We start from the raw sequence: 57,671 nt of genomic DNA, 5'->3' as shown, positions 1-57,671 counted from the left end.
CTGGCGCAGGCGGTACTGCAGCGCGCCAGAAATCGTCAGCAGCGTTTTTTCTGCCACGGACAGTTTAACCCGTGGATCTGGCTGGCGTTACTCAGCGGTAAGCTGCGTCGTTCACAGCTGTTCTGGCACGTCTGGGGCGCCGATCTTTATGAAGATTCGCGCAGCCTGAAGTTCCGTCTGTTCTATCTGGTCCGCCGGATAGCGCAGGGGCGGGTTGCACAGGTTTTTGCGACCCGGGGCGACCTGCATCACTATCAGCAGCGCCATCGGCGCGTACCCGGTTCACTGCTCTATTTTCCCACCAGAATGCCCGCCGCAGCCGTTGAATCTGTCCCGTCGGAGCCTTTTACGCTGTTGCTGGGCAACTCGGGCGATCCGAGTAACCGGCATATCGAAGGCTTAAAAGCGATTCACGCGCAGTTTGGCGAGCAGGTGCGTATCGAGGTCCCTTTGGGCTATCCGCCAGGTAATGAGGCTTATATCAGCCAGATTCAGGCCGCTGCCGATGCGCTGTTCCCGAACGGGCAGGTGAATCTGATGCGTGAAAACCTGGCGTTTGATGATTACTTAGCCCTGCTGGCGCGCTGCCATGTCGGCTATTTTATGTTTGAACGTCAGCAAGGGGTGGGAACACTCTGCCTGCTGATCCAGGCCAACGTGCCGTTTGTCCTGACCCGCAAAAATCCATTCTGGCGTGATGTGGCAGAGCAGCAGCTTCCGGTATTGTTCAGCGAAGATACGCTGTCGCCTGCGGTGATCGCCGAGGCACGTCGTCAGCTGATAAGCTGTGATAAACAGGCTATCGCCTTTTTTGCGCCGGGTTATCTGGCGGGCTGGCGAGCCGCGTTACAGCTCAGCGAAGGGGAGTTGTCATGAGTCTTATGCAGTTTGGCGGCCTGCTGGTGGTCTATCTGCTGTCGCTGGTTTTTATTCTGACCCTGACCTGGCGGGAGTTTAAGCGCGTCCGTTTTAACTTTCATCTGTTCTTCACGCTGCTGTTCTTACTGACCTTTTACTTCGGCTTCCCGCTGACCTCCGTGCTGGTGTTTCGCTTTAATGTTGAAGTGGTGCCGGTTGAGAACCTGCTGGAGGCGCTGCTGTCGGCCACGGCTTTTTACGCCATTTATTACGTCAGCTATAAAGTGCGACTGAAACCCGCCAGCGCGTCTCCGGTGAAGCCCTGGCTGCAGATGAATCGCGTCGAAACCCATCTGACCTGCGTGATCCTGGCGCTGGTGGCGCTGGGTACGGTGACGGTGTTCTTCATTCATAACGGTTTTCTGCTGTTCCGCCTGACCGCCTATAACCAGATTTTCTCCAGTGAAGTGTCGGGTGTAGCGCTTAAGCGCTTCTTCTATTTCTTTATTCCGGCGATGCTGATCCCCTACTTTTTGAGCCCGACACCCCGCAACTGGCTGCTGTTCCTGGTGGTGACCGTTGCCTTTGGTTTACTGACCTACGCGCTGGTGGGTGGTACCCGCGCCAATATCATTATTGCGTTTGCCCTGTTCCTGTTTATCGGGATTACCCGTGGCTGGATCACTTTGTGGATGCTGGCGACGGCGGGCGTGCTGGCGATTGCAGGAATGTTCTGGCTGGCACTGCGCCGCTATAACCTCGACGTTATGGGCGATGAAGCGTTCTATACCTTTCTGTATCTGACGCGTGATACCTTCTCGCCGTGGGAGAATCTCGCCTTGCTGCTGGATAACTACGCCAGAATTGAGTTTCAGGGGCTGGCACCGCTGTGGCGTGATTTCTACGTTTTCATTCCGACCTGGCTCTGGCCGGATCGGCCGCTGGCAGTGTTAAACAGTGCTAACTACTTCACCTGGGAAGTGCTGAACAACCATTCTGGCCTGGCGATTTCACCCACGCTGATAGGGTCGCTGGTGGTGATGGGCGGCGTCTGGGCGATTCCGATCGGTGCGGTCGCGGTAGGGATGATTATAAAAGCCTTTGATGCGATCTATCAGCGTGGCTGCCTTGAGACCAACCGTTACACCGGCGCCATCCTGCAAAGCTTCTGTTTTGGCGCGGTCTTTAACATGATCGTGCTGGCACGCGAAGGCCTTGATGCGTTCGGTTCACGCGTGGTGTTTTTCTGCATCATTTTTGCTGCCTGTCTGGGCATGGCTAAATTACTTTTCTGGTTACTGGATCGCGCAGGTTTGATTCGCGACCGCAGCAGGCGGGTGTTGCACAGCCTGCTCTGAGTAGCCTCTGGGATTGACGGAAGATATGACAAAGTTAACTGAGACGCCGCAGTACCGGATTCGCGGCGTTGAGTTGTATGGCTTCGAAAACATGCCGTCGGCGGTGAATTTTCTGATGCCGCCGCACAGCGTACGCAGCGGTATTTTAGTGGCGATTAATGCGGAGAAGATCCTGACCGCTGAGCGGGATGAGGGATTACGTACGCTGTTAGCGCAGGCGGAATATGCATACGCCGATGGCATCAGCATTGTGCGCTCGATTCGTAAAAAGTATCCACACGCGTCGGTGCAGCGCATTGCGGGTGCTGATTTATGGGAAGCGCTGATGGAACGCGCCGGGCGGGAAGGGACGCCTGTTTTTCTTATCGGCGGTCGTCAGCAGGTGCTGGATGAAACCTGCGATAAGCTACGTCGTCAGTGGAATGTGAATATTGTCGGGGCGCAGGATGGCTATTTTGCGCCAGCCGATCAGGATGCGCTGTTTGCCCGGATTGCGGCCAGCGGCGCGAAGCTGGTGACTGTAGCGCTGGGGTCGCCCCGTCAGGAGCTGTTGATGCTGGCGTGCCGTGCGCACTGGCCTGATGCGCTCTATATGGGCGTGGGTGGAACGTACGATGTTTTCACCGGCCATGTGAAGCGAGCGCCTGAGATTTGGCAGCGGCTGGGGCTGGAGTGGCTCTATCGTCTGATTCGGCAGCCTGGCCGCCTGCGCCGGCAATTAAAACTGCTTAAATATTTGCGCTATCACTGGCGTGGCGATCTCTGATATTGCTGATAAATGCCGCATTTTTACGCGTTGTGAGAGAGGAAATGCACTATTTGTCGACAAAATGCACAAAGCGTAATCAAACGCGTCTTTTTATTTAAAAAGCACTAGACACGATGGGCGCTTATCTCTAGTATGCACATCCGCAACGGCGCTACGCGCCCGTAGCTCAGCTGGATAGAGCGCTGCCCTCCGGAGGCAGAGGTCTCAGGTTCGAATCCTGTCGGGCGCGCCATATCGTTTGTGCGCATGAGCTTCGGTGGTTGATTTACCGCGGTTGGCAGTAGAGATTTAAATGCTGCAGGTTTTTAACTTGTGACATTAAGTATTGTGGTGGCTATAGCTCAGTTGGTAGAGCCCTGGATTGTGATTCCAGTTGTCGTGGGTTCGAGTCCCATTAGCCACCCCAGATTTTGCTGGGAAACGCGAAGGTGGCGGAATTGGTAGACGCGCTAGCTTCAGGTGTTAGTGTCTTAACGGACGTGAGGGTTCAAGTCCCTCTCTTCGCACCAGGCAAAACAGTTAAAAAAATCGGCGAGTAGCGCAGCTTGGTAGCGCAACTGGTTTGGGACCAGTGGGTCGGAGGTTCGAATCCTCTCTCGCCGACCATTTTAGAAACCTGTCTGAAAAGACAGGTTTTTTTTCGTCTGCAGAAAAGAGGATGAGGACCTCCGAAGGAGGTTTAGGTGGGTACAGCTAAATAAGTTTGCTGTAAATCCGAGCCTGCGAAGGGAACATGGTCAGATCGGAAAGTCGCTTAAGCCATCCATGGCCGCTCGGCCCACACGATTACGCACCTCATCCCTGAGGTGCGCCCGTAAACGGGCCAACGCTTTGCGTTGTTCAAAAACGCTCCCGGCGTTTTTGTCCCTGGCGTGGGACGCTTTCCTCTTCTGACCATGCTCCCTGCGCGTTGAGCTTATGCGCTGTGGTCAGATGCATCCGGGTTTAGATCTGTCATTTGTCTGAAGCGTCCTTGTAAGTATCAGATTCGTCTGCCATACGTGAAGCGAAGGGAGCATACGCCTGTAGCAAAGCATCGCGCCGCCCGGATAAAAACGCCGGGAGCGTTTTTGAACAACGCAAAGCGTTGGCCCGGCTACGGGCGCACCTCAGGGATGAGGTGCGTAATCGCCCGCGCTGAGCCCGCCAGGGATGGCGTCTTTTGCGTCTTTGCGAAAGGCGTATGCTCCCTGAAGCCCGCACAGCAGTGAGAGCGGGCTGCTTGTTAGCTAATCCTTTGATGCCAGCTCACCCTTGATTTCGCCAGTTGTCAGATAAAGTTGCTTAAACAGTAGCAACAGCGTCGTGAATTGCCGACAAATAAGTCATTGTTATTGTTGAGTTCACAGAGAGATTGACCTTGCTGTCTCCATTCAGAGACAGAGAAAATGCCAGCTGTCGCTGGATACCGACATTTCCCGACAGGCCTGTTGAATGAAGCTTTGAGCTAATTCTTTAACATGCTGATTTATTGTGATTTTAAAAATAATCATAAACCTGGCATGGCTTGTGCAATACTTCTGCTGTAGATGCTCATTCCACCTCTTATGTCTGCTGATGCTACATAAACCTGGGAATGATGCAGAGCCAATTTTAGGTACCTGTTGTCTGCCTGCCTGTATCGCGAAAGCCTTACAGGGTTAACAGACACCACGTTGAGTCAGGTACCTCCCGGTTGTCTTACCGACCTGATCTTACACCTGCCACTGGCAGGTGTTTTTTTTTGCCTGCGAAAGCGTGCTGGCAGATTGCGGGCACAAAAAAGCCGGGCAAGCCCGGCTTTATCAGGTATGAAAAGAGGATCAGGCGTTGGGATTGTTCTTCAAGGTGAGCAACAACCCTTCACGACGCATCTTCGCCGCTTCTTCCGGGCGACGCAGACGATCATAAACATCCGCCAGCCATGCATAATCAAACGCGTCAGGACGCTGTGCCAGCGCCTGCTGCAGTGCCTCAGCAGCCTGCTGCCATTCACCATGACGCATCAGCAACTGCCCCAGCGTACTGTGCAGCAGCGGTGTTGCGCCGTGTTGTTTGATTTGCTGGCGCAATACTTTCTCCAGCGCTTCCGGATTACCGCTTTTGATGCGAGGCATCAACAGTACCAGACGATCGTCATAATGACGCTTGAGGCCCTCCAGCACGATCGATTGCGCGGTGTCGTGATCGTTGCATTCAATCAAATGATCCGCCATGGCCACCTGCAGCGTCGTTTCCTGACGGGTTTTGCGGCTCAGATCGTTCCACCAGCGCTTCAGCCCATCGCTGCCCTGGTCGGCCATCGCCTGATTCATCAGACCCAGCCAGGCCTGCTGCTGTAATGCATCACGATGCAGCTCATCGCCGACCTGCGCCTTCTGCATGGCGGGCAGAATATCCAGCAATGCACTCCAGGCACCAGTACGGACATACGCCTGTTCGGCCAGGCGCAGCACTTCAGGATGACGCGGTGCCACTTCCAGCAGACGGTCAATGCTATGACGCGCAGCATGATCTTCGTTACGTGCCAGCTGAATACGTGCGCGGGCAATTTCTACCGGAATGGTGTTGCTCTCCGACAGCTCTGCAGCACGTTCAAGATGCTGATTGGCACGGATTTCATCACCACGCTGTTGCGCAGCTTCTGCTGCCAGCAGGTAGTTCGCCACTGGCACATCAGCGTGATCGGCATCTTTAGAAAGCAGTTTTTCCACCTGACGGTGATCGCCTTCTGCCAGCTTCATCAGTGCCGACTGAGTATGACGCTGGGCGCGACGGCGTTTACGTCCGGTAAACCAGCCACGGGTACGCGCGCCGGTGTGCAGCACGCGGCGCAGCAGCCATTCCACGGCCAGAATCACCAGCAGGCTGAGGATGAGGATAATGACCAGGCCGGTGACGCTGGTTTCGATGTTCCAGTTATCGGTCTGAATCAGCACGTAACCCTGATGACCGGCAATCATCGGTCCCAGCACCACGCCAGCAATCAGCAGGATAAAGAGGATAAATACCTTAAGCATGCTTAGCCTCCCTGCTGATTAGCAGCGGCAGAAGGTTGCGCTAACAGGTTCCGGACGCGGGTCTGCATCAGCTGTTCCAGCAACGGCTGACTTTCCAGGTTATCCGGCAGGTCCATATTGATGTTCTGCTGGCTCAGCTCATCCAGCTGGGCAAGGAAGGCTTTAGTAGCGGCATCATTGGTGTCGTACCAGGCGCGAACCCACGCGGACACGGTGTCGATAGATTGTTTATAAATCTCATCCTGATGACGCGGTACCGCCTGAGCAGCAATCAGCAGACGCGAGCGGATATTCTCACGCAGGTAAACATCCTGATTAGGTGCCAGCAGCGGCTGGGCGGTGTTATCGCGGCGGCGGATGGTAATAAAATCATCCATAAAGTTATGCCAGCTTTTCACCAGATTCTGACGCCATTCGCGCACGGAACCTGACAGTTCACCGCCATCGCTGTCCATCGGCGCATCATCGCTGTCATTATCGGCCAGACGCAGATTATCAACGTTGTTCGACAGCTGGTTCAGTTTGAGGATCACGCCGTCATAATCGACCTGCGTAACCGAAGAGAGGTTACTGATATCCTGGGTCAGCGCACGACGCACATTCATGACGCTGGGATCGTTCATGTCGGCCAGGCTGGCATCGGCGCTTTTCAGCAGAGCAGCGGCGGTGGTGACATCCTGGTCGCTCCAGAGTTTGCGGCCAGCCAGTTTCACCAGATAGTCCGCCTGTGCCAGCAACCAGCTGCGCACGTCGTTGCCAGAAATCACGGCCACTTTTTCACGCAGGGTTTCCAGCTCTTTTGCTGACGCGTTCTGCTGTGTCTGGGCTGTCTGCAACGCGGTTTCAGCGCCGCTCAGTTGCTGAGTCAGCTGCTGTTTGTCGCTGCTGGCCTGCTGTTGCAACGCGCTTAATTGTTCGCTCAGCTTCTGATTGGTTTGTGCCTGTAAATCAGCCTGATGTTTCCCGTTAAGGTATAAACCCGCACCAATCGCCAGCGCAATGACAATCGCAACTGCACCCAGCACCATGCCACCATTTTTCGCATTACGCGGTGGTGTGCTGTTGCTGGAAGGAGAGCGGTCGACCGCTGGGGTGGTTTCTTCAACCATGGCGGAGGAGTCTTTTTGTTCCGTCATATGTGGCACATCCCATTGTTAAAGTTCAGCGTAACGCGCGCAGCAGCGCATCGTTATCGGCACCATCGGCTACCTGAATATCCTGCCAACCCAATCCTGCGGCCAGGGTAGCCAAACGTTCACTGACGACAACCAGTCGGCAGTTGAGCAGCCATTCCTCGCGATCAACTGCGGGGAACAGCGAAAAAAGCTGTTGTAACATTTCACCGCTGGTCACCACCAGCACGGAGACACCGCGATCGCGCCAGCGGCGTCCTTCAACGGGTCCATCATAATACTTCTGGCAGCGCTGATAACAGGCTGCAAACGACACCTCAGCACCTCGCCGGGTTAACGTCTGAGCCAGCAACTCGCGTCCGGGATCGCCACGCAGGATCAGCGCACGTTTACCGGCAACCTGCTGAAGGGTATTCAGCCGGATCAATTCTTCACTGGTTTCATGCGCATGAGGCCAGGTTACCTGCTGTCCGCTGGCGGTATGAAACGCCAGGGCGGTGCTGCGACCAATTGCATAATAGTCCAGCTCAGCGGGCCATGCTGTGACGGTGTGTTGTGCGTAATGTATAACCTGCTGAGAAAGGATAAAAACCAGGTCGCCAGGGCGAAGTGCGGCGAGCTTTTGTGGCAGAGATGTGAGATCAGCGCCCGGCGCAAATTCTATCAGCGGCAGGCTCCACGCCTGTTTGCCAAGGGCATGCAGGCGTGACACCAGCTCTGCCGCTGCGGGTTCCGGGCGCGTCACCAGAATGGTCATGCCGGCGGCTGCCCCTGGTAAACTTCTTTCAGGATTTCACGCGCGCCGCCATTCAGCAGTTCATCGGCCAGTGAAATACCCATCTGTTCAGCCTGAGCGCGGGGACCACGGCGTTCGCCGCTGACCATGACCCGGCCATCCGGTGCGCCGACCATGCCGCGCAGCCAGAGGTCATCGCCTTCCAGCACCGCGAAACTGCCGATTGGCACCTGGCAGCCACCCTCTAAACGGGTATTCATGGCGCGCTCCGCTCGGACACAGACTTCGGTGTCATCGTGATTCAGCGCCTGCAACAGGCCAATTAAGGTGGTGTCGTCCAGACGGCATTCAATGCCGACCGCACCCTGACCCACGGCGGGCAGGGAAACTTCGGCAGGCATCGCCTGACGAATGCGATCTTCCAGCCCCAGGCGTTTCAGCCCGGCGACAGCAAGAATAATCGCGTCATACTCTCCGGCATCAAGCTTGCCGAGGCGGGTGCCGACATTGCCTCGCAGCGAGCGGATAACCAGGTCCGGACGGCGCGCACTAATCTGGCACTGACGGCGCAGGCTGGACGTGCCGACAATGGCACCCTGTGGCAGCGCGTCGATGGAGTCATAATGATGAGAAACGAACGCATCGCGTGGATCGTCGCGCTCGCAGATGGTTACCAGGCCCAGACCTTCCGGGAAATTGACCGGCACATCCTTCATCGAGTGCACCGCCATATCGGCACGGCCATCCTGCATCGCCAGCTCAAGCTCTTTGACAAACAGCCCTTTGCCACCCACTTTTGCCAGCGGCGTATCAAGGATAATGTCACCTTTCGTGACCATAGGCACCAGCTCAACGCGCAGTCCCGGATGGGCACTCATGAGTCGTTGCTGTACATAATGTGCCTGCCATAATGCGAGCGGGCTTTGTCTTGTAGCAATTCTGAAAATTTTGTCTAACATGCTGTTAACCATTTTTATCGTTCACTGAATATCCTATCATCTCTGGGTGAAGACTGTCAGTTTCAACGGATTGAAAACGGCCTGCGTGCGGTTTCAGGCCGGTTTATTAAGCCATAACGTGGGAACCAGAGCTGAAAAGGCGGGAAGCTGGTAAGAACGTGCTAAACTGTCAGGTAGCGCAACTTTCTTTACGGTCAATCTGCAGGGTGTTAGATTGATCACGTTTCCAGCAATTATCTGCCCACTTTTTTACTTTATAAGCGGCAGAGTGTGGAAACAGGGTGCTTAAACACTGGGACAATCAGGCGAAACGTCTTGTACCTCTACATTGAGACACTGAAACAGAGACTGGATGCAATCAACCAGCTGCGCGTTGATCGTGCGCTGGCTGCTATGGGACCCGCTTTTCAGCGCGTCTACAGTCTGCTGCCAACCTTATTACATTATCAACATCCGCAGATGCCGGGTTACCTTGAAGGTAGCGTTCCACATGGCATCAGCTTCTTCACGCCTGATGAAAATCAGCGTCAGCTGCTGGCCGATCTCACCGGCGACAGCGATCTGCGTCATGCCGATGCGCCGAAAGGCGAAATGCCGATTACGGCGATCTATTCTATGGGCAGCACCTCATCTGTCGGCCAGAACAGCGTCTCGGATCTCGATATCTGGGTCTGCCATCAATCCTGGCTTGATAATGAAGAGCGTCTGAATCTGCAGCGCAAATGTACGCTGCTGCAGAAGTGGTGCGTTTCAATGGGCGTAGAGGTGAGTTTCTTTCTGATTGATGAAAACCGCTTCCGCCACAACGAAAGCGGCAGTCTGGGCGGTGAAGATTGCGGTTCAACACAACACATTTTACTGCTGGATGAGTTCTACCGTACGGCAGTTCGTATGGCGGGTAAACGGATCCTGTGGAATATGGTGCCGGGCGAAGAAGAGCACAATTACGACGACTACGTAATGTCGCTCTACGCCAAAGGCGTGCTGACCCCTAATGAGTGGCTCGATCTTGGCGGCCTCGGCACGCTGTCGGCGGAAGAGTATTTCGGCGCCAGCCTGTGGCAGCTCTATAAAAGCATCGACTCCCCGTATAAAGCCGTACTGAAAACGCTGCTGCTGGAAGCCTACAGCTGGGAATACCCCAATACGCAGCTACTGGCGATGGATATCAAACAGCGCCTGCATGACGGTGAAATCATCTGCTTCGGGCTTGATCCTTACTGCATGATGCTGGAGCGCGTTACGCACTATCTGACCAGCGTTGACGATCAGCCGCGTCTTGACCTGGTGCGTCGCTGTTTCTACCTCAAAGTGTGTGAAAAGCTCAGCACCGAAGATCATCAGCACCGCACCGGCTGGCGTCGCGAAATTTTATCGCAGCTGGTCAAAGAGTGGGGCTGGAACGAAGAGAAGATTGCCATTCTGGACAACCGTGCTGAGTGGAAAATCGAGCGGGTGCGCGAAGCCCACAATGAATTGCTGGATGCGATGATGCAGAGTTATCGCAACCTGATCCGCTTTGCCCGCCGCAATAACTTAAGCGTCAGCGCCAGCCCGCAGGATATCGGTGTGTTGACCCGTAAACTGTATGCCGCGTTTGAAGCACTGCCGGGCAAAGTGACGCTGGTGAATCCGCAGATTTCGCCCGATCTCTCCGAACCCAATCTGACCTTTATTCATGTGCCGCTTGGCCGCGCCAACCGTTCCGGCTGGTATCTCTATAACCAGGCGCCGGACATGGATTCGATTATCAGCCATCAGCCGCTGGAATATAACCGCTACCTGAACAAGCTGGTGGCGTGGGCGTGGTTCAACGGACTGCTGACCCGTAAAACCCGGCTGCATATTAAAGGCAATGAGGTTTGCGATCTGGCGCGTCTGCAGGAGCTGGTTAACGATGTTTCCAGCCACTTCCCGCTGCGTCTGCCCTCGCCAACGCCAAAAGCGCTCTACAGTCCGTGCGAAATCCGGCACCTTGCGATTATTGTTAACCTTGAACACGATCCGACGGCGGCCTTCCGCAATCAGGTGGTGCACTTCGACTTCCGTAAGCTGGATGTCTTTAGTTTTGGTCAGCAGCAGCAGTGCCTGATTGGCAGCATCGATCTGCTTTATCGCAACTCCTGGAATGAGGTGCGTACGCTGCACTTCAGCGGCGAACAGGCGATGATCGAAGGGCTGAAAACCATTCTCGGCAAGATGCATCAGGATGCTGCACCGCCCGATACGGTGGAGGTGTTCTGCTACAGCCAGCATCTGCGCGGTCTGATTCGGACGCGGGTACAGCAGCTGGTCTCAGAATGCATTGAGCTGCGCCTCTCCAGCACACGTCAGGAGCCGGGTCGCTTTAAAGCGCTGCGTATGGCGGGCGAGACCTGGGGCCTGTTCTTTGAACGCATGAGCGTTTCGGTGCAGAAGCTGGAAAACGCGGTTGAGTTTTATGGCGCGATCTCCAACAACAAGCTGCACGGACTGTCGATCAAAGTCGAAACGAATCAGACGCCGCTGCCACCGGTGGTCAATGGGTATGCCAGCGAAGGCATTATTCAGTTCTTCTTTGAAAACACCACTGATGAGCGCGGCTTCAATATCTACATCCTCGATGAGACCAATCGGGTTGAGGTCTATCATCACTGTGAAGGCAGCAAAGAGGAGCTGGTGCGCGACGTCAGCCGGTTCTACTCCTCATCGCACGATCGCTTTACCTATGGTTCAAGCTTTATCAACTTCAACCTGCCGCAGTTCTACCAGATTGTGAACACCGGTGAGCGATTCCAGGTGATTCCGTTCCGTAGCCAGACGCTGACGCAGCTGTGTACCTCGCAGCCTGACAACGACAACAGCGACTATCAGCCACGCTATCAGGTGCACTGATGCTGACGGGCTGCCTGCGCTCTGCAGGTGGCCGCTATCTTCCCGGCTTGTCACCCGCTTCACGCTATTTGCGGGCATTTCCTGTTGCTTTTCCACCTTCAACTGCGATGATAAGCATCCAGGTAAAGGACATGAAGAGCATAAAGAATGAAGAAAGTAATAAGCCTGTTGGCCATGACACTGGCAGTAATCAGCCTTGCAGGTTGTGGTCTGAAAGGACCGCTCTACTTCCCGCCGAAGGATCAGCCGAAGAAACAACAAGCCCCAACCGACCGCCAGAAAGCGGATGCCTCTAAAGCCGATGTCGGCGGGCTGGTTACCGGCAATTCAGGCGTAAAAGCGAACTAATCTGATGGCTTATCCGGCGGAGCAAAAAATGCAGTTCTCCAAAATGCACGGTCTCGGCAACGATTTTATGGTTGTGGATGCGGTGACACAAAACGTCTTCTTTTCGCCGGAATTGATCCGCCGGCTGGCCGATCGTCATCTGGGGATCGGTTTTGATCAACTGCTGATTGTTGAACCGCCTTACGATCCCGATCTCGATTTCCACTATCGCATTTTCAACGCCGATGGCAGTGAAGTTGCACAGTGCGGCAACGGTGCGCGCTGCTTTGCCCGCTTTGTTCAGCTGAAAGGGCTGACCAACAAAAGTGACATCCGGGTCAGTACGCAGAATGGCCGCATGGTGTTGACCGTCACGCCTGACGACCAGGTGCGCGTGAACATGGGCGAGCCAAACTTTGAGCCTCAGCAGGTGCCGTTCCGCGCCAACAAAGCTGAAAATCTCTATCTGCTGCGCGTGGCCGAACAGACGGTGATGCTGGGTGCGGTGTCGATGGGCAACCCGCACTGCGTTATCCAGGTTGAAAGTGTCAAAACCGCGCAGGTTGAACTGCTGGGCCCGATTCTGGAGAGTCATGAACGCTTCCCGGATCGCGTCAATGTCGGTTTTATGGAGATCATCAATCCCGAACATATCCGCCTGCGCGTCTACGAACGCGGAGCGGGTGAAACGCAGGCGTGCGGCAGCGGCGCCTGTGCTGCCGTTGCATGTGGCATTCAGCAGGGCATTCTGGCACCCAAAGTGCGTGTCGACCTGCCTGGCGGAACGCTGCACATCACCTGGAAAGGCGCCGGTCAGCCGCTCTATATGACCGGGCCTGCGACACACGTCTACGATGGGTTTATTCATCTATGAAAAATATCGAAGAGCAGGCTGACAGTTCGGTTCTGCTGGACGATCAGGCCGTCAGTGATTATCTGCGGCAGAATCCCGATTTCTTTATCCGCAATGCCCGTGCAGTTGAACAGATGGCCGTGCCGCATCCGGTGCGTGGCAGCGTCTCTCTGGTCGAATGGCATATGGCGCGGCAACGCAACCATATTCAGCGGCTGGAAGAAGAGATCACGCTGCTGATGGAGCAGGCCAGCGCTAACCACGAACTGTTTGACCGTCTGCTGTCGCTGGAGAGCCATCTGGCCGCGGCTGACTCGCTGCAGGATATGCTCAACCGTCTGCATCGCTGGGCGCGTGAGCTGGGCCTGGCGGGTGCCAATGTGCGGCTGTTCAGTGATAAATGGCTGCTGGGCGCGCCCTCCGATTTCTTTCAGCTGAGCCTCTCGCGTCAGGCGTTTGAACCGCTGCGTATTCAGCGCTTCGGTAACCAGCATCACTATCTTGGCAATATTAACGGGCCGGAACTGCTGCTGCTGTTGCCGCAGGCCAAAGCGATCGGGTCGGTTGCCATGTCGCTAATGGGTGAGGAGGGCGATCTCGGCGTGCTGGTGTTCAGCAGTCGTGACAGCCAGCACTATCAATCGGGCATGGGGACACTGCTGTTGCAGCATCTGTCGCAGATGATGCCTGATCTGCTCTCCCGCTGGGTTGAACGCGCATGAGCAGCGCGCTGCAGGAGGCCGTCGACGGATTTCTGCGCTACCTGAAAGTGGAGCGCCAGCTCAGTCCGTTAACCCAGAGCAGCTATGCGCGACAGCTTGCCGCGCTGGTGGCGATTGCTGATGAGATGAAGCTGAGCAGCTGGGCGCAACTGGAACCGGCGCAGGTGCGCAGCATGGCGGCGCGCAGCCGTCGCGCCGGACTGGCCGCCAGCAGCCTCGCGTTGCGGCTCTCCGCCCTGCGTAGTTTTCTCGACTGGCAGGTGAGCCAGGGTTTGCTTTCTGCCAACCCGGCCAAAGGGGTGATGACGCCGCGTAAAGCGCGCCATCTGCCTAAAAACATTGATGTTGATGAAGTAAACCAGCTGCTGGAGATCGACCTTAACGATCCGCTGGCGGTGCGCGACCGGGCGATGCTTGAAGTGATGTATGGCGGCGGTTTGCGTCTCTCTGAACTGGTGAATATGGATTGTCGCCACGTCGATCTCGATTCAGGCGAAGTGTGGGTAGTCGGTAAGGGCAGCAAAGAGCGCCGGATACCGATTGGTCGCACGGCGGTCGCCTGGATCCAGCACTGGCTGCCGCTGCGTGAAACCTTTGGCGGCCAGGATGATGCGCTGTTTCTTTCCACGCGCGGCAACCGCATCTCGCCACGCAACGTGCAGAAACGCTTTGCCGAATGGGGCATCAGACAGGGCGTGGCCAGCCATATCCATCCGCATAAGCTACGACACTCTTTTGCCACGCATCTGCTGGAATCCAGCGGTGACCTGCGTGCCGTGCAGGAGTTGCTGGGTCACGCAAACCTGTCGACGACCCAGATCTACACCCATCTCGACTTCCAGCATCTGGCTTCGGTGTATGACGCTGCGCATCCCCGCGCCAAACGAGGAAAGAACGAATGAAGTTTTATCGTCCGCTGTCGGCCATAAAAGCCATGACCTTCGACCTTGATGACACACTCTACGATAACTACCCGGTCATCCGTCGTACCACGCTGGAGTCCCATGCCGCGTTACAGGCTTTTCATCCGGCGCTGCGTGACTTCACGCCGCAGGATTATCAGCAGTTGCGCGATGAGCTGCTGCAGCGCGAACCTGATATCTATCATGATGTTTCGGAGTGGCGACGCCGTTCGGTTGAGCTGGCGATGCTGAATATCGGCCTCTCTGCCGCTGAAGCCTCCGCGGGTGCGGCAGAAGTGATGGCGGTCTTCCATCAGTGGCGGAGTCAGGTCGAGATGCCGGATGAGACGCACCAGACGCTGAAAGCCCTGGCGGAGAAAATCCCGCTGGTGGCGGTCACCAACGGCAACGCCTGCCCGGAAAAAATGGGCATTGCAGAATACTTCCGCTTCACGCTGCGGGCCGGGCCAGACGGTCGCGCCAAGCCGTGGCAGGATATGTATCAGCTTGCCGCGCAACGCCTTGATATCGCGCCACACCATATTCTGCACGTGGGTGATGACCTGACCACCGACGTGGCGGGCTCACTGCGCTGCGGGCTGCAGGCCTGCTGGATTAACCTGCGGCAGGGTAACCTGATGCATATCCCTGATGCGCGCCTGTTGCCGCATGTCGAAATTTCGCGGTTGGCATCACTCACCTCACTGCTATAATGGCTGTAAATTTATCCAGTCGTCTCCTCTTTTCTGTTTTGCCGCCGTCCCTTATCCGGCGTCTGTGGCGCCGCCTGACTGGCAGCGATAATGCCTTACGGCAGGCGGAATAATCAGTGTGACGACGGCGTTTTTTTCTTTGGTAATCGGTGCTTATGGACGTTTCTGAACTGCTCGATGGTTTGAATGACAATCAGCGCGCTGCCGTTGCGGCACCGCGCAGTAACCTGCTGGTGCTGGCAGGCGCGGGCAGTGGTAAAACGCGGGTGCTGGTGCATCGCATTGCCTGGCTGATGTCGGTGGAGAACTGCTCGCCCTATTCGATTATGGCGGTGACCTTTACCAACAAAGCGGCAGCGGAGATGCGTCACCGTATCGAGCATCTGATCGGCACCAGTCAGGGCGGAATGTGGATCGGAACCTTTCACGGTCTGGCGCACCGCTTACTGCGCGCCCACCATCTTGACGCCGGTCTGCCACAGGATTTTCAGATCCTCGACAGCGAAGATCAGCTACGTCTGCTCAAGCGCCTGATCAAATCAATGAACCTTGATGACAAACAGTGGCCTGCGCGTCAGGGCATGTGGTACATCAATGGCAAAAAAGATGAAGGCCTGCGACCAAAGCATATCGAAAGCTACGGCAATCCGATTGAGCAGACCTGGCTGCGCATCTATCAGGCCTATCAGGAAGCCTGTGATCGCGCCGGTTTAGTCGACTTTGCCGAGCTGTTGCTGCGCGCCCATGAGTTATGGCTCAACAAGCCACACATTCTTAATCACTACCGCGAACGCTTTACCAACGTGCTGGTGGATGAGTTCCAGGATACCAACAACATTCAGTATGCCTGGATTCGGATGCTGGCGGGCGACAGTGGCCGGGTGATCATCGTGGGCGATGATGACCAGTCGATCTACGGCTGGCGCGGCGCACAGGTCGAGAATATTCAGCGCTTTCTGCAGGATTTCCCCGGCGCGGAAACGATCCGTCTGGAGCAGAACTACCGCTCAACCAATAACATCCTGAAAGCCGCCAACGCCCTGATCGCTAACAATAATGGTCGTCTGGGGAAAGAGCTCTGGACCGAAGGCAGCGATGGCGAACCGATCTCGATCTACTGCGCCTTTAATGAGCTGGATGAAGCACGCTTCGTGGTCAACCGCATCAAAGTCTGGATGGAGAACGGCGGCGCGCTCAACGACTGCGCCATTCTCTATCGCAGCAACGCCCAGTCGCGTGTGCTGGAAGAGGCGCTGCTGCAGAGCAGCATGCCGTACCGTATTTATGGCGGCATGCGCTTCTTCGAACGTCAGGAGATCAAAGATGCGCTCTCCTATCTGCGTCTGATGGCGAACCGCAATGACGACGCGGCATTTGAACGCGTGGTGAATACCCCGACGCGCGGCGTGGGCGATCGCACGCTCGACGTGGTGCGTCAGACGGCCCGTGAACGTCAGATGACGCTGTGGCAGGCAACGCGTGAACTGCTGCAAAGCCGTGCGCTGGCTGGCCGGGCCGCGTCTGCGCTGCAACGCTTCTGTGAACTGGTTGATTCACTGGCAACCGAAACCGCCGAGTTACCGCTGCATGTTCAGACCGACCGGGTCATCAAAGACTCTGGCCTGTGGCTGATGTATGAGCAGGAAAAAGGTGAGAAGGGTCAGGCGCGTATCGAAAACCTTGAGGAGCTGGTGACCGCTACGCGGCAGTTCAGCTATCAGGATGAAGATGAAGATCTGATGCCACTGCAGGCCTTTTTATCCCACGCCGCGCTGGAAGCGGGCGAAGGCCAGGCAGACAAATGGCAGGATGCGGTTCAGCTGATGACGCTCCACTCGGCAAAAGGGCTGGAGTTCAGCCAGGTGTTTATCGTCGGCATGGAAGAGGGCATGTTCCCGAGCCAGATGTCACTGGATGAAGGTGGCCGGCTGGAGGAGGAACGTCGTCTGGCTTATGTCGGCGTGACCCGCGCGATGCTCAAGCTGACGCTGACCTACGCCGAAACCCGCCGACTCTATGGTAAGGAAGTGTATCACCGGCCGTCCCGTTTTATCGGCGAACTGCCCGAAGCGTGCATAGAAGAAGTGCGTCTGCGCGCCAGCGTCAGCCGTCCGGTAAACCATCAGCGGATGGGGGCCCCGGTGACCAAAAATGACAGTGGATTCGCGCTGGGTCAGCGTGTTCATCACGCAAAATTTGGCGAAGGCACCATCATTAATCTGGAAGGCAGCGGTGAGCATAGCCGTCTTCAGGTGGCGTTTCAGGGGCAGGGAATCAAGTGGCTGGTGGCGGCTTACGCGAAGCTTGAAACGCTTTAGCGTGCGGTTGACGGCTTTTTCGTCTCAGCGTAACATGCGCCCACTATTATCATGAGAGGACAATGCCTTGGACACGCCCAGTCGATGCTGGCTCAATGACCTGGATTCCAGGAATAACATCTAAGGCTACCTCTTTACGCGGGTAGCCTTAGCGGTTATCAGCGACCTCCCTTTTTGATTCCGTCGCGAGTCAGCACTGATTTATCTCTGAAACTCTGTTTCCGTGTTCAGGCTGCCCGTTCCATGTTGAGGAACGGCGGACTGCCTTGTCCCATTTAGTCTGCAATGGGGAGTATTGCTATGCTGAGCGCATTTAAACTGGATCACAGCCGCCTGACGCGACTGGAGCTGGAAGACGAAAACGACAAACTGACGACCTCTGTCTGGGTCGATCTGATCGAGCCGGAAGAGGGCGAACGTGATCGCGTGCAATCTGAGCTGGGCCAGAGTCTGGCAACACGGCCTGAGCTGGAGGATATCGAGGCCTCGGCACGCTTCTTCGAAGATGAAGATGGTCTGCATATCCACTCCTTCTTCTTCTATGAAGATGCTGACGATCACGCCGGTAACTCCACCGTGGCGTTCACCATCCGTGAAGGCCGTCTCTACACGCTGCGCGAACGTGAGCTGCCTGCGTTCCGTCTCTATCGCATGCGCGCCCGTAATCAGACCCTGATCGACGGCAATGCCTTTGAGCTGCTGCTTGACCTGTTTGAAACCAAAATCGAACAGCTGGCGGACGAAATCGAGAACATCTACAGCGCACTGGAGAAACTCAGCCGGGTGATCATGGAAGGTCAGCAGGGCGAAGAGTACGATCAGGCGCTGTCGCGACTAGCGGAACTGGAAGATATCGGCTGGAAGGTGCGTCTCTGTCTGATGGATACCCAGCGCGCCCTGAACTTCCTGGTACGCAAAGCACGTCTGCCGGGCAATCAGCTGGAGCAGGCGCGTGAAATTCTGCGCGATATCGAATCGCTGCTGCCGCATAACGAATCACTGTTTCAGAAGGTCAACTTCCTGATGCAGGCGGCGATGGGTTTCATCAACATCGAGCAGAACCGCATCATCAAGATCTTCTCGGTGGTCTCCGTGGTGTTTCTGCCGCCGACGCTGGTGGCCTCCAGCTATGGGATGAACTTTGAGTTTATGCCGGAACTGAAGTGGAGCTTTGGTTATCCGGCCGCGATCGGCCTGATGATTCTGGCCGGACTGGCGCCTTATCTCTATTTCAAGCGTAAAAACTGGCTTTAAAATAAGAACGGGCCATCTGAGATGGCCCGTTCTGCTGGCTCCTGTCCCCATTTCTGCGTAATCTTACTCTCCTGTTTTTACAAATTATTAACTTCTTATGGACGCTTTTTCGTTGCGCGCGCAGTGGACGCTGCTGCTGCTGATCTCGGTATTGCTTGGCGCGGTGCTGCACTATTTTCATGTGCCCGCTGCGCTGTTACTGGGACCGATGATTGTGGGTGTAGTGATGGGGCTGTCGGGTGCCACGCTGCGAATTGATAAACGGCTGTTCCTGCTCGCTCAGGCCGTACTGGGCTGCATGATTGCGCAGAGTCTGTCGCCTTCGATTCTGGCCCCGCTGATCCAGGACTGGCCTATCGTGCTGGCGGTGCTGCTGCTGACGCTGGCGGCCAGCGGCCTGTCAGGTTTTCTGCTGGTGCGCTTCAGTCATCTGCCTGGCCCGACCGGCGCATGGGGATCGTCGCCGGGCGGTGCAACGGCCATGGTGGCGATGGCGGGTGACTTTGGCGCTGACGTGCGGCTGGTCGCATTCATGCAGTATCTGCGGGTGCTGTTTGTCGCCTCGGCGGCTGCGCTGGTGGCGCGCATCGGACTGGGTGATGAGGCGCACAGCGTCTCGCTGCTCTGGTTTCCACCGCTGAATCAGGGCTTTGTTATCACCCTGGTGGTGATGCTGACGGGCGCGTGGCTGGGCACCCGACTGCGCATTCCTTCTGGCGCGCTGCTGCTGCCTGCGCTGGCGGGTGCGGCACTGCACAGTAGCGACATCGCGGTGTTACAGGTGCCGGAATGGCTGCTGGCCGTGGCCTATGCAATGATTGGCTGGAGCGTGGGATTACGTTTCACCCGCCCGATTTTTCTGCTGGCACTGCGCACGCTGCCGCAGATGCTGGCCTCGATCTTCGGGCTGATGCTGTTGTGTGGCGGGCTGGCGTGGATGCTGACGCGAATGCTGGATATCGATCTGATGACGGCCTATCTCGCCACCAGTCCAGGCGGGCTGGACACGGTGGCGATCATTGCGGCAGGAACCCAGGTCAACATGGCGTTTGTGATGGCGTTGCAGACGTTGCGTCTGTTTACCATCCTGCTGACCGGCCCGGCTTTAGCGCGCTTTATTTCACGCTATGCGCGAACGGGAACGGAATGAAAACGCCACCGCATCGCAGACAAATACCAGCAGCGCCAGCCAGATGAAGCCAAAGGTCACCATCTTGTCTGGCGTGATGGTCTCACCGTAAAACGCGACCGCCAGCACAAACATCAGCGTCGGGCCGAGATACTGAAAGAAGCCTACGGTGGAAAGTCGCAGACGACTGCAGGCTGCCGCAAACAGCATCAGCGGAATGGTGGTCACAATGCCCGCCGCTATCAGCTTCAGGTTGAGACTCAGTGGGTTGGCGGATAAGTGGCTGGTGGCGCTGTCGGCAAAGCCAAACAGGTAAATCGCCGCCAGCGGAAACAGCCACAGAGTTTCAATCAGCATGCCGCTCTGCGCATCGACCTGAATCTTTTTACGCACCAGGCCATACAGGGCAAAACTCAGCGCCAGGCCCAGCGCGATGATCGGTAACGAGCCAAACTGCCACAGCTGCACCAGCACACCGACGGTGGCCAGCAGCACGGCGAGCCACTGCAAGCGGCGAAACCGTTCGCGCAAAAACAGCATGCCGAACACCACGTTGATCAGCGGGTTAATAAAGTAGCCCAGGCTGGCTTCCAGCATATGCTGATTGTTGACTGCCCAGATAAACAGCAGCCAGTTGCCGCCGATAGTCACGGCCGTCAGCGCCAGCAGCAGCACTTTTTTAGGCTGGCGCAACACGCTGCGAACGCCGGGCCAGCTGCGGCTCAGGGTAATCAGTAACAGCATAAACAGTGCAGACCAGATCACCCGGTGCGTCATGATTTCCGTGGCGGGAACCTGCTTTACCAGTTTGAAATAAGCGGGCGCAATGCCCCAGATAAAGTAAGCGCCCAGTGCAAAGCCAACGCCCTGGCGGGTTTGTTGCGTATCCATATGCGTTCCATTCAATGGCGTGGTTAGCCGATAAGATAGGTGGCGGTAGCCGTGGCGATATAATCGCCCTGTTGATTGTGCAGTTCCACACGCGCCACGGCGACTTTGTTACCGGCGCGCAGCAGGCTGCTGGTGGCGGTGAAGCGTTCGCCGCGTCCGGGACGCAGATAGTCGACGCGCATATCAATGGTGCCCATGCGTGACAGACGCTGGCGCAGATCCGCTTCGCTGATGCTTTCCTGACGGGTTAACGCATTACTGACGCAGACCATGCCCGCCGCCACATCCAGTACCGACGCGATAACGCCGCCGTGCAGAATCTGCTGCGCCTGGTTGCCCACCAGCATGGTTTTGTTATTGAAACTGATCTCTGCGTAGTCTGCGTCAAGGCGCATCAGTTCCAGGCCCAGTGCCTGATTAAACGGCATGTGATAAACGAAAATTTCGCCGACCAGCTGGCGAGCGTCCTGCTGTGTCAGCACAGGTGATGACATGATGATGTGTCCTGAAAAAATCGGGCCAGAGGGGCGCGGAACATGAATGAGTTGTGTATTCTATGCCGCCTGCGAGGGTGTTTCCAGTTTAAGAAATCAGCACTCATGCTCACTGCCATTTGCGTGTAGAATGGCCTGCTTTTTACGACACCCTTTCAGTTACTTTGATACGCAGCTGCTCACCGGAGAATTTTATGCGTAAGCATCGCGCCTTGCTGGCGGCAATGTTGATATTTCCTGCGCTGGCGCAGGCGGATGAAGCCCATATTAAAGAGGTTCATGACGCGCCACAGGTTCAGGGCAGCATTATTGCTAACCTGCTGGAGAAGCATGACAACCCGTTTGTTCTCTATCCTTACGAGAACAACTATCTGCTTTATACCTATACCAGCGACCTCAATAAAGAGGCGATCTCCTCCTATAACTGGGGAGAGAATGCCCGCAAAGATGAAGTGAAATTCCAGCTCAGCCTGGCGTTTCCGCTGTGGCGCGGTATTCTGGGCGACAACTCGGTGCTGGCAGCCTCTTACACCCAGCGTTCCTGGTGGCAGCTGTCGAATAGCGCTGAGTCATCGCCATTCCGTGAGACCAACTATGAGCCGCAGATTTTCCTGGGCTGGGCGACCGACTATTCGCTGGCGGGCTGGACACTGCGTGATGTCGAAGTGGGTCTGAATCACCAATCCAATGGACGAAGCGATCCCACCTCGCGCAGCTGGAACCGCGTCTATGCGCGTCTGATGGCAGAGAATGGTAACTTCCTGGCGGAAATCAAACCCTGGTATCGCATCCCTGAAGGGGCGAACAGCGATGATAATCCTGATATCACCAAATACATGGGTTACTACCGCACCCGTCTGGGCTATAAGCTCGGCGACAATATCTTCAGCGTTGAGGGCAACTATAACTGGAACAGCGGTTATGGCGGCGCTACCCTGGGCTGGAGCTACCCTATCACTGAGCACGTTCGCTTCTATACTCAGGTGTTTAGCGGTTACGGTGAATCACTGATCGATTACAACCATCGCCAGACGCGTCTGGGTGTGGGTGTAACACTTAACGACTTGTTCTAATCCATAACGAAAGACAGGAATCGCGTGGCAACCTCGGCAGTTCTTAATCAGGAAGCGCTGGCGCAGCAGGTATTGCAGGATACCTTCGGCTACCAGCATTTTCGTCCCGGTCAGCAGACGATCATTAATGAGGCGCTGAGCGGGCGCGATTGTCTGGTGGTGATGCCCACCGGCGGTGGTAAATCGCTCTGTTATCAGATCCCTGCGCTGGTGCGCGAGGGGCTGACGCTGGTGGTGTCGCCGCTGATCTCGCTGATGAAAGATCAGGTCGATCAGCTGCTGGCGAACGGCGTGGCGGCGGCTTATCTCAACTCCACCATGACGCGCGATCAGCAGCAGACGGTGATGGCAGACTGCCGAACCGGTCGGGTTAAGCTGCTTTACATCGCCCCGGAACGCCTGATGATGGATAACTTCCTGGACAGTCTGGCGCACTGGCAACCGGCGATGCTGGCGGTGGATGAAGCGCACTGTATTTCCCAGTGGGGCCACGATTTCCGCCCGGAATATGGTGCACTCGGCAAGATGCGTCAGCGCTTCCCGGAATTACCGGTAATGGCGCTGACCGCTACCGCGGATGAAACCACCCGCAACGACATCGTTAACCTGCTGCATATGCAGGATCCGCTGATCCAGATCAGCAGCTTTGACCGCCCCAATATTCGCTACACGCTGGTGGAGAAATTTAAACCCACCGATCAGCTGCTGCGTTACGTTCAGGATCAGCGCGGCAAGTGCGGCATTATCTACTGCAACAGCCGGGCGAAGGTGGAAGACACCGCCGCGCGACTGCAAAGCCGGGGGTTCAGCGTCGGGGCATACCACGCCGGTATCGACAGCGAACAGCGTGGCCGGGTGCAGGAAGCGTTTCAGCGTGACGATCTGCAAATCGTGGTGGCGACGGTGGCCTTTGGCATGGGCATCAACAAGCCCAACGTCCGTTTTGTGGTCCACTTCGATATCCCGCGCAACATCGAGTCCTATTATCAGGAAACCGGGCGAGCCGGACGTGATGGCCTGCCTGCCGAAGCGATGATGCTTTACGACCCGGCCGATATGGCCTGGCTGCGTAAATGTCTGGAAGAGAAAGTGCCCGGACCGCTGCAGGATATTGAGCGTCACAAACTCAACGCCATGGGCGCGTTTGCTGAAGCGCAGACCTGCCGCCGTCTGGTGCTGCTGAACTATTTTGGCGAGGGCCGCCAGCAGCCGTGCGATAACTGCGATATCTGTCTTGACCCACCTAAACGTTATGACGGCCTGGTTGAAGCGCAAAAAGCCCTCTCCGGCATCTACCGCGTGGGTCAGCGTTTTGGTATGGGCTATATCGTTGAGGTGCTGCGCGGGTCCAACAATCAGCGTATCCGAGAGCAGGGCCATGACAAACTGCCGGTCTATGGACTGGGCAAAGATCAGAGCCACGAACATTGGGTAAGCGTGTTACGTCAGCTAATCCATCTGGGGCTGGTGACGCAGAACATCGCTATGCATTCGGCTCTGCAGCTCACCGAAGCGGCGCGGCCGGTGCTGCGTGGTGAAGTGCCACTGATGCTGGCGGTGCCGCGTTTAATCACCGCAAAAACAAAAAGCAGCAGTCCGGCGAAGTTTCACGGTGGCAACTACGATCGCAAACTGTTCGCCAAGCTGCGTAAGCTGCGAAAAGCGATCGCCGATGAAGAGAATATTCCGCCTTACGTGGTGTTCAATGACGCCACACTGATAGAGATGGCAGAACAGATGCCGGTCAGCGCGTCCGAGATGCTCAGCGTCAACGGCGTGGGTCACCGCAAACTGGAGCGCTTTGGCAAACCTTTCCTGGTGATGATCAAAGAGCATCTTGATGATGAAGAGTAAAGGACACTGATTATGCTGATGTTATTCGCCACTGTGGCGCTGGTGCATCTGGTGGCGCTGATGAGCCCCGGCCCCGATTTCTTTTTCGTGTCACAGACTGCCGCCAGCCGCTCGCGCAAAGAGGCGATGATGGGTGTACTGGGCATTACGCTGGGCATTGTGGTCTGGGCGGGTGTGGCGCTGATGGGGCTGCATCTGATTCTGGAAAAAATGGCCTGGCTGCATCAGATCATCATGGTCGGCGGTGGACTTTATCTGTTGTGGATGGGCTGGCAGCTGATGTGCTCGGCACGTCAGCGTCATAAACAGCCGCAGCAGGATGAGCCGGTGGTTGCGTTGCCGAAACGCGGCATGAGCTTTCTCAAAGGCCTGCTGACGAACCTGTCGAATCCTAAAGCCATTATCTACTTCGGCAGCGTCTTCTCGCTATTTGTTGGCGACGATGTCGGTTCGGCGGAGCGCTGGGGTCTGTTCCTGCTGATTGTCGGTGAAACCTTTGCCTGGTTTACCCTGGTGGCGGCGATTTTTGCGCTGCCGTGGATCCGCGCTAAGTATCAGCGACTGGCGAAATGGGTCGATGGCATGGCCGGCGTACTGTTTGCCGGTTTTGGTATCCACCTGATTCTTTCGCGTTAATCTCCGTTTCAGCCCTTATGCCGGAGTGCGCGTTGCGCCTCCGGCAGAAACCTCCCTTGCTGTCGCTTCCTCCAGAGAGTTCGCTTGTGTGACGGATGTCACATTTCAGGGCTCAGGGAGTTTTGCTGTTGCAACCGCAGATAAATCGTCACTCTTTATTAATCATTCATATCCATATCTCCATTAAAGTCGGGAAGCAGGCGCAACGTTTATGGAGAGGATGATGAGAGTGAAGTTCATATTACTGGTGTTGATGACGGCCTGTATCAGCGCCTGCGCCTCGCCGGATGCCGCCCGCAACCCTGCGCCAGAGCCGGGCCAGACCGATGAGGTTACCTCGATCCTGATGCAGACGCTGCCCGATGTCGATCAGACGCAGGGCGAAAGGATTAGCCGGATCTCTGCGACGTTTCTCGGGACACCCTATGAAGCGGATACGCTGATCGGTTCTCCCACGCGTCCGGAAGCGCTGGTGATCAATTTCAACGGTGTGGATTGTTACACGCTGCTTGATTATGTGCAGGCGCTGAGCCGCAGCCACGATCGTGCCAGCTTTGAGGCTAACCTGATTCGGACCCGTTACGCTGGCGGTGAGGTCAGCTACCGGAATCGTCGCCACTTTTTCTCCGACTGGTTTGCCGATAGCCCGCGCAATGCCGATGACGTGACCCGCACCCTTAGCCCGGATACGGTGACGGTGGTGAAGCATCTGAATCGTCAGGCCAGCGGAGCAGAACAGGTGCCCGGTCTGGGTGTGATTGCACGTCGTATCACTTACATTCCGGCCCGGGCGATCACACCGCAGGTGCTGAACCAGATTCAGACCGGCGATTACGTGGGGGTTTACGCCACCAGTCAGAGCCTGGATGTTACGCATGTGGGGATTGCTGTCCGGCATGATGGCCGCTTATGGTTCAGGAACGCCTCTTCGCTGGCCGTTAATCGAAAAGTTGTCGATGCGCCGTTCAGGGAATATATGCGCTCGAAGCCGGGCATCATTGTGTTGCGTGCGGTTCCACTGACAGCGCCGTAGCGGGGCCAGGGAAGAAGGGATAATCTTTCGCGCCGAATTCGGCGCGTCAGACGTTAAGCGATTTTTCTGGCGCTGGCCAGCAGCGCGCCTACCGCCATAAACAGCCCGCCAAAAATGCGGTTCATTAACTTCATCTGTTTTGGTCCCTTAATCCAGCCCGCAATCCGCGTTGCCAGCGTGGCGTAGCCAATCATCACGATGATATCGACCACAACGGTGGTGACGCCCAGCACCAGATACTGCATAAATAGCGGCTGATGCGGCTGAATAAATTGCGGGAACAGGGCGGCGAGAAAGACGATACTTTTCGGGTTGGTCAGGTTAACCAGCACGGCGCGTTTGAACAGGCGACGACGCGGCATCGCTCTGGCGACCGCATCCAGATCAATGCCACCCGCTGAGCGCCACTGCTGAATACCCAGCCAGACCAGATAGGCCGCACCGGCCCATTTCAGAATCTCAAACGCCAGCAGCGACTGAGAAAACAGCGCGCCCAGACCGATGCCGACCAGCACGATATGCAGCGCCAGGCCGACCTGCAAACCGGAGATAGAGGCCACCGTGCCGCGATAGCCGTGGCTGATACCGGTACTCATGGTGTTGATTGCGCCGGAACCGGGCGACAGGCTGAGAATTGTAGTGGTAAGCAGATAGGTCAGCCACCATTCGATGGTCATGGGTCAGGCTCTCTTTAGTAGCGGAATTGTGACACAATACGCCAGAAATAAGCGCGGCGCTACGGCCTGCGCATGGCATTCAGGACTCTTTATCCGGTCATCAGGAGGGCGAATGAATCAACACAAAGCCAGCTGGCTGCGACGAGAAAAAGCCTTTGCTGCCTTCGCTACCGGGCCACTGCTCGATTTCTGGCACAGCCGCGAAGAGCTTGAGTTTACCGGCGTGGGTAATCTGACGCTGCGCTACGTCCGCTTCACATCACCGCAACACAAGCGTGTGATCCTGATTGTGCCGGGACGCATCGAGAGTTACATAAAATATCCTGAGCTGGCGTACGATCTGTTTCACTGCGGATTTGATGTGGTGATCCTTGACCATCGCGGTCAGGGGCGTTCCGATCGCCTGCTGGAAGATTCACACCGCGGTCACGTGGCGGAATTTACCCATTATGTCGACGACCTTGAAACGCTCTATCTGAAAGAGATTATCAGCGGTCACTACCAGCAGCGCTATGCGCTGGCTCACTCCATGGGCGGCGCAATCTTAACGCTGTTTCTGGCGCGTCAGCCGCAGGCGTTTCATGCGGTCGCGCTGGTGGCGCCGATGTTTGGCATTGCTTTACCGTTGCCCTCTTTTCTGGCCCATCGGATCCTGGACTGGGCGGAGAAGCGTCCGGCGATGCGCGATGGCTATGCGCTCGGCACCGGCCGCTGGCGTGCGCATCCGTTTGGCATTAACCGGCTGACGCACAGCACCGAGCGTTACCGGCGAAATCTGCGCTTTTATGCGGACGATCCGGCGATTCGCGTTGGCGGGCCAACCTACCATTGGGTACGTGAAGGCATCCATGCAGGTCGCAACATCATCAGTCAGGTCGATAAGATCACCACGCCACTGCTGCTGTTACAGGCCAGCGATGATCGGGTGGTCGACAATCGTTCGCAGGACCTTTTTTGTGCCGCGATGGCAGCGGCGGGTCATCCGTGTGAGGGCAATAAGCCACGGGTGATCGACGGTGCGCGTCATGAGATCCTGTTTGAAAAGGATGAGATGCGCGCCGAAGCACTCAATGCAGTGGTCGACTTCTTTTCCTCGCACCACTGACGTTATTTATCCGACCGGTTAAGGCCGGCAGAACCAGATACCCGAGGTTTTCATGTATCACATCGTTGCATCCGATCTGGATGGCACGCTGCTTTCTCCCGAACATCGTCTGACCCCTTTTGCGCGTGAAACGCTGCAGCAGCTGGTCGCGAAAGATATTCACTTTATATTCGCCACCGGCCGTCATCATATCGATGTCGGACAGATGCGCGACAGCCTGGCGATTCCGGCCTATATGATCACCTCAAACGGCGCGCGCGTGCACAACGCAGAGGGCGAACTGGTGTTCAGTCATAATCTGGATGAGGATATCGCCAGCGATCTGTTTGGCCTGCAATATCATCACAGCGATATTCTGACCCACGTTTACCGCGACGATGAGTGGTTTGTCAGCCGCTCAAGCCCGGCTGAGCAGGACTATTTCCGCGAGTCGGTGTTCAACTATCAGGTCTATGAGCCGGGTCTGCTGCCAACCGATAATATCAGCAAGGTCTTTTTCACCTGCGAAAATCCCGAGCATCTGATCCCGATGGAACAGGCGATTGAAGCGCGCTGGGGCGATCGGGTTAACGTCAGTTTCTCACTGCCTACCTGTCTGGAAGTGATGGCGGGCGGCGTGTCGAAAGGGCATGCGCTGGAAGCGGTCGCGAAAACGCTGGGCCATTCACTGGAAAGCTGTATCGCCTTTGGCGACGGCATGAACGATGTGGAGATGCTGAGCATGGCGGGTAAGGGCTTTATCATGCAGAACGCCCATCAGAGGTTGAAAGATACGCTGCCGGAGCTGGATGTGATCGGTTCAAATGCCGATGATGCCGTGCCGCAGACGCTGCGCACGCTCTATCTTGCTTAAGCCGTCAGCGCAAAAAAAGGGCCGGATATCCGGCCCTTTTTTTATTGCCGTCAGGCAGGGGTCTTTTTGTGTTTGTGTTCGCTGACCATGGTCAGTAACAGCAGGATAACCGCCAGCACACAGCCAGCAATCATCACCATGAAGCCGCCGTCCCAGCCGAAGTAATCGACGGTGTAACCGACAATGGCGCTGGCCGCCACCGATCCACCCAGATAGCCGAACAGGCCGGTGAAGCCCGCCGCTGTCCCCGCCGCTTTTTTCGGGGCCAGCTCCAGCGCGTGCAGACCAATCAGCATCACCGGACCGTAGATCAGGAAGCCAATCACAATCATACAGGCCATATCGACGCCAGGATTGCCCGCCGGGTTAAGCCAGTAGATCACGGTCGCGATGGTTACCAGCGTCATAAAGAACACCCCGGTCGCACCGCGATTACCGCGGAACACTTTGTCCGACATCCAGCCGCACAGCAGCGTTCCGGGGATCCCCGCATACTCATACAGGAAGTAAGCCCACGACGATTTATCCAGCGTGAAGTGTTTTACTTCTCTGAGATAGGTCGGCGACCAGTCGAGAATGCCGTAGCGCAGCAGATAAACAAACACGTTGGCCAGCGCGATGTACCACAGCAGCTTGTTCGGCAGCACATATTTCATGAAGATCTGTTTAGCCGTCAGCTCCTCTTCGTGGCTGGCATCATAGTCGGGCGGATAGTCGTTTTTGTACTCTTCAATCGGTGGCAGACCACAGGATTGCGGCGTATCACGCATCAGCGCAAAGGCCAGAATCGCAATGGCGATGGCGCCAAACGCCGGCATATAGAGTGCCGCTTTCCAGTCGTTGAACCACGCCATACCGAGCAGGAACAGCAGAGGCGGAATACCGCCGCCGACATTATGGGCGCAGTTCCAGACCGAAACGATCCTGCCGCGCTCTTTCTGCGACCACCAGTGAACCATGGTACGTCCACAAGGTGGCCAGCCCATGCCCTGGAACCAGCCGCAGATAAACAGCAGCACGAACATCACCATAATGCTGGAGGTGGCCCAGGGAACGAATCCCATGATCAGCATCACTGTCGCAGCCAGAATCAGGCCTGCCGGTAAGAAGACGCGCGGGTTTGAGCGGTCAGAGACCGATCCCATGATGAATTTTGAAAAGCCGTAGGCGATGGATATGCCGGATAAGGCAAAACCGAGATCGCCACGTGAAAAACCCTGCTCTACCAGGTAGGGCATGGCGAGTGCGAAGTTTTTTCTGACCAGATAGTAGGCGGCGTAACCAAAGAAGATCCCGATGAAAATTTGCCAGCGCAGACGACGGTAGAGCGGATCAACGTGATCCTCCGCCACCTGCGGCTGACGTGGTGCAGGTTTAAAAATGCTCAGCATCAGTGAGGCCCTCCAGGGCACATTATGGTTTTTAATTCCCAGCAGGTTGGGGCAGGAAAATAGCAGAAGAAAATGGACGCAGAATGTTCCATTTCGCGCAAAGAATAGTGTTAGTTGCGCAACGTTACTGTGATGAATGACACATTTGTTACACTTTTATTACATTCTGGAGCGGAAGTGATCATGCGATGGATCATTTCGCGCATTTTATCTGGCTGAAAGATCTTTATGCAGACAGTTATGTCAGGAGGCGAGAGTCCTTTACCGATGGACATTCTGATCGCCTGGTTTGTAATCAGATGTCAACCAGATTTCACAGCCTGATGGCAGCACATTGTTTACACTGACGGCCTGTTAATTTCGGGGTCGTCACCGTGTTTTTATTGATTATTACCACCATTCTGTGGGCCTTTTCGTTCAGTCTGATTGGCGAATACCTTGCCGGGCAGGTGGACAGTTGGTTCTCTGTACTGATGCGACTGGCGCTGGCTGCGCTGGTATTTTTACCTTTCCTGCGCTGGCGTGGTCATCGCCCTTCAACGCTGTTGCTTTACATGCTGGTCGGGATGCTGCAGCTGGGCGTGATGTATCTGCTGAGTTTCGAAGCCTATCTCTATCTTAGCGTGTCGGAATTCCTGCTGTTTACGGTGATGACGCCGCTTTATGTGACGCTGATTTACGATCTGATCAGCCGTCGTCCACTGCGCATCGGCTATATCTTCAGTGCACTGCTGGCTGTGGCAGGTGCGGCCATTATTCGCTATGACAAAGTCAGCGATCATTTCTGGTTTGGTCTGCTGTTAGTGCAACTGGCAAATATCTGCTTTGCGGCGGGAATGGTGGGCTATAAGCGTCTGCAGGAGACCCGCCCGATGCCGCAGCACACGGCCTTCTCCTGGTTCTATCTGGGTGCAGTGTTGATTGCGGTGATCGCCTGGTGTGCCTGGGGCAATCCACAGAAGTTGCCGACCACCTCATTGCAGTGGGGCATTCTGGTCTGGCTGGGCATTGCGGCTTCCGGTCTCGGCTATTTTATGTGGAATTATGGTGCGACCCAGGTCGATGCCGGCACGCTGGGCATTATGAATAACATGCACGTTCCTGCCGGGCTGCTGGTGAATCTGGCTATCTGGCAGGAGAAACCGCACTGGCCAAGCTTTATTGCGGGCGCACTGGTGATCCTCGCCTCGTTGTGGGTGCATAAGCGCTGGGTGGTGGGGCGCGGTGACCGATCATAAACAGGGCTGTTGCATGGGTGCGGCCTCCCGGGCTGGCGCGTCCGATCGCGAAGGAATCTCACATCCCTGGCCCGGACGCTTCGCTCTTCAGACGCGCCAGCCCTGGAGACTTAACAGCATCATCGCAGTTGAACCAGGGGCTCAGAGCGAATATGAAGGAGGGGATGGAGCGCTGAAACGTAGAGCATTCGCGATGGAGCTGGCGTGTGCGATCGCGAAGGAATCTTCCAGGATGGTTCAGAAATGCTCCCGGCGCTTTTTTCCCCTGCGACGAAGGCTCTACCGATGACCCGCTTTCACTCCCCAGGGCTGGCCTGGTGTTGCTAATTAAAAAGCCATGAAGAAGCTTAAGGGAAGAGGTGGCGCAACTGAGGAGCAAAGCGTCCGAGCCAGGGATGGCGAGGCCGTGCTGCATGGATGCAGGCTTTCTTTGCGATCAGATGCGCCACTTCTGACCACGCAGGTACCCGAAGCGATCAGCCACAGACGTTAAGCAGGCTTTTCACTCTTAGGACGCTGAATCATCGCCAGCCCTTTCAGGAAGTTACGCAGAATCTGATCGCCGCATTCGCGATAGTTCTTATGATCAGGTTTGCGGAAAATCGCACCAATCTCAGCCTGTGAAACGGTAAAATTCACGCGTTTCAGTACATCAGGAATGTCGGTGGTTTTCAGATCAAAAGCGATACGCAGCTTTCTCATGAAGATGTTATTGGTCATCTTGCGCTCAATCGACGGCGCGGGCGCATCTTCACTTTTGCCGCGACGGTAGAAGATCAGGCCATTCAGGAAATAACCCATCAGCACATCGGGGCAGGGACGGAACGCAGCATCGTCATCTTTTTTCAGCCACGCCTGAATATCCGCCAGCGGCACGTCACATTGCGCCAGCGCAAAAATCTCCACCATTTTGGCATCGCTCAGGTTGAGCATATAGCGCACGCTGCGCAGAATATCATTGTTAGTCATGGTGAAATCTTCTCGTGGTCAGTCGACAGGCTGCGCATTATAGGGGATTTTGCCCGCCTTCGCGCAGGTTTGTGCCCGCCAGATTATCGCTGCAACACCGCACCGGGCAGCGCGGCGTCGCGCACAAAAGGCAGATGCTCACAGGCGTGCTGACGGGCAAAGCGGATAAACGCTTCCAGCACCGGCTGACGTTGCTCCCCTTCGCGCACGGCCGCATAAAGACGGCTCCACAGGCCATCGCCCAGCGTGCGGGTGACCACCAGACCCTGCTTCTCAAAACTCTCCACCACCCAGTGCGGCAGCGCGGCAATCCCCATACGCGCCGAGACCATCTGAATCATCAGCAGGGTGTTATCCACACTTTTCAGTGCCGGACTGACGCCTGCGGGCTGCAGGAAGTGACGCCAGATATCCAGACGCTGACGCTGCACCGGATAGATCATCAACACCTCATCGGCTAGATCTTCCGGCGAAATCTGCTCAACCTGCGCCAGCGGGTGATCCGTTGCCAGCACCAGCCGCACTTCATAATCAAACATCGGGGAGTAGAACAGACCCGAGCGCGCCAGGATATCGGAGGTCAGCACCACATCCAGCTCACCCTGTTGCAGGGCGGGTTGAGGATCAAAGGTCACGCCCGATTTGAAATCCATCACCACCTGCGGCCAGCTCTGACGGAATTTATCCAGCGCGGGGGTCAGCCACTGGATGCAGCTATGACACTCTATCGCCACCCGCAGCGTGGTCTGATGTGGCTCATGGCAGGCCTGCAATGCCTGCTGAATCTGCGGCAGCACCTGCTCTGCCAGCTGCAGCAGAATATCGCCCTGCGGCGTAAAGCGCAGCGGCTGACTTTTACGCACAAACAGGCGGAATCCCAGCCGCTGCTCCAGATCGCTGAACTGATGAGACAACGCCGATTGCGTCTGATGAAGCTGGGCCGCCGCCGCCGCCAGCGATCCCGTATTGCGCAGAGCCTGAAGCGTCCGCAGGTGCTTGAGTTCGATCATGAGAGTCCTTCACATCGAAAATGAACATATTGCGCTTGAGCAATATACAGTACCCGCAGAGTATAGCAGTGTAAACATCTGGACGGCTAAACATCTTTGGCTGCCCATTTCAGCCAAAGTGAAAGATTATCTGGAGAACAGCACATGACTATCCTGAACCATACCCTCGGCTTTCCCCGTATTGACCTGCGCCGTGAACTGAAAAAAGCGCTGGAGAGCTACTGGGCTGGCGACAGCACGCAGCAGGCATTACTGGCGACGGGCCGTGAGCTGCGTGCACGACACTGGCAACAACAGAAAGAGGCGGGCGTCGATCTGCTGCCGGTCGGCGATTTCGCCTGGTATGACCATGTGCTGACCACCAGCCTGATGCTGGGTAACGTGCCCGCGCGTCATCAGAACAAAGCCGGCACTGTGGACCTCGACACCCTGTTCCGCCTGGGACGCGGTCGTGCGCCGACCGGTGAGCCTGCGGCGGCGGCAGAAATGACCAAATGGTTTAACACCAACTATCACTACATGGTGCCGGAATTTACCCAGGGTCAGACGTTTAAACTGACCTGGACCCAACTGCTGGACGAGGTGGATGAGGCACTGGCGCTGGGACACAACATCAAGCCAGTGCTGCTGGGGCCGGTGACGTATCTGTGGCTGGGTAAAGTGAAGGGTGAGCCGTTTGAACGTCTGTCGCTGCTGGAGGGAATTCTGCCGGTCTATCAGCAGGTGCTGGCGGAACTGGCTAAGCGCGGCATCGAATGGGTACAGATTGATGAACCCGCTCTGGCACTGGAGCTGCCGCAGACGTGGCGCGAAGCCTTCCAGCCGGCGTATGACGCACTGCAGGGTCACAGCAAACTGCTGCTGACCACCTATTTTGACAGCATCGGCCAGAACATTGATGTGATTCGTGCGCTGCCGGTGCAGGGGCTGCATGTCGATCTGGTCCATGGTCGTGATGATATTCAGCAACTGAATCAGCAACTGCCCGCCAGCTGGCTGCTGTCGCTCGGCGTGATCAACGGACGCAACGTCTGGCGCGCCGATCTGAGCCGCTGGTTCAGCCGCTTGCAACCGCTGACCAGAGCGCGTGAACAGGTGTGGATCGGCTCCTCCTGCTCGCTGCTGCACAGCCCTATCGACCTGAGCGTCGAGACCCGTCTGGATGATGAAGTCAAAAGCTGGTTCGCCTTTGCGCTGCAGAAATGTGCCGAGCTATCACTGCTGAGTCAGGCACTCAACAACAACGATGCGACGGCGCTGGAAGCCTGGAGCGCACCGGTACACGCCCGCGCTCACTCCCGCCGCGTGCATAATGCGGCGGTGGGCCAGCGTATTAAGGCCATTACCCCACAGCACAGTGAACGCCAGAGCGCTTATCCGGTGCGGGCGGTCCTGCAGCGTCAGCGTTTCAATCTGCCAGCCTGGCCTACCACCACCATCGGCTCTTTTCCGCAGACCACTGAAATTCGCGGCCTGCGCCTCGACTTTAAACAGGGCCGGCTCGACAGCAACCATTACCGCACCGGCATCGCGGAGCACATTAAGCAGGCGATTCTCGAACAGGAGCGGCTGGGGCTGGATGTGCTGGTTCACGGTGAAGCGGAACGTAACGACATGGTTGAGTACTTCGGCGAACATCTGGAGGGGTTTGTCTTCACACAGAATGGCTGGGTTCAGAGCTACGGTTCACGCTGTGTGAAACCGCCTGTCATTATTGGCGATGTCAGTCGTCCGGAGGCGATCACCGTTGAGTGGGCCAGATATGCCCAGTCGCTGACCAACAAGCCGGTAAAAGGGATGCTGACCGGTCCGGTAACCATCCTCTGCTGGTCATTCCCGCGTGAAGATGTGTCACGCGAAACCATCGCGAAACAAATCGCGCTGGCGCTGCGTGATGAAGTCGAAGACCTGGAGAAGGCGGGCATCGGGATTATCCAGATTGATGAGCCTGCGCTGCGTGAAGGTCTGCCACTGCACCAGTCTGAATGGGCCGCCTACCTGAACTGGGCGGTGGAGGCCTTCCGACTGAATGCGGCGGTGGCGCGGGATGAAACCCAGATTCACACCCATATGTGTTACTGCGAATTTAACGACATTATGGACGCTATCGCGGCGCTGGATGCCGATGTGATCACCATCGAAACCTCGCGATCTGACATGGACCTGCTGGAGGCGTTTGAGAACTTCGACTACCCGAATGAAATCGGTCCCGGCGTCTACGACATCCATTCGCCTAATGTCCCCAGCGTGGAGTGGATAGAAGCACTGTTGCTAAAGGCGGCGAAACGCATTCCGGAAGCGCGTCTGTGGGTGAACCCGGACTGCGGTTTGAAAACACGGGGCTGGACGGAAACGCGTCAGGCGCTGGCGAACATGGTGACGGCAGCGAAGAAATTGCGTGGAGAAACGGCATAGGGAATCGGGTCTGGTGGGGCGAAAAAATCAGGGGCGCATAAGCGCCCCTTTTTCATTTACTGCGATGCAACACCATACTGCCTGAACCAGGCCAGCATCCGCTGCCAGCCATCATTGGCAGATTCAGCATGGTAGCTTGCACGATAGTCAGCATTAAAGGCATGGCCCGCTTCGGGATAGACGATGATCTCTGCGGTTGCATTGGCGGCATGCAGTGCCTGACGCATCTGCTCGACGCTCTCCAGCGGGATACCCTCATCCTGGCCACCATACAAACCTAATACTGGCGCATTCAGGTCGACCGCAATATCAATAGGATGCTTCTGCTGCTTCAGCGTACGCTCACCGGTCAGTCGTCCATACCACGCCACGGCGGCGCGCAGTTGCGGGTTATGCGCGGCGTAGAGCCAGCTGATGCGACCACCCCAGCAAAAACCGGTGATGCCCATGCGACGAATATCGCCGCCGTTGCGTGCGGCCCAGTTGGCGGCATGATCGAGATCGGCCAGCACCTGGCTGTCAGGCACTTTGCTGACCAGCTCGCTGAACAGCGTCGGGATATCGTTATACTCAGCGGGATCGCCCTCGCGGAAATAGAGCTCAGGCGCAATCGCCAGATAGCCTTCCAGCGCCAGACGGCGGCAGATATCCCGGATGTGTTCATGCACACCAAAGATCTCCTGCACGACCAGCACGACAGGCCACGGGCCTTCCGCTGACTGGGGTTTTGCAAAGAATGCCGGCATGTTTTCGCCCTGACTGGGCACTGAGGTTTCACCCGCGTGAATCGCCGGGCTGTCGGTAATGATGGTGGTGGAGGCGGTGGGCTGCACGGCAGGGGCAAAGCCGCCCGTCGCCGGTTTTTGTGCCATATTATCACTGGGTTTCATTATTCTCTCCGTGCAAGCATTTGCGCAATCACGTAACTATAGCCTGGCCGGAAAGCGTATGCGCCAGGTGTCGGGTCACAGAATCAGCAGCGAATAAAATCATCCTCCTCTTTAACATTGCGCTGATCCTGACACAGCCCCACTGAGAGCTATCCGCACCCGGAAGATGCTATTGTGTGATTGTCGTCACAATTTATCTTTCGGGAAATGTAACTTTCATTTTCTTAAGTGAATGTTGTCACATATTTATTGGGCGTGCTGGCGTAGAGTGGCGCGCTACCTTCCCTTAACAGGAGTCTGAAAATGACACAGTCTGACGTTTTCCATCTTGGCCTGACCAAAGCCGATCTGCAGGGCGCCACCCTGGCGATTGTGCCGGGCGATCCGGAGCGCGTGAAGAAAATTGCCGGACTGATGGAAGATGCCACGCATCTCGCCTCACACCGTGAATTTACCTCCTGGCTGGCAAAAATTGATGGTAAGCCGGTCGTGGTCTGCTCAACCGGCATTGGCGGTCCGTCTACCTCGATTGCGGTCGAAGAGCTGGCACAGCTTGGCGTACGTACCTTCCTGCGTGTCGGTACCACGGGCGCTATCCAGCCGCATATCAATGTCGGCGATGTGCTGGTGACCACTGCGTCTGTTCGCCTGGACGGGGCCAGCCTGCATTTTGCGCCGATGGAGTTCCCGGCAGTGGCTGATTTCGCCTGCACCACCGCGCTGGTTGCCGCCGCAGAAGCTTGTGGCGCGAAAACGCATATCGGCATCACCGCCTCTTCTGACACCTTCTATCCGGGTCAGGAGCGCTACGACACCGTCTCGGGCCGCGTAGTCAGTCGCTTCAGGGGATCGATGAAAGAGTGGCAGGAGATGGGCGTTCTCAACTATGAGATGGAATCCGCTACACTGTTAACCATGTGCGCCAGCCAGGGTCTGCGAGCCGGCATGGTGGCGGGCGTGATTGTGAACCGCACTCAGAAAGAGATCCCGGATGCGGTCACCATGAAACAGACAGAAAGTGACGCAGTGAAGATTGTGGTCGAAGCGGCGCGTCGCTTACTATAACGACCGCGTCTGGCAGCAGGTTTTTTGTCCAGACTCAAAACCTGCTGCCGGTAGTTAACGGCGCGTAACATCAGTGAAACCTGAGAGTTTTTATGCGCAATACTATTCCCGTCCGACGTCCTGCCCCTGGTGCTAATCCGGCCGCACTCAAAGCCATGCTGGAACGCAGTGCCGAACGTTTCCGTGCCGCCATGCAACAGGGCGACTATGCGCTGGCCGCTCAATGCTGTGAAGAGGTATTGCGCACGATGCCCAATCAGATGCAGGTGCTGAGCGACTACGCGCTCTGCCTGCTGCGTCTGGGTCAGTACAATAAGTCGTACAAAATCTACCAGAAGATTTATCAGTCGCCGCCCGCGGTGCAGGCTACCGCCTCCGAAACCTGGCTGGATGGCCTGACCGAAGTGTGTGGCTGGCTGGATAAAAAGGATGAGGTGGCGCGTCATGGGCTGGCCTCGCTGATGCGCTCTGATGCGCGTTTCAGTCAGGGGCAGCGCGCCACGTTTCCCGCTCCGCAACCGGAGCCTGTCGATCTCACTCATCCGCACCAGAATGTCATCGCTTTCTGCCTCTATGGCGATCAGCCGCGCTACTGTGAAACCTTAATCAAAAACGTTGAAGTGGCGCCTGAGCTCTATCCCGGCTGGGTCTGCCGCATCTACCTCGATGACAGCGTGCCGCAGCATGTCTGGCAGCGCCTTGACCAGCCGCACGTCCAGCTGATCGATATGTCCCACGAGAAAACGCTGTTTCCGACCCTGTGGCGTTTCCTGGTGATGGACGATCCTGGCGTGAAGCGTTTTATCGTGCGTGATGCCGACTCGCTGCTCTCGGAGCGCGAAGCGGCGGCGGTTAACGCCTGGCTGGCGTCGCCTTACTGGTTCCACCATATGCGTGACTACTTCTCCCATACTGAGCTGCTGCTGGCAGGGATGTGGGGCGGCTGTCACGGCGTCTTCCGGGATGTGGAACAGGCGATGCGCGATTTCATTGCGCAGTATCAGGGCAGCCAGCGCTTCACCGATCAATATTTCCTCAAGGTGGCGTTGTGGCCGACGGTGCGTGAAAGCCTCCTGAGCCACGATGCGCTGTTTCATTTTCATCAGGCCCAGCCGTGGCCTGACCATGCCCCCGTGCGCTGGCAGACGCCGCATTTCCATGTGGGCAGCAATGCCGGTTTTGCCAGTATGACCGGCAAATCCAGCGCCGCTGAGGGAAGCAGACAGCGCGTCGCGATTACCTCGGGCGGGACAACCTGGCACTATCTGGCGCAGGTTAAAAAGGGTGAGTGGCTATTGCCCATGCCGTTTTTCCTGATTGATGAGTGGCAGGCTGGCAAGCTCACGGTGGCGGCGCTGTAAGGCGCTGAATCCTGCTAAAATTATCTGGACATTCATACAGTGCGACTCTACCTTTCCCTCAGCAGCCTGAGTCGCGGGGGAAATCATGGATCAGCACATCATTATCAGCGCCTGTCTGGCGCTTGCCGGGTTAGGGATTGGCTGGATGCTGGCACAGTTACGTGCCGGCCATCAGGTCGCCAGTTTCCAGACCGAGCGCCGTTTGCAGGAAGAGGCGCAACAGCGTCAGCAGCAGCAGATCGAACAGCTTCAGCAGCAGACGCAGCAGCGTGAGCAGGAGCTTCGTCAGCTGCACGGCGCGCTGAGCGGTGCCAATGAGCGGCTGCAACAGCTTGATTACTGGCGTAATGAAAGTGAGCAGCTTAATCGTGAACTGCGCAATCAGCTGGAGGTCAACAGCGCGCAGGAAGCGGAGCTGCGCGAGGTGACCATTCGCCTTGAAGAGACCCGTTTCGCCGCAGAAGAGAAACAGCGCCTGCTGACCAACAGCGAACAACGCCTTAGCGCCCAGTTTGAAAACCTCGCCAACCGTATTTTCGAAAACAGCGGCCGTCGCGTCGATGAACAGAACCGGCAAAGTCTGGACGGGCTGATTGGCCCGTTGCGTGAACAGCTTGATGGCTTCCGTCGTCAGGTTCATGAAAGCTTTGGCGCAGAGGCGCGTGAACGGCATACCCTGACCCATGAAATCCGGCAGTTACAGCAGCTGAATGCGCAGATGGCGCAGGAGGCGCTTAACCTGACCAAAGCGCTGAAGGGCGATAATAAAATCCAGGGTAACTGGGGTGAAGTGGTGCTGAGCCGGGTACTGGAAGCTTCCGGACTGCGTGAAGGCTACGAATATGAAACCCAGGTGAGCATTCAGTCAGAACAGCAGGGCAGGATGCAGCCGGATGTGATTGTGCGCCTGCCGCAGGGCAAAGATGTGGTGGTGGACGCCAAAATGACGCTGGTGGCCTATGAGCGCTACTTCAATGCGGATGATGAGATCGAGCGAGAGCAGGCTATTCAGGAACATGTCGCTGCCATGCGGGCGCACATCCGCCTGCTGGGACGAAAAGATTATCAACAATTGCCCGGCTTACGATCGCTGGATTATGTGCTGATGTTTATCCCGGTGGAGCCCGCCTTTTTGCTGGCCATTGACCGCCAGCCTGAGCTGATTGGTGAGGCGCTGCAGCAGAACATCATGCTGGTCAGCCCCACCACGCTGCTGGTGGCGTTGCGTACCATTAATAATCTGTGGCGCTATGAGCATCAGAGCCGCAATGCACAGCGTATTGCCGATCGGGCAACGCGGCTCTATGACAAGATGCGGCTGTTTGTCGATGACATGAGCGGCATTGGTCACAGCCTGGATAAGGCGCAAAACAGCTATCGCGAGGCGATGAAAAAGCTGTCAGAAGGGCGCGGCAATCTGATTGCGCAGACTGAAGGATTTCGAGCGCTGGGCGTGGAGATCAAACGACCAATCAATCCTCAGCTGGCCGAACGTGCCATGCCGGAAAACCGGGCGGCTGATGACGCAGATGATGACAGTGATGCGGATGAGAGTGAGATGCATGTGAGGCGCCTCCACGAATAGTATGGGCGCAGCGTGCCTGACTTCCGTGACTCTGATACACTTCGGGAAGTATTGTTTGTGGAGCAGGTAAAACCGATGGCAGATGAATCACAGCAGGAAACTACCCATTTTGGCTTTCAGACGGTCGCCAAAAGCGAAAAAGCTGACAAAGTCGCGGACGTGTTTCACTCCGTAGCGGCAAAATATGACCTGATGAACGATTTGATGTCGTTTGGCGTCCATCGTATCTGGAAGCGTTTTACCATTGACAGCAGCGGCGTACGTCGCGGTCAGCGCGTGTTGGATCTGGCGGGGGGTACCGGCGATCTGACGGCTAAATTTTCTCGCCTGGTGGGCGAAACGGGTCAGGTTGTACTGGCCGATATCAACAGTTCCATGCTGAAGATGGGCCGCGAAAAGCTGCGCAATCAGGGCGTGGTCGGCAATGTGAGTTACGTACAGGCCAATGCCGAAGCCCTGCCTTTCCCTGATAACTATTTCGACTGCATTACCATCTCTTTTGGCCTGCGTAACGTTACGGAAAAAGAGAAGGCGCTGGCCTCTATGTTCCGGGTACTCAAGCCGGGCGGACGCCTGCTGGTGCTGGAGTTCTCTAAACCCGTCCTGGATCCGCTGAGCAAAGCGTATGACGCCTACTCGTTCCATATTCTGCCGCGTATCGGACAGCTGGTGGCGCAGGATGCAGAGAGCTATCGCTATCTGGCCGAATCGATCCGCATGCATCCCGATCAGGAGACCCTGAAAGCGATGATGAACGATGTCGGTTTTGAAAATACCACTTACTCCAATATGACCGGCGGCATTGTGGCGCTGCATCGTGGATTTAAGTTCTGAGTGAGATGGTAATGAACCTGACGCCCTTGATTACCGCGGGCCTGGAAACGGCGCTGAACCGTATTCTCTATCGCGATCGTGGCCTGAAACCGGCGCGGCAACGCCTGAATGGCAAAGTGCTGACGCTGCGCCTGAATGAGTTCTCTCATCCGCTGGTGCTGGTCTTCAGTGAACAGCAGGTCGATGTGTTGGCTGACTGGCAGGATCGCAGTGACTGCACGGTGATCACCTCGCTGAAAACCCTGCCGAAGCTGCGCGATCGCCAGCAGCTGACGCCGCTGATCCGCAGCGGTGAACTGCAGGTTGAAGGTGACCTGCAGGTGGTGCAGCAGTTCTCTGCGCTGATGGATCTGGCTGAGCTGGATCCGGCAGAATATCTGGCTCCCTGGGTCGGCGATATCGCCGCACAGGGGATCAGCCAGCGCTCACAACAGGCATTACGCTTTTTCAAAGGTGAAGTGCAGCGTCGCCAGGATTATCTCGGACAGGCCATAACCGAAGAGTGGCGTGTTGCGCCTGGCTCGCTGGAATTAGCCTGGTTTTCTGAGGAGGTCGATGCGATGGAACGTTCGCTTGAGGCGCTTGATGCGCGTCTGGCGCAGCTGGAGGCAAAATGAGTTTTGGAGAGATCCGCCGCTTATATCTGATCATGAAGGTGTTTCTGACCTATGGCCTTGATGAACTGATTCCTCAGACACGCCTCACTTTCCTGTTCCGCCTGTGGCGTCGCTCTGTTTTCTGGATCCCTAATCTGCATCAGCATGAACCGATCGGCGCACGTATGCGCATGGCGATGGAGCAGCTGGGTCCGGTCTGGATCAAGTTTGGCCAGATGCTGTCGACCCGTCGTGATCTCTTCCCGCCGCTGATTGCCGATCAACTGGCGATCCTGCAGGACCGTGTTGCGCCGTTCGATGGCGTCAAAGCCAAAGCGCAGATTGAAGCTTCAATGGGCGCGCCGATTGAAACCTGGTTTGATGATTTTGATATCAAGCCACTGGCTTCGGCATCCATTGCGCAGGTGCACACCGCTACGCTGAAATCAACTGGCAAGAAAGTGGTGATCAAAGTGATTCGCCCCGATATTTTGCCGGTGATTCGGGCGGACATGAAGCTGATCTATCGCCTGGCCCGCTGGGTCCCGCGCCTGTTGCCGGATGGCCGTCGTCTGCGTCCGGTTGAAGTGGTGCGCGATTATGAGAAAACCCTGCTTGATGAGCTGAATCTGTTACGTGAAGCGGCCAACGCCATTCAGCTGCGCCGGAATTTTGAAGATAGCCGCATGCTCTATGTGCCGGAAGTCTATTCCGACTACTGCAGCGAAACCATGATGGTGATGGAGCGCATCTACGGCATTCCGATTTCAGATGTTGCCACGCTGGAGCGTCATGGCGTTAATATGAAGCTGCTGGCAGAACGTGGCGTGCAGGTCTTCTTCACCCAGGTCTTCCGCGACAGCTTCTTCCATGCGGATATGCATCCTGGCAATATTTTTGTCAGCTATGAACATCCGGAAGATCCACAATATATCGGCATCGATTGCGGTATCGTGGGTTCACTGAACAAAGAAGATAAGCGCTATCTGGCTGAAAACTTTATCGCCTTCTTCAACCGTGACTACCGTAAGGTCGCGGAGTTGCACGTTGACTCAGGCTGGGTGCCGCCCGATACCAACGTAGAAGATTTCGAGTTTGCGATTCGTACGGTCTGCGAGCCGATTTTTGAAAAACCGCTGGCTGAAATCTCCTTCGGGCATGTGCTGCTGAACCTGTTCAACACCGCACGCCGCTTTAATATGGAAGTGCAGCCGCAGCTGGTCCTGCTGCAAAAAACGCTGCTCTATGTTGAAGGCATCGGCCGTCAGCTCTATCCGCAGCTCGACCTGTGGAAGACAGCCAAGCCCTTCCTGGAAGAGTGGATCAAAGATCAGGTGGGATTACCGGCTATTATCCGTGCGGTAAAAGAGAAAGCGCCATTCTGGGCTGAGAAGCTCCCTGAGCTGCCGGAGCTGTTTTACGACAGCATGCGCCAGCACAAACTTTTGCGGCACAGCGTCGATAAATTAGTGGGCGATATGAATGCGCAGCGCGTCCGGCACCATCAGGCGCGTTACCTGTTCGGCGTCGGTGCAACGTTGCTGTTAAGCGGAACGGCTGTGCTGCTCACCCGACCGGATTGGGACTTTTTCCCGGCGGTGTTGATGGCAGCAGGAATTGTCTCCTGGTTAATCGGCTGGCGTAAGACAAACTGATTGTCACGCCCGTCTAAAAAAAGGTAATGTCGCTGGCTCAGGCCCGGTTGAAAAGGGCACTCTGTGGTGCATTACCTCATCGTTTTCACAGAATATTAGAGGCTATCTCATGGGCGGTATCAGTATCTGGCAATTGTTAATCATTGCCGTGATTGTTGTACTTCTGTTCGGTACCAACAAATTACGTAATCTGGGTTCAGATTTGGGTTCTTCGATTCGTGGCTTCAAAAAAGCCATGGGTGACGAGGACGACAAAAAGGATCAACCGAAAGAGCAGGACGCTGACTTCGCTGCCAAAACGCTGGCGGACAAACAGCAAACTTCGGCTAACAAAGAAGAAGCCAAGAACGACAAGCAGGTGTAAACCGTGTTTGATATTGGTTTTAGTGAACTGGTATTGGTGTTCGTGATCGGGCTGATTGTACTCGGCCCGCAACGTTTACCGGTTGCGGTGAAAACCGTGGTCGGCTGGATCAGGGCGATTCGTTCGCTGGCAGCCAATGTACAACATGAACTGGCGCAGGAGCTCAAGCTGCAGGAGTTGCAGGAGAGCCTGAAAAAGGTGGAAGAAGCGGGCCGTGGCACGCTCTCACCAGAGCTGAAAGAGTCGATGGAAGAGCTGCGTAAAACTGCGGATTCAATGAAACGCTCGGTCAGTCAGAGCATCGACATTGAAAAAGAGGAAGACGAGGCAAACACCATCCATTCGGCTCAGCACAGGCCCGCGCCTGCTCCGGCTGAGCCTTCGGCGACACCGGCTACAGCAGAACACCAGGCCAGTGCCCCGGCACAGACACCGTCTGAGGTTTCAGACTCAGGTCCGGCGGTGCAATCCTCTGCCGCACCTTCAGCCGTCGCCACTGCTCCGGCACCGGCTTCTTCAGCGGTTTCATCAGGTCCGGCGGCGCAATCCTCTGCCGCACCAACCGCTGTGGCCAGCGCACCGGCACAGGCACCCACTGGCGACGTCGCCAGGCCGGCCGATCCTGCGCGTCAGTCCGCTACCCCCTCTTCTGCAAGTGATGAACGATAATGGCCGTTGAAGATACCCAACCGCTCATCAGTCATCTGATTGAGCTGCGTAAGCGACTACTGAACTGCATCATCGCCGTATTAGCGATTTTCCTGGTGCTGGTTTATTTCGCCAACGACATCTACCAGCTGGTTGCGGCACCGCTAATCAGCCAGATGCCGGTGGGCTCCAGCATGATCGCGACCGATGTGGCCTCACCGTTTTTCACCCCGATTAAGCTGACCATTATAGTGTCGGTGTTTCTTGCGGTGCCGGTGATCCTTTATCAGGTCTGGGCATTTGTCGCCCCGGCGCTTTACCGTCATGAGCGCAGGCTGGTTATGCCGCTGCTGTTTTCCAGCACCTTCCTGTTCTACTTCGGCGTGGCCTTTGCCTATTTCGTGGTCTTCCCGCTGGCATTTGGTTTTTTCACCAAGACAGCGCCGATCGGCGTGACTGTAGCAACGGATATCTCCAAATACCTCGATTTTGTCATGACGCTGTTTATGGCATTTGGCGTGGCGTTTGAAGTGCCGGTGGCGATTGTGTTGCTGTGCTGGACCGGTATCACCAGCCCGGAAGAGTTGAAGAAGAAACGTCCCTATATTCTGGTGGGCGCCTTCGTGGTCGGGATGTTGCTCACACCGCCGGATGTTTTTTCCCAAACTTTGCTCGCTATTCCGATGTACTGCCTGTTTGAAGTCGGCGTATTCTTTTCCCGTTACTATGTGGGTAAAGGCCGCCGGTTACAGGATGAAGAAGAGAATACCGACTCCTGATGCGGACAGCTTTACCCGCACTGGCGGGAAGCGATTAATCCAAACCGCCCTGATGGGCGGTTTTTGTTTATAAACTGTGGGAAAAATTATGTTTGATATCGGTGTAAACCTGACCAGCACGCAATTCGCCTCCGACCGGCAAAAGGTGGTTAAACGCGCGCGTGATGCGGGCGTCACCGGCATGCTTATTACCGGCACTAACGCGCTGGAGAGCCAGCAGGCTCAGCGACTGGCTGAAGATCAAGCGGGCTTCTGTTGGTCTACCGCGGGCGTTCATCCTCATCATGCCAGCGAATGGTCAACGGAAATTGCCAGCACCCTGCGTCGCCTGGCTGAAAAACCGGAAGTGGTTGCCATCGGTGAATGCGGACTCGATTTCAATCGCAATCTGTCGGCTCATGAGCAGCAGGAGTATGCGTTTGATGCGCAGCTGGCTCTGGCGGCAGAACTCAATATGCCGGTCTTTCTGCACTGCCGCGAAGCCCATGCGCGTTTCGCCGCAGTGCTGGCGCCCTGGCTGCCAAAACTGCCTGGCGCGGTAATCCACTGCTTTACCGGCACGCGTGACGAACTGGAAGCCTGTCTGGGCATGGGATTATCGGTAGGGATTACGGGCTGGGTATGCGATGAGCGCCGTGGTCTGGAGTTGCGCGAGCTGCTGCCACTGATTCCGGCCGATCGCCTGCTGCTGGAAACGGATGCCCCATATCTGCTGCCGCGCGACATGCGTCCACGCCCGACTTCGCGCCGTAATGAACCCTGCTTTTTACCGCATATTGTGCACCAGGTGGCGACATGGCGTGGTGAGAGTGCTGAGGAACTGGCGACCCGCATCGACCATAATGCGCGGACGTTATTCAGACTGGCTTAAATCTTGCGAAACTGCTTGTTGTCGACGCTGCGCATTACCTGCTTGTTCAGCAAATTAAGCAACAGAATTGAGCGCGTTTCACCATCCGGCTCGGCAAAGATGGCGCGCAGCCCTTCAAACGTCCCGTCGGTGATGACCACTTCATCACCGCTTTGCGGCGTTTCAGGGTCAAGCAGGATTTGCGGGACGTCTGTTTCCAGCGCTTCAATCACGGCTGAAGGCACGGTCGCGGGCGTCGTGCCAAAGCGCACGAAGTGGCTGACGCCACGGGTGCTGCTGATCGTCGTGGTGTGAATGGCTTCCGGATCAAACTCGATAAACAGATAATTCGGGAACAGGGGCTCACTCACGGTGGTGCGTTTACCGCGCACGATCTTTTCCAGAGCGATCATCGGGCTGAGGCAATGCACTTCCTGCCGCTCCAGATGCTCCTTCGCGCGCAGTAGCTGTCCACGTTTGCAATAGAGTAAGTACCAGGATTCCATAACTGCTCCCATTGAATGGACGCTAAGAATAGCAAACCTGTTGCCAGAGTTATAGCGCAGGGGCAGGGTAAAGCGTCCCGCAAAGAAAATAAACTGAGACTTTTCTTAAGATGCCCGATGGCAGCAGAAAAGGTGACTGAAAATTGACGTCTGCTATTGCTCTGTATCAGACTCAATGTCCATCACATCTGCAAAAGGATCCTCTGATGGAACTCTTTCTGTTGAGCAACGGCAAGCTGGCGGATGATGCGCCGCTGCTGGGCTATGCGCAGCCGCAGCTGCACGCCATGATCGCCCGACGCGCTATCCGCTCGGCGGTACTGATCCCCTACGCGATTATTCGTGGCGATCAGCAGCAACGCGCCGCCGAACTCAGTGCCTCTCTGGGCATTCAGGTTGAGCGGGTTCAGGCATTCGCCTCACCGGCTGAAGCGATTGCGCAGGCAGAGCTGATTTTAGTCAGCGGCGGCAACACCTGGTTCCTGAATCAGATGCTGCATGAGCAGGGTCTGATCGGGGCGATTCAGCGCGCGGTGCGGGAGCGGCAGGTACCTTATGTCGGCTGGAGCGCAGGCTGCAACGTGGCGACGCCCTCAATCCGTACCACGAACGATATGCCGGTGCGCAGCAGCGTGGTGCTGCCTGCGCTGGGACTCTTTCCGGTGCAGATTAATCCCCATTATCTGGATGCCAGCGTCAGCGGTCATATGGGCGAAACCCGTGACGAACGGCTGGCAGAGTTCTGTGCAGTTAATCCGACTGAGTCGGTGATTGCACTGCGTGAAGGCAGTTTTCTGCACGTTCACGACAATCAGCTGCGCTATCACAGCGTGCGAAACGAAGATTTTAAACTGTTTCGCCACGGCGAGCCGATTCAGGGGTATCACGATGCCCGCGCGTTACAACCGCTGGTTCCCTTTCAGTGCGTATGACGCTGCCATATAAACCTCAGCATAACCGCTTAATCAGACCTATAATGGCCGATTCACTCTGGCCGGAAAGCTAAAGCCGCATGAAATATCACGATTTAAGAGACTTTCTCGCGCTGCTCGAACAGCGCGGTGAGCTAAAGCGCATTACCCAGTCAATCGATCCTGAACTGGAAATGACTGAAATCGCCGACCGCACCCTGCGTGCCGGTGGCCCGGCTCTGCTGTTTGAAAACCCGAAAGGGTACGACATGCCGGTACTGTGCAATCTGTTCGGCACACCAAAGCGTGTGGCAATGGGCATGGGCCAGGAAGAGGTCAGCGCACTGCGTGAAGTGGGTAAACTGCTGGCCTTCCTGAAAGAGCCGGAGCCGCCAAAAGGCTTCCGCGATCTGTTCGATAAGATGCCGCAGTTTAAGCAGGTCCTGAACATGCCGACCAAACGCCTGCGCAATGCACCCTGTCAGGAAGAGGTGTTCAGCGGCGATGAAGTCGATCTGACGCGGATTCCGGTGATGAAGTGCTGGCCGGGCGATGCGGCCCCGCTGATTACGTGGGGGCTGACCGTGACGCGCGGCCCGCACAAAGAGCGGCAGAATCTCGGTATCTACCGGCAGCAGGTGATCGGCAAAAATCGGCTGATCATGCGCTGGCTGTCGCACCGTGGCGGTGCGCTCGATTATCTGGAGTGGACGAAAGCGCATCCGGGTGAGCGTTTTCCGGTCTCGGTGGCGCTGGGTGCCGATCCTGCCACTATCCTCGGTGCGGTGACACCGGTGCCTGATACGCTGTCAGAATATGCGTTTGCCGGTTTACTGCGCGGCAATAAAACCGAAGTAGTGAAATGCCTCTCGAACGATCTCGAAGTTCCTGCCAGCGCGGAAATCGTGCTGGAAGGGTATATCGAAGCGGGCGATATGGCGCCGGAAGGACCTTACGGCGACCACACCGGCTACTACAATGAAGTAGATAGCTTCCCGGTGTTTACCGTTACGCATATTACGCAGCGCCATAAGCCTATCTATCACTCCACCTATACCGGCCGTCCGCCAGATGAACCTGCGGTGCTGGGTGTGGCGCTGAATGAAGTGCTGGTGCCGATTCTGGTGAAGCAGTTCCCGGAGATCGTGGACTTCTATCTGCCGCCAGAAGGGTGTTCATACCGGCTGGCGGTCGTGACGATTAAAAAGCAGTACGCGGGGCATGCCAAACGTGTCATGTTTGGCGTCTGGTCGTTTCTGCGGCAGTTCATGTACACCAAATTTGTTATTGTGTGTGACGATGACGTTAATGCGCGTGACTGGAACGACGTGATCTGGGCGATCACCACGCGTATGGATCCGGCCCGCGATACGGTATTAGTGGAAAATACCCCAATCGATTATCTCGATTTCGCTTCGCCCGTTTCCGGGCTGGGATCGAAGATGGGGATGGATGCGACCAATAAGTGGCCAGGTGAAACGCAGCGCGAATGGGGTACACCTATCGTTAAAGATCCTGCGGTCACCGCGCGCATTGATGCTATCTGGGATGAGCTAGGTATTTTTGATCAGCCGCCACAGCGTTGATGGCGAGCACAACCATAAAGACGACCCGACAGAGGGAACGCATGACAACGTTAAGCTGTAAAGTAACTTCGGTTGAGGCGATTACCGACACGGTCTATCGCGTTCGCCTGATCCCTGAAGCGGAATTCAGTTTTCGCGCGGGACAGTATCTGATGGTAGTGATGGACGAGCGTGACAAGCGTCCGTTCTCACTGGCCTCAACGCCGATGGAAAAAGATATCATTGAGTTGCATATCGGCGCGTCCGATCTGAACCTCTATGCCATGGCCGTCATGGATCGCATCCGTAACGATCGCCAGATTACGGTTGATATGCCGCACGGCGATGCCTGGCTGCGTGAAGAGAGCAGCAAGCCGCTGATCCTGATTGCAGGCGGCACCGGTTTCTCCTATGCCCGTTCGATTCTGCTCACTGCACTGGCGGAACAGCCAGAGCGCGATATCGCCATTTACTGGGGCGGACGTGAGCTCAAGCATTTGTACGATCTGGAAGAGCTGGATGCGCTGGCAGTGAAGCACCCGAACCTGAAGGTGATTCCGGTTGTCGAGCAACCTGAAGCGGGCTGGCAGGGCCGTTCAGGCACGGTACTGACGGCAGTAATGCAGGACTTCAGTACGCTGAGCGAGCATGAGATCTACATCGCCGGACGTTTTGAGATGGCGAAGATTGCCCGCGATCGTTTCTGTGCCGAGCGTGGCGCGGTGGAGTCACAGATGTATGGCGATGCGTTTGCCTTTATCTGATTCCCTGTAGCAGCCTGTAGCAGACAGAAAAAACCCGCCGGTTTACGGCGGGTAAATCTGACAAAGTAAGACTCAACGTATTACAGACGCTCGAATACGGTCGCAATGCCCTGACCCAGTCCGATGCACATGGTGGCGAGGCCAAAACGGGCATCGCGTCGCTCCATAATATTCAGCAATGTCGTGCTGATGCGTGCGCCGGAGCAGCCCAGCGGATGGCCTAACGCAATCGCGCCGCCATTCAGATTGACCTTATCATCCATCCGTTCCAGCAAACCTAAGTCCTTGATACACGGCAGCGTCTGCGCGGCAAAGGCTTCATTCAGCTCAAACACATCGATATCACTGACGCTCAGTCCCGCCCGTTTCAATGCCAGTTTGCTGGCCGGTACCGGTCCATAACCCATTATCGAAGGATCACAGCCCACCACCGCCATGCTGCGGATGCGCGCGCGCGCTGTCAGCCCCAGCTCACGGGCGCGTGATTCGCTCATGACCAGCATGGCGGCCGCGCCATCTGACAACGCCGACGATGTACCCGCCGTGACGGTGCCGTTTACCGGATCGAAGGCGGGTTTGAGTGCCGCCAGTCCTTCGGCGCTGGTCTCCTCGCGAATCACCTCATCGAAGTCATAGCGTTTAAGAATGCCGTCGCTGTCGTGACCATAGGTGGCGACAATCTCTGTTGCAAAGTCCCCACGCTGGGTGGCCTGCCAGGCCCGCTGGTGTGAACGCAGGGCAAATGCATCCTGCTGCTCACGGCTGATATGATGCATCCGTGCCAGCATTTCAGCCGTTAAGCCCATCATGCCTGCTGCTTTTGCCACGGTACGGCCCAGACCGGGATGAAAGTCGACGCCGTGATTCATCGGCACATGTCCCATATGCTCCACGCCACCGATCAGACAGCATTGCGCATCACCGACCATAATGGCGCGGGCCGCATCATGCAGCGCCTGCATTGAAGAGCCACACAGTCGGTTGACGGTGGTGGCCGGCACTGAATGCGGGATTTCGGCCAGCAGCGCGGCGTTACGCGCGATATTAAATCCCTGTTCCAGCGTCTGCTGTACGCAGCCCCAGACGATATCGTCCAGTGATGTCGGGTTCACCGCCGGGTTGCGGCTCAGGAGTTCGCGCATCAGGTGCGCAGAGAGATCTTCAGCGCGCACGTGACGAAAGGCGCCGCCTTTTGAACGTCCCATTGGCGTGCGCACCGCATCAATAATCACCACATTTTCCATCTTTTTGCCCTCAGGCGCTTTTCAGCGCGGCTTCATCAATCGGTTTGGCGGCGGGATACCAGCTTTCATGCTGATGGGCTTTCTGCACCAGCAGCGCAGGCAGGGCATATAAGCCACCGAGCGCGCTATAACGCCGGGCCTGATCCACCACATTGCTGTTGCCCAGGGTATCGAGATAGCGGAAAGCGCCGCCACGGAAAGGCGGGAAGCCGAGACCATAGACCAGCGCCATATCCGCTTCCGCTGGCGAGGCAATAATCTTCTCTTCCAGGCAGCGCACTACTTCATTCAGCATTGGCAGCATCATGCGATTCAGGATCTCTTCGTCGCTGAAGACCCGCTTAGGCTGGCAGACCTGCTCCAGCAGCGTATCCACTTCGGTATCAGCCACTTTTGTCAGTTTGCCTTTTTTATCTTCTTCCCAGCGCCAGAAGCCTTTGCCATTTTTCTGGCCAAAACGACCAGCATCAAACAGCAGATCGATCGCATCACGATAGTCATGCTTCATACGATCCGGGAAACCGTCAGCCATGACGCTTTGCGCGTGGTGCGCGGTATCGATGCCGACCACATCCAGCAGCCATGAGGGGCCCATCGGCCAGCCAAACTGTTTTTCCATCACTTTATCAATCTGACGGAAATCGGCGCCGTCGCGCAGCAGCAGGCTGAAAGCGGCGAAGTAAGGGAACAGCACCCGGTTAACAAAGAAGCCCGGACAGTCATTCACTACGATCGGGGTTTTGCCCATTTTGCTGGCCCAGGCCACCACTTTGCTCAGGGTCGCTTCACTGGTTTTCTCGCCACGAACCACCTCTACCAGCGGCATACGCGGTACCGGATTGAAGAAGTGCATGCCGCAGAAGTTTTCCGGACGCTGAAGCGCCTGCGCCAGCTGGCTGATGGGAATGGTCGAGGTATTGGAGGCCAGAATCGCATCCTCACGCAGATGCTGTTCGGTTTCCGCCAGCACTTTTGCCTTGATCAGCGGGTTCTCTACCACCGCTTCAACCACCACATCAGCCTGTTCAAAACCGGCGTAATCCAGCGTGGGCTGGATAGTGGCGATCACACTGGCGAGTTTGTTGCCGTCGATTTTGCCGCGTTCCAGCAGCTTATTGAGCAGCTTGCTGGCTTCGTTCATCCCCAGCGTTAACGCCTGTGGATTAATATCTTTCATTCTGACCGGCACGCCTTTCCACGCAGACTGGTAGCTGATGCCGCCACCCATGATGCCTGCGCCCAGTACCGCTGCCTGAGCGGGTGCGCCGCTTTCGCTGCCGCGCTTTTTCGCCAGACCTTTCACATACTGGTCGTTGAGGAAGATGCCGACCAGCGCGCGTGCTTCATCAGACTGGGCCAGCGGCACAAACGCTGCGGTTTCAAGCTTCAGCGCGTCATCGCGGCCAAGGCTGGCTGCGGCTTCAATGGTTTTTACCGCCATCAGCGGAGCGGGATAATGCTTGCCTGCGGTTTGCAGCACCATGGCTTTCGCGATAGTGAAGCTCATGGCCGCTTCAATCGGGCTGAGTTTCAGCGGAGCCAGCTTAGGGGCCCGGCGGGCGCGCCAGCTGCCATCAGTGGCAGCGGCTTTGAGCATGGTGATTCCCGCCTCACGCAGTTTCTCGCGAGACACCACCGCATCGACCAGACCGAGTTTAAGAGCGGCATTGCCATCGACATCTTTTCCCGCCGCAATAATTTCCAGCGCACTGTCGGCGCCCAGCAGGCGCGGCAATCGCACGCTGCCGCCAAATCCCGGCATGATGCCGAGTTTGGTTTCCGGCAGGCCAATACGGGCGTCCGCAGTAGCGATACGCAGATCGGTTGCCAGTACGCATTCACATCCGCCGCCCAGTGCATAGCCGTCAATGGCGGCCAGAGTCGGTACCGGCAAATCTTCCAGACGATTGAAGATGCTGTTGGCGTAACTCAGCCACTGGCTCAGCTTTTCGGTGGGTGCATCAAACAGTGAAAGGAACTCGGTGATATCTGCCCCTACAATAAATGCAGGTTTAGCGGAGCTCAGCAGCAGGCCGCGCAGTTCTGGCTGCTGCTCCAGCACAGCTATTGCCTCGCCCAGGCTGGCGACAGTTTGCGTATCGAGCTTGTTGACCGAGCCCGTAGCGTCAAAAACCAGCTCGGCGATGCCATCGTCCAGCCAGTGAAGAGTAAGGTTAGCGCCTTGGTAGAGCATGTGCGTCTCCTGAAACCGCGAAAGGTGATCTGGTCATACCAGATGATCGTGAGTGTGGGAGCGATGTTAATTTTTTGCAAACTGGTCTTTGCTTATTTGCTAACAAGATCACAGCTGCGCCGACTTCGGCATCTGCGCAAGGGGTATGCTAAACTGCGGCCATTTCGCGACACTGGAGAGACGTCAATGGATTCACTGAAGACCTTGTATCACGCGCACATCGCCACGTTGCAACAACGGGCGCAGCAGGTGCTGGCACGCAATAAACTGGATGCGATGTTGATCCATTCCGGTGAGTTGTTGACGGTGTTTCTGGATGATCACACTTATCCGTTTAAGGTGAATCCGCAGTTCAAGGCCTGGGTGCCGGTGACGCAGGTGCCCAACTGCTGGCTCTGGATTGATGGGGTGAACAAACCGAAACTGTGGTTCTACTCTCCGGTGGATTACTGGCATAACGTTGAACCGTTGCCGGATAGCTTCTGGACCGGGGATGTCGACGTTATCGGCCTGAAAAATGCGGATGAGATAGCGCAGTTGCTGCCTGCACAGCGTGATAACGTCGCCTATATCGGCCCGGTTAACGCGCGTGCTTCTCAGCTCGGCATCGCCTCTGGCAATATTAATCCCAAAGCGGTAATCGACTTCCTGCACTTCCATCGCAGCATCAAAACTGATTATGAACTCGCCTGTCTGCGCCAGGCGCAGAAGCTGGCGGTTGCCGGTCATCGCGCGGCGAAAGAGGCGTTCTCGGCGGGCTTAAGTGAGTTCGATATCAATCAGGCGTATCTGACCGCTACCGGTCATCGCGACACCGATGTACCTTACGGCAATATCATTGCGCTGAATGAGCACGCTGCGGTGCTGCACTACACCCGGCTGGATCATCAGCCACCGGCGAAACGCCATAGCTTTTTGATTGATGCGGGTGCCGAGTATCTTGGCTATGCCGCTGATTTGACCCGCAGCTATGCGGCGCAGAGCAGTTCGCTCTATGCCAGAATGGTTGAGGCGATGAACACTGAAGAGCTGGCCCTGATAGCCACGCTGAAACCGGGCGTACGCTACACCGATTACCACCTTCAGATGCATCAGCGTATTGCGAAGATGTTGCTGAAGTTTGAGCTGGTTCAGGGAATCAGCGAAGAAGCGCTGGTGGCTGAAGATCTGACCGGTCCGTTTATGCCACATGGCCTGGGGCATCCGCTGGGTCTGCAGGTCCATGACGTTGCCGGTTTTATGCAGGATGAGCAGGGCACCCATCTCGCCGCGCCAGCGCAATATCCTTATCTTCGCTGCACCCGCGTGCTGCAACCGGGCATGGTATTAACCATTGAGCCGGGCTTCTATATTATTGATTCGTTACTGAAGCCGCTGCGTGAAGGTCGTTTCAGTCAGCACTTTAACTGGCATGCCATTGATGCGCTTCGGCCTTATGGCGGGATTCGTATCGAGGATAACGTGGTGATCCATGCGCATCGCGTTGAGAACATGACCCGCGATCTGCATCTGGCCTGATGGAGGCCTTTGATATTCCCGCTGTGCCAGTAAGCAGCAGTGAGGAGACAATCAAAAAGAGTCGCTTCATTACGCTACTGGCGCACACCGAGGGTGCAGAGGCAGCGCGCGCGTTTGTCCAGCAGGTTAAAAGCGAGCATCCCACTGCCCGGCATCACTGCTGGGCCTGGGTAGCGGGCGCGCCGAATGATTCTCAGCAACTCGGTTTCTCTGATGATGGTGAACCTTCGGGTACGGCAGGGAAACCGATGCTGGCGCAACTGATGGGCGCGGATATTGGCGAGATTACCGCTGTGGTGGTGCGTTACTACGGTGGCATCATGCTGGGAACCGGCGGCTTAGTGAAAGCGTATGGTGGTGGCGTCCAGCAGGGGCTTAAGCAGCTGCCACGGCAGCGCAAAGTGCCGATGAAGCTGTTCACTTTGCAATGTGACTATGCACAGCTCAGTGATATTGAACGGCTGGTACAGCGTTTTGAAGGTAAGGTGACCGACAGCCAGTTTCAGGATCGTATTGCGTTGACGCTGGCTGTACCTTACGGACAGATCGACGGGTTCAAAAAAAATCTGTCAGACTTTAGTCGGGGCGCGTTATCGCTGATCCCGCTCACACCATGATGTTCATCTCTTTTATTTAAAGGAACGGCTGAATGCACTTTCGCGCCATTACCCGCATAGTCGGTCTGCTGGTGATCCTCTTTTCAGTGACGATGATTTTGCCCGGCCTGGTCGCCTTAATTTATCGCGATGGCGCAGGGCGGGCGTTTAGCCAGACTTTTATGATGGCGCTGGTGATCGGCTCGCTGCTGTGGTGGCCGAATCGCAAAAAGAAAACCGAACTCAAACCGCGGGAAGGGTTTCTGATTGTGGTCCTGTTCTGGACGGTGCTGGGCAGCGTAGGGGCGATGCCCTTTATCTTTGCCGAACAGCCGCATCTTTCGGTGACGGATGCGTTCTTTGAATCTTTCTCTGGCCTGACAACCACCGGTGCCACCACGCTGGTGGGGCTGGACTCGTTGCCTAAGGCGATTCTCTTCTATCGGCAGATGCTGCAGTGGCTGGGCGGTATGGGGATCATCGTATTAGCCGTGGCGATACTGCCGATTCTGGGCGTCGGGGGCATGCAGCTCTATCGCGCTGAAATGCCGGGGCCGCTGAAAGATAATAAAATGCGACCGCGTATCGCCGAGACGGCTAAAACACTCTGGCTGATCTACGTCCTGCTGACGATAGCCTGTGCGCTGGCATTGTGGCTGGCGGGAATGCCAGCGTTTGATGCTATCGGCCACAGTTTCTCGACTATCGCCATTGGCGGCTTCTCAACCCATGATGCCAGTATCGGCTATTTTAACAGTGGCACTATCAATACCATCGTGGCGGTGTTTCTGCTGATCTCCGGCTGCAACTACGGCCTGCACTTTGCCATGTTAAGCGGACGCAATCTGCGTGTGTACTGGCGCGACCCTGAGTTCCGCATGTTTATTGGCGTTCAGCTGACGCTGGTGTTGATCTGTACCCTGGTGCTCTGGTTCCATAATGTCTATGAAAGTGGCTGGCAGACGCTGAACCAGGCCTTTTTCCAGGTGGTCTCCATGGCGACGACGGCGGGATTCACGACCGACAGCATCGCACGCTGGCCATTGTTCCTGCCGGTACTGCTGTTGTGCTCCGCCTTTATCGGCGGCTGTGCCGGTTCAACCGGCGGTGGTCTGAAGGTGATTCGCATACTGCTGTTATGCAAGCAGGGTAACCGTGAGCTTAAGCGTCTGGTTCACCCCAATGCGGTCTACACCATTAAGCTGGGCAACCGGGCGCTGCCGGAACGTATCCTTGAAGCCGTATGGGGATTCTTCTCGGCTTATGCGCTGGTGTTCCTGATCAGCATGCTGGCGATCATCGCCACCGGCGTTGACGACTTCTCGGCTTTTGCTGCCGTTGCCGCGACGCTCAATAACCTCGGCCCTGGCTTAGGGGTCGTAGCTGATAACTTCACTTCAATGAATGACGTGGCGAAATGGATTCTTATTTCCACCATGTTATTCGGGCGTCTCGAGGTATTCACCTTGCTGGTGCTGTTTACGCCTACTTTCTGGCGTGAATAATTAATAAGGATGCTGACATGAAAGCGCTGATTCTCTATTCCACTCGCGACGGACAAACCAAGAAGATTGCCTCTTCTATTGCTGATGTGATCCGTCAGCAGCAGCAGTGTGATGTACTGAACATTCAGGATGCCACTCTGCCTGACTGGGCACAGTATGATCGCGTGTTAATTGGCGCATCTATCCGCTATGGCCATTTTCAGCCGGTCGTCGATAAGTTCGTTAAACAACACCTTCATGAGTTGCAGCAGCGTACCAGCGGTTTCTTTTCGGTGAACCTGACGGCGCGCAAACCTGAGAAGCGCTCTCCTGAAACCAATGCCTATACGCAGAAGTTCCTGGCACACTCGCCGTGGCAGCCTGATTGCTGTGCCGTGTTCGCAGGCGCGCTCTATTATCCGCGCTATCGCTGGTTCGATCGCGTCATGATCCAGTTGATTATGCGCATGACCGGTGGTGAGACAGATTCGACGAAAGAAGTGGAGTACACGGACTGGCAGCAGGTAAGCACTTTTGCCAATGATTTTGCACAGTTACCAGGCAAATCGTAGCGAAATAGCGCGATTTGATGAAAATTACTGCGAACGATAATCTTTTCGTAATAAACACTTGTCAGCCCGCGCGAACTCCCTATAATGCGCCTCCATCGACACGGAACACCGGCAACGGGAATCGGGTTGAGAGGCACAGGAGACTGC

The 57,671-nt window shown here is 56.2% G+C and carries 52 protein-coding genes and 4 tRNA genes (1 of these 56 running past the window's edge); 42 read left to right on the top strand and 14 right to left on the bottom strand.

Going from position 1 to position 57,671, the window contains the following annotated elements:
* The 7 genes from OK409_RS13605 to OK409_RS13575 all read left to right on the top strand — a co-directional run.
* Positions 1–876: the 3' portion of a TDP-N-acetylfucosamine:lipid II N-acetylfucosaminyltransferase gene (locus OK409_RS13605; RefSeq protein ID WP_033780854.1), read on the top strand. The gene continues 192 nt to the left of window position 1, outside the view; the window shows 876 of its 1,068 coding nt (coding positions 193–1,068); its start codon lies beyond the left edge, outside the window; it ends in the stop codon at positions 874–876.
* Positions 873–2,216 carry an ECA oligosaccharide polymerase gene (gene wzyE / locus OK409_RS13600; protein WP_264367148.1) on the top strand — a complete coding sequence of 448 codons (1,344 nt, stop codon included), beginning with the start codon at positions 873–875 and terminating at the stop codon, positions 2,214–2,216. The genes OK409_RS13605 and wzyE overlap by 4 nt, the downstream gene beginning before the upstream one ends.
* Before the next feature lie 25 nt (positions 2,217–2,241).
* Positions 2,242–2,982: a lipopolysaccharide N-acetylmannosaminouronosyltransferase gene (wecG, locus tag OK409_RS13595; RefSeq protein ID WP_010671671.1), complete on the top strand. Its 741-nt coding sequence runs from the start codon at positions 2,242–2,244 to the stop codon at positions 2,980–2,982.
* Between the two features lie 158 nt (positions 2,983–3,140).
* Positions 3,141–3,217 (top strand) — tRNA-Arg (locus OK409_RS13590).
* Positions 3,218–3,315: 98 nt separating this feature from the next.
* A tRNA-His gene (locus OK409_RS13585) sits at positions 3,316–3,391 on the top strand.
* A 16-nt stretch (positions 3,392–3,407) separates the two neighbouring features.
* Positions 3,408–3,494 (top strand) — tRNA-Leu (locus OK409_RS13580).
* A gap of 20 nt (positions 3,495–3,514) precedes the next feature.
* Positions 3,515–3,591: transfer RNA gene (locus OK409_RS13575), tRNA-Pro, on the top strand.
* A gap of 1,196 nt (positions 3,592–4,787) precedes the next feature.
* On the opposite strand, the gene hemY is transcribed toward OK409_RS13575, so the two are convergent.
* From hemY to hemC, 4 genes are read right to left on the bottom strand one after another with little or no spacing between them, the layout of a single operon-like run.
* Complete coding sequence (gene hemY, locus OK409_RS13570; protein ID WP_010257339.1) at positions 4,788–5,984, bottom strand: protoheme IX biogenesis protein HemY; 1,197 nt, start codon at positions 5,982–5,984, stop codon at positions 4,788–4,790.
* A gap of 2 nt (positions 5,985–5,986) precedes the next feature.
* On the bottom strand, positions 5,987–7,120 hold the full coding sequence (gene hemX / locus OK409_RS13565; protein ID WP_010257336.1) for a uroporphyrinogen-III C-methyltransferase: 1,134 nt from the start codon (positions 7,118–7,120) through the stop codon (positions 5,987–5,989).
* A gap of 25 nt (positions 7,121–7,145) precedes the next feature.
* Entirely contained in the window at positions 7,146–7,874 is a 729-nt protein-coding gene (hemD, locus tag OK409_RS13560) for a uroporphyrinogen-III synthase (protein ID WP_033767572.1), read from the bottom strand.
* A complete protein-coding gene (gene hemC, locus OK409_RS13555) occupies positions 7,871–8,812 on the bottom strand; it encodes a hydroxymethylbilane synthase (protein WP_033780891.1) in 942 nt (313 codons plus the stop codon). Before hemC ends, hemD begins: the two co-directional genes overlap by 4 nt.
* 315 nt (positions 8,813–9,127) lie before the next feature.
* Between hemC and OK409_RS13550 the strand changes: the two genes are divergently transcribed.
* The 10 genes from OK409_RS13550 (at position 9,128) to OK409_RS13510 (ending at position 19,925) form a co-directional block, all read left to right on the top strand.
* A complete protein-coding gene (locus tag OK409_RS13550) occupies positions 9,128–11,686 on the top strand; it encodes a class I adenylate cyclase (protein ID WP_264367147.1) in 2,559 nt (852 codons plus the stop codon).
* A gap of 147 nt (positions 11,687–11,833) precedes the next feature.
* Positions 11,834–12,034, top strand: a complete 201-nt coding sequence (gene lptM, locus OK409_RS13545) for an LPS translocon maturation chaperone LptM (RefSeq protein WP_010257328.1) — start codon at positions 11,834–11,836, stop codon at positions 12,032–12,034.
* A 28-nt stretch (positions 12,035–12,062) separates the two neighbouring features.
* Positions 12,063–12,887: a diaminopimelate epimerase gene (gene dapF / locus OK409_RS13540; RefSeq protein ID WP_010257326.1), complete on the top strand. Its 825-nt coding sequence runs from the start codon at positions 12,063–12,065 to the stop codon at positions 12,885–12,887.
* Positions 12,884–13,588, top strand: coding sequence for a DUF484 domain-containing protein (locus tag OK409_RS13535; RefSeq protein ID WP_010257324.1), 705 nt, complete (start codon positions 12,884–12,886; stop codon positions 13,586–13,588). Before dapF ends, OK409_RS13535 begins: the two co-directional genes overlap by 4 nt.
* A complete protein-coding gene (gene xerC, locus OK409_RS13530) occupies positions 13,585–14,490 on the top strand; it encodes a tyrosine recombinase XerC (protein WP_033780856.1) in 906 nt (301 codons plus the stop codon). Before OK409_RS13535 ends, xerC begins: the two co-directional genes overlap by 4 nt.
* Positions 14,487–15,203, top strand: coding sequence for a 5-amino-6-(5-phospho-D-ribitylamino)uracil phosphatase YigB (gene yigB / locus OK409_RS13525; RefSeq protein WP_033785783.1), 717 nt, complete (start codon positions 14,487–14,489; stop codon positions 15,201–15,203). Before xerC ends, yigB begins: the two co-directional genes overlap by 4 nt.
* A 155-nt stretch (positions 15,204–15,358) precedes the next feature.
* A complete protein-coding gene (uvrD, locus tag OK409_RS13520) occupies positions 15,359–17,521 on the top strand; it encodes a DNA helicase II (protein WP_010257313.1) in 2,163 nt (720 codons plus the stop codon).
* A gap of 67 nt (positions 17,522–17,588) precedes the next feature.
* A complete protein-coding gene (gene ysgD / locus OK409_RS22550; RefSeq protein WP_353748370.1) occupies positions 17,589–17,645 on the top strand; it encodes a YsgD/CorL family protein in 57 nt (18 codons plus the stop codon).
* A 176-nt stretch (positions 17,646–17,821) separates the two neighbouring features.
* Complete coding sequence (gene corA / locus OK409_RS13515) at positions 17,822–18,775, top strand: magnesium/cobalt transporter CorA (protein ID WP_003854370.1); 954 nt, start codon at positions 17,822–17,824, stop codon at positions 18,773–18,775.
* Between the two features lie 97 nt (positions 18,776–18,872).
* Positions 18,873–19,925 (top strand): AbrB family transcriptional regulator, encoded by a 1,053-nt coding sequence (locus OK409_RS13510; RefSeq protein ID WP_122459501.1) that lies wholly within the window; start codon positions 18,873–18,875, stop codon positions 19,923–19,925.
* On the opposite strand, the gene rarD is transcribed toward OK409_RS13510, so the two are convergent.
* Both rarD and OK409_RS13500 read right to left on the bottom strand, forming a co-directional pair.
* The gene (gene rarD / locus OK409_RS13505; protein WP_010257306.1) at positions 19,896–20,795 is read right to left on the bottom strand and encodes an EamA family transporter RarD; all 900 of its coding nucleotides are present in this window, start codon (positions 20,793–20,795) and stop codon (positions 19,896–19,898) included. The two genes, OK409_RS13510 and rarD, sit on opposite strands and share 30 nt — an antisense overlap.
* Before the next feature lie 23 nt (positions 20,796–20,818).
* Positions 20,819–21,289 (bottom strand): thioesterase family protein, encoded by a 471-nt coding sequence (locus OK409_RS13500; RefSeq protein WP_010257304.1) that lies wholly within the window; start codon positions 21,287–21,289, stop codon positions 20,819–20,821.
* Positions 21,290–21,483: 194 nt separating this feature from the next.
* On the opposite strand from OK409_RS13500, the gene pldA reads away from it, so the two are divergent.
* From pldA to OK409_RS13480, 4 genes are all read left to right on the top strand, one after another.
* Positions 21,484–22,362 carry a phospholipase A gene (gene pldA, locus OK409_RS13495; RefSeq protein ID WP_010257301.1) on the top strand — a complete coding sequence of 293 codons (879 nt, stop codon included), beginning with the start codon at positions 21,484–21,486 and terminating at the stop codon, positions 22,360–22,362.
* Between the two features lie 24 nt (positions 22,363–22,386).
* The gene (recQ, locus tag OK409_RS13490; protein ID WP_010257299.1) at positions 22,387–24,216 is read left to right on the top strand and encodes an ATP-dependent DNA helicase RecQ; all 1,830 of its coding nucleotides are present in this window, start codon (positions 22,387–22,389) and stop codon (positions 24,214–24,216) included.
* A 12-nt stretch (positions 24,217–24,228) separates the two neighbouring features.
* Positions 24,229–24,852, top strand: a complete 624-nt coding sequence (rhtC, locus tag OK409_RS13485; protein ID WP_010257296.1) for a threonine export protein RhtC — start codon at positions 24,229–24,231, stop codon at positions 24,850–24,852.
* Positions 24,853–25,075: 223 nt separating this feature from the next.
* Positions 25,076–25,885 (top strand): DUF1460 domain-containing protein, encoded by an 810-nt coding sequence (locus OK409_RS13480; protein ID WP_264367146.1) that lies wholly within the window; start codon positions 25,076–25,078, stop codon positions 25,883–25,885.
* 53 nt (positions 25,886–25,938) lie between these two features.
* Here the strand turns inward: OK409_RS13480 and rhtB are convergent, their stop codons facing one another.
* Complete coding sequence (gene rhtB, locus OK409_RS13475) at positions 25,939–26,562, bottom strand: homoserine/homoserine lactone efflux protein (RefSeq protein WP_010257290.1); 624 nt, start codon at positions 26,560–26,562, stop codon at positions 25,939–25,941.
* A gap of 112 nt (positions 26,563–26,674) precedes the next feature.
* Here rhtB and pldB point away from each other — a divergent pair, with 112 nt between their 5' ends.
* Positions 26,675–27,667 (top strand): lysophospholipase L2, encoded by a 993-nt coding sequence (gene pldB, locus OK409_RS13470; protein WP_010257288.1) that lies wholly within the window; start codon positions 26,675–26,677, stop codon positions 27,665–27,667.
* A 52-nt stretch (positions 27,668–27,719) separates the two neighbouring features.
* Positions 27,720–28,520 (top strand): sugar/pyridoxal phosphate phosphatase YigL, encoded by an 801-nt coding sequence (yigL, locus tag OK409_RS13465; RefSeq protein WP_010257286.1) that lies wholly within the window; start codon positions 27,720–27,722, stop codon positions 28,518–28,520.
* 50 nt (positions 28,521–28,570) lie between these two features.
* On the opposite strand, the gene glpT is transcribed toward yigL, so the two are convergent.
* Positions 28,571–29,911 carry a glycerol-3-phosphate transporter gene (glpT, locus tag OK409_RS13460; RefSeq protein WP_010257284.1) on the bottom strand — a complete coding sequence of 447 codons (1,341 nt, stop codon included), beginning with the start codon at positions 29,909–29,911 and terminating at the stop codon, positions 28,571–28,573.
* Between the two features lie 374 nt (positions 29,912–30,285).
* On the opposite strand from glpT, the gene OK409_RS13455 reads away from it, so the two are divergent.
* Positions 30,286–31,149, top strand: a complete 864-nt coding sequence (locus tag OK409_RS13455) for a carboxylate/amino acid/amine transporter (protein ID WP_033773271.1) — start codon at positions 30,286–30,288, stop codon at positions 31,147–31,149.
* A gap of 489 nt (positions 31,150–31,638) precedes the next feature.
* On the opposite strand, the gene OK409_RS13450 is transcribed toward OK409_RS13455, so the two are convergent.
* The gene (locus tag OK409_RS13450) at positions 31,639–32,118 is read right to left on the bottom strand and encodes a DUF1456 family protein (protein ID WP_010257278.1); all 480 of its coding nucleotides are present in this window, start codon (positions 32,116–32,118) and stop codon (positions 31,639–31,641) included.
* Positions 32,119–32,201: 83 nt separating this feature from the next.
* Complete coding sequence (gene metR / locus OK409_RS13445) at positions 32,202–33,128, bottom strand: HTH-type transcriptional regulator MetR (RefSeq protein ID WP_003854400.1); 927 nt, start codon at positions 33,126–33,128, stop codon at positions 32,202–32,204.
* A gap of 144 nt (positions 33,129–33,272) precedes the next feature.
* On the opposite strand from metR, the gene metE reads away from it, so the two are divergent.
* Positions 33,273–35,543 (top strand): 5-methyltetrahydropteroyltriglutamate--homocysteine S-methyltransferase, encoded by a 2,271-nt coding sequence (gene metE, locus OK409_RS13440; protein ID WP_264367145.1) that lies wholly within the window; start codon positions 33,273–33,275, stop codon positions 35,541–35,543.
* Between the two features lie 56 nt (positions 35,544–35,599).
* Here metE and OK409_RS13435 read toward each other — a convergent pair whose 3' ends face one another.
* Positions 35,600–36,433, bottom strand: coding sequence for a dienelactone hydrolase family protein (locus tag OK409_RS13435; RefSeq protein ID WP_010671680.1), 834 nt, complete (start codon positions 36,431–36,433; stop codon positions 35,600–35,602).
* 303 nt (positions 36,434–36,736) lie between these two features.
* Here OK409_RS13435 and udp point away from each other — a divergent pair, with 303 nt between their 5' ends.
* From udp to tatD, 10 genes are all read left to right on the top strand, one after another.
* Entirely contained in the window at positions 36,737–37,498 is a 762-nt protein-coding gene (gene udp / locus OK409_RS13430; RefSeq protein ID WP_010257266.1) for a uridine phosphorylase, read from the top strand.
* Positions 37,499–37,590: 92 nt separating this feature from the next.
* Positions 37,591–38,859, top strand: coding sequence for a tetratricopeptide repeat protein (locus tag OK409_RS13425; protein WP_154210632.1), 1,269 nt, complete (start codon positions 37,591–37,593; stop codon positions 38,857–38,859).
* Between the two features lie 85 nt (positions 38,860–38,944).
* Positions 38,945–40,444, top strand: coding sequence for a DNA recombination protein RmuC (rmuC, locus tag OK409_RS13420; RefSeq protein WP_010257260.1), 1,500 nt, complete (start codon positions 38,945–38,947; stop codon positions 40,442–40,444).
* 75 nt (positions 40,445–40,519) lie between these two features.
* Positions 40,520–41,278 (top strand): bifunctional demethylmenaquinone methyltransferase/2-methoxy-6-polyprenyl-1,4-benzoquinol methylase UbiE, encoded by a 759-nt coding sequence (ubiE, locus tag OK409_RS13415; RefSeq protein WP_008926452.1) that lies wholly within the window; start codon positions 40,520–40,522, stop codon positions 41,276–41,278.
* Positions 41,279–41,289: 11 nt separating this feature from the next.
* The gene (gene ubiJ, locus OK409_RS13410) at positions 41,290–41,895 is read left to right on the top strand and encodes a ubiquinone biosynthesis protein UbiJ (RefSeq protein ID WP_010257253.1); all 606 of its coding nucleotides are present in this window, start codon (positions 41,290–41,292) and stop codon (positions 41,893–41,895) included.
* Positions 41,892–43,529 carry a ubiquinone biosynthesis regulatory protein kinase UbiB gene (ubiB, locus tag OK409_RS13405; RefSeq protein ID WP_010257248.1) on the top strand — a complete coding sequence of 546 codons (1,638 nt, stop codon included), beginning with the start codon at positions 41,892–41,894 and terminating at the stop codon, positions 43,527–43,529. Before ubiJ ends, ubiB begins: the two co-directional genes overlap by 4 nt.
* Positions 43,530–43,638: 109 nt before the next feature.
* The gene (gene tatA / locus OK409_RS13400) at positions 43,639–43,893 is read left to right on the top strand and encodes a Sec-independent protein translocase subunit TatA (protein ID WP_010257244.1); all 255 of its coding nucleotides are present in this window, start codon (positions 43,639–43,641) and stop codon (positions 43,891–43,893) included.
* A 3-nt stretch (positions 43,894–43,896) separates the two neighbouring features.
* Positions 43,897–44,562, top strand: a complete 666-nt coding sequence (gene tatB / locus OK409_RS13395; RefSeq protein ID WP_158132087.1) for a Sec-independent protein translocase protein TatB — start codon at positions 43,897–43,899, stop codon at positions 44,560–44,562.
* Positions 44,562–45,320, top strand: a complete 759-nt coding sequence (gene tatC, locus OK409_RS13390) for a Sec-independent protein translocase subunit TatC (RefSeq protein ID WP_010257238.1) — start codon at positions 44,562–44,564, stop codon at positions 45,318–45,320. The genes tatB and tatC overlap by 1 nt, the downstream gene beginning before the upstream one ends.
* A gap of 88 nt (positions 45,321–45,408) precedes the next feature.
* A complete protein-coding gene (gene tatD, locus OK409_RS13385; RefSeq protein ID WP_010257234.1) occupies positions 45,409–46,191 on the top strand; it encodes a 3'-5' ssDNA/RNA exonuclease TatD in 783 nt (260 codons plus the stop codon).
* Here the strand turns inward: tatD and rfaH are convergent.
* Positions 46,188–46,676 carry a transcription/translation regulatory transformer protein RfaH gene (gene rfaH, locus OK409_RS13380; RefSeq protein ID WP_010257230.1) on the bottom strand — a complete coding sequence of 163 codons (489 nt, stop codon included), beginning with the start codon at positions 46,674–46,676 and terminating at the stop codon, positions 46,188–46,190. The genes tatD and rfaH overlap by 4 nt on opposite strands.
* 206 nt (positions 46,677–46,882) lie before the next feature.
* On the opposite strand from rfaH, the gene pepE reads away from it, so the two are divergent.
* The 3 genes from pepE (at position 46,883) to fre (ending at position 49,916) form a co-directional block, all read left to right on the top strand.
* Positions 46,883–47,608: a dipeptidase PepE gene (gene pepE / locus OK409_RS13375; RefSeq protein WP_010257226.1), complete on the top strand. Its 726-nt coding sequence runs from the start codon at positions 46,883–46,885 to the stop codon at positions 47,606–47,608.
* 80 nt (positions 47,609–47,688) lie between these two features.
* Positions 47,689–49,173: a 4-hydroxy-3-polyprenylbenzoate decarboxylase gene (gene ubiD / locus OK409_RS13370; protein ID WP_010257222.1), complete on the top strand. Its 1,485-nt coding sequence runs from the start codon at positions 47,689–47,691 to the stop codon at positions 49,171–49,173.
* Between the two features lie 41 nt (positions 49,174–49,214).
* A complete protein-coding gene (fre, locus tag OK409_RS13365; protein WP_010257219.1) occupies positions 49,215–49,916 on the top strand; it encodes an NAD(P)H-flavin reductase in 702 nt (233 codons plus the stop codon).
* Between the two features lie 80 nt (positions 49,917–49,996).
* Here fre and fadA read toward each other — a convergent pair whose 3' ends face one another.
* Positions 49,997–51,160, bottom strand: a complete 1,164-nt coding sequence (fadA, locus tag OK409_RS13360; protein WP_031590260.1) for an acetyl-CoA C-acyltransferase FadA — start codon at positions 51,158–51,160, stop codon at positions 49,997–49,999.
* Between the two features lie 10 nt (positions 51,161–51,170).
* Positions 51,171–53,354 carry a fatty acid oxidation complex subunit alpha FadB gene (gene fadB / locus OK409_RS13355; protein ID WP_033767553.1) on the bottom strand — a complete coding sequence of 728 codons (2,184 nt, stop codon included), beginning with the start codon at positions 53,352–53,354 and terminating at the stop codon, positions 51,171–51,173.
* 186 nt (positions 53,355–53,540) lie between these two features.
* Here fadB and pepQ point away from each other — a divergent pair, with 186 nt between their 5' ends.
* From pepQ to hemG, 4 genes are read left to right on the top strand one after another with little or no spacing between them, the layout of a single operon-like run.
* Entirely contained in the window at positions 53,541–54,872 is a 1,332-nt protein-coding gene (gene pepQ, locus OK409_RS13350) for a Xaa-Pro dipeptidase (protein ID WP_264367144.1), read from the top strand.
* Entirely contained in the window at positions 54,872–55,489 is a 618-nt protein-coding gene (locus OK409_RS13345; protein WP_010257205.1) for an IMPACT family protein, read from the top strand. Before pepQ ends, OK409_RS13345 begins: the two co-directional genes overlap by 1 nt.
* Positions 55,490–55,521: 32 nt before the next feature.
* Complete coding sequence (gene trkH / locus OK409_RS13340) at positions 55,522–56,973, top strand: Trk system potassium transporter TrkH (protein WP_010257200.1); 1,452 nt, start codon at positions 55,522–55,524, stop codon at positions 56,971–56,973.
* Between the two features lie 17 nt (positions 56,974–56,990).
* Positions 56,991–57,524 (top strand): menaquinone-dependent protoporphyrinogen IX dehydrogenase, encoded by a 534-nt coding sequence (gene hemG / locus OK409_RS13335; RefSeq protein ID WP_033773286.1) that lies wholly within the window; start codon positions 56,991–56,993, stop codon positions 57,522–57,524.
* Positions 57,525–57,671: the final 147 nt, after the last annotated feature.

Source organism: Pantoea sp. RG18, assembly GCF_025910075.1.
GTDB lineage: Bacteria > Pseudomonadota > Gammaproteobacteria > Enterobacterales > Enterobacteriaceae > Pantoea > Pantoea agglomerans.
Note: the sequence above shows the minus strand (reverse complement) of the source record. Positions and strands in the feature narration are given on the sequence as shown.

What these genes read in the sequence shown, in the direction of transcription:
- tatA (WP_010257244.1), top strand. Translation starts at nt 43,639, where the DNA reads ATGGGCGGTATCAGTATCTGGCAATTGTTAATCATTGCCGTGATTGTT.
- OK409_RS13500 (WP_010257304.1), bottom strand. Translation starts at nt 21,289, where the DNA reads ATGTCATCACCTGTGCTGACACAGCAGGACGCTCGCCAGCTGGTCGGC.
- tatD (WP_010257234.1), top strand. Translation starts at nt 45,409, where the DNA reads ATGTTTGATATCGGTGTAAACCTGACCAGCACGCAATTCGCCTCCGAC.
- rarD (WP_010257306.1), bottom strand. Translation starts at nt 20,795, where the DNA reads ATGGATACGCAACAAACCCGCCAGGGCGTTGGCTTTGCACTGGGCGCT.
- OK409_RS13435 (WP_010671680.1), bottom strand. Translation starts at nt 36,433, where the DNA reads ATGAAACCCAGTGATAATATGGCACAAAAACCGGCGACGGGCGGCTTT.
- wzyE (WP_264367148.1), top strand. Translation starts at nt 873, where the DNA reads ATGAGTCTTATGCAGTTTGGCGGCCTGCTGGTGGTCTATCTGCTGTCG.
- glpT (WP_010257284.1), bottom strand. Translation starts at nt 29,911, where the DNA reads ATGCTGAGCATTTTTAAACCTGCACCACGTCAGCCGCAGGTGGCGGAG.
- fadB (WP_033767553.1), bottom strand. Translation starts at nt 53,354, where the DNA reads ATGCTCTACCAAGGCGCTAACCTTACTCTTCACTGGCTGGACGATGGC.
- yigL (WP_010257286.1), top strand. Translation starts at nt 27,720, where the DNA reads ATGTATCACATCGTTGCATCCGATCTGGATGGCACGCTGCTTTCTCCC.
- ubiE (WP_008926452.1), top strand. Translation starts at nt 40,520, where the DNA reads ATGGCAGATGAATCACAGCAGGAAACTACCCATTTTGGCTTTCAGACG.
- hemD (WP_033767572.1), bottom strand. Translation starts at nt 7,874, where the DNA reads ATGACCATTCTGGTGACGCGCCCGGAACCCGCAGCGGCAGAGCTGGTG.
- pepQ (WP_264367144.1), top strand. Translation starts at nt 53,541, where the DNA reads ATGGATTCACTGAAGACCTTGTATCACGCGCACATCGCCACGTTGCAA.
- OK409_RS13480 (WP_264367146.1), top strand. Translation starts at nt 25,076, where the DNA reads ATGAGAGTGAAGTTCATATTACTGGTGTTGATGACGGCCTGTATCAGC.
- lptM (WP_010257328.1), top strand. Translation starts at nt 11,834, where the DNA reads ATGAAGAAAGTAATAAGCCTGTTGGCCATGACACTGGCAGTAATCAGC.
- fadA (WP_031590260.1), bottom strand. Translation starts at nt 51,160, where the DNA reads ATGGAAAATGTGGTGATTATTGATGCGGTGCGCACGCCAATGGGACGT.
- rmuC (WP_010257260.1), top strand. Translation starts at nt 38,945, where the DNA reads ATGGATCAGCACATCATTATCAGCGCCTGTCTGGCGCTTGCCGGGTTA.
- ubiB (WP_010257248.1), top strand. Translation starts at nt 41,892, where the DNA reads ATGAGTTTTGGAGAGATCCGCCGCTTATATCTGATCATGAAGGTGTTT.
- dapF (WP_010257326.1), top strand. Translation starts at nt 12,063, where the DNA reads ATGCAGTTCTCCAAAATGCACGGTCTCGGCAACGATTTTATGGTTGTG.
- ubiJ (WP_010257253.1), top strand. Translation starts at nt 41,290, where the DNA reads ATGAACCTGACGCCCTTGATTACCGCGGGCCTGGAAACGGCGCTGAAC.
- xerC (WP_033780856.1), top strand. Translation starts at nt 13,585, where the DNA reads ATGAGCAGCGCGCTGCAGGAGGCCGTCGACGGATTTCTGCGCTACCTG.
- rhtC (WP_010257296.1), top strand. Translation starts at nt 24,229, where the DNA reads ATGCTGATGTTATTCGCCACTGTGGCGCTGGTGCATCTGGTGGCGCTG.
- corA (WP_003854370.1), top strand. Translation starts at nt 17,822, where the DNA reads ATGCTGAGCGCATTTAAACTGGATCACAGCCGCCTGACGCGACTGGAG.
- trkH (WP_010257200.1), top strand. Translation starts at nt 55,522, where the DNA reads ATGCACTTTCGCGCCATTACCCGCATAGTCGGTCTGCTGGTGATCCTC.
- hemC (WP_033780891.1), bottom strand. Translation starts at nt 8,812, where the DNA reads ATGTTAGACAAAATTTTCAGAATTGCTACAAGACAAAGCCCGCTCGCA.
- OK409_RS13535 (WP_010257324.1), top strand. Translation starts at nt 12,884, where the DNA reads ATGAAAAATATCGAAGAGCAGGCTGACAGTTCGGTTCTGCTGGACGAT.
- pepE (WP_010257226.1), top strand. Translation starts at nt 46,883, where the DNA reads ATGGAACTCTTTCTGTTGAGCAACGGCAAGCTGGCGGATGATGCGCCG.
- rhtB (WP_010257290.1), bottom strand. Translation starts at nt 26,562, where the DNA reads ATGACCATCGAATGGTGGCTGACCTATCTGCTTACCACTACAATTCTC.
- OK409_RS13425 (WP_154210632.1), top strand. Translation starts at nt 37,591, where the DNA reads ATGCGCAATACTATTCCCGTCCGACGTCCTGCCCCTGGTGCTAATCCG.
- pldB (WP_010257288.1), top strand. Translation starts at nt 26,675, where the DNA reads ATGAATCAACACAAAGCCAGCTGGCTGCGACGAGAAAAAGCCTTTGCT.
- metR (WP_003854400.1), bottom strand. Translation starts at nt 33,128, where the DNA reads ATGATCGAACTCAAGCACCTGCGGACGCTTCAGGCTCTGCGCAATACG.
- OK409_RS13345 (WP_010257205.1), top strand. Translation starts at nt 54,872, where the DNA reads ATGGAGGCCTTTGATATTCCCGCTGTGCCAGTAAGCAGCAGTGAGGAG.
- pldA (WP_010257301.1), top strand. Translation starts at nt 21,484, where the DNA reads ATGCGTAAGCATCGCGCCTTGCTGGCGGCAATGTTGATATTTCCTGCG.
- hemY (WP_010257339.1), bottom strand. Translation starts at nt 5,984, where the DNA reads ATGCTTAAGGTATTTATCCTCTTTATCCTGCTGATTGCTGGCGTGGTG.
- OK409_RS13450 (WP_010257278.1), bottom strand. Translation starts at nt 32,118, where the DNA reads ATGACTAACAATGATATTCTGCGCAGCGTGCGCTATATGCTCAACCTG.
- ubiD (WP_010257222.1), top strand. Translation starts at nt 47,689, where the DNA reads ATGAAATATCACGATTTAAGAGACTTTCTCGCGCTGCTCGAACAGCGC.
- metE (WP_264367145.1), top strand. Translation starts at nt 33,273, where the DNA reads ATGACTATCCTGAACCATACCCTCGGCTTTCCCCGTATTGACCTGCGC.
- OK409_RS13510 (WP_122459501.1), top strand. Translation starts at nt 18,873, where the DNA reads ATGGACGCTTTTTCGTTGCGCGCGCAGTGGACGCTGCTGCTGCTGATC.
- wecG (WP_010671671.1), top strand. Translation starts at nt 2,242, where the DNA reads ATGACAAAGTTAACTGAGACGCCGCAGTACCGGATTCGCGGCGTTGAG.
- udp (WP_010257266.1), top strand. Translation starts at nt 36,737, where the DNA reads ATGACACAGTCTGACGTTTTCCATCTTGGCCTGACCAAAGCCGATCTG.
- rfaH (WP_010257230.1), bottom strand. Translation starts at nt 46,676, where the DNA reads ATGGAATCCTGGTACTTACTCTATTGCAAACGTGGACAGCTACTGCGC.
- fre (WP_010257219.1), top strand. Translation starts at nt 49,215, where the DNA reads ATGACAACGTTAAGCTGTAAAGTAACTTCGGTTGAGGCGATTACCGAC.
- tatC (WP_010257238.1), top strand. Translation starts at nt 44,562, where the DNA reads ATGGCCGTTGAAGATACCCAACCGCTCATCAGTCATCTGATTGAGCTG.
- uvrD (WP_010257313.1), top strand. Translation starts at nt 15,359, where the DNA reads ATGGACGTTTCTGAACTGCTCGATGGTTTGAATGACAATCAGCGCGCT.
- hemG (WP_033773286.1), top strand. Translation starts at nt 56,991, where the DNA reads ATGAAAGCGCTGATTCTCTATTCCACTCGCGACGGACAAACCAAGAAG.
- yigB (WP_033785783.1), top strand. Translation starts at nt 14,487, where the DNA reads ATGAAGTTTTATCGTCCGCTGTCGGCCATAAAAGCCATGACCTTCGAC.
- hemX (WP_010257336.1), bottom strand. Translation starts at nt 7,120, where the DNA reads ATGACGGAACAAAAAGACTCCTCCGCCATGGTTGAAGAAACCACCCCA.